The sequence below is a fragment of the Dehalococcoidia bacterium genome (genome assembly GCA_041649635.1).
In the GTDB taxonomy this organism is placed as follows: Bacteria; Chloroflexota; Dehalococcoidia; order E44-bin15; family E44-bin15; genus JAYEHL01.
Map to the genome: position 1 here is coordinate 229,677 of JBAZMV010000002.1, position 57,671 is coordinate 287,347.

General features: G+C 51.6%; 59 protein-coding genes, 2 tRNA genes, 1 pseudogene and 1 riboswitch (2 of these 63 cut by a window edge). Of the genes and pseudogenes, 40 read left to right on the forward strand and 22 right to left on the reverse strand.

Annotated elements, in window-relative coordinates; translation table 11 throughout:
* The 5 genes from WC562_04995 to WC562_05015 all read right to left on the reverse strand — a co-directional run.
* Positions 1-738, reverse strand: the start of a protein-coding gene (locus WC562_04995) for an amidohydrolase (GenBank protein ID MFA5055514.1). 801 nt of this gene lie to the left of the window's left edge; 738 of the gene's 1,539 nt are visible here — the first part of the coding sequence; the start codon lies at positions 736-738; its stop codon lies off the left edge, out of view.
* Positions 731-1,633, reverse strand: coding sequence for an ArsA family ATPase (locus tag WC562_05000; GenBank protein MFA5055515.1), 903 nt, complete (start codon positions 1,631-1,633; stop codon positions 731-733). The genes WC562_04995 and WC562_05000 overlap by 8 nt, the downstream gene beginning before the upstream one ends.
* Complete coding sequence (gene mnmG, locus WC562_05005) at positions 1,630-3,489, reverse strand: tRNA uridine-5-carboxymethylaminomethyl(34) synthesis enzyme MnmG (protein ID MFA5055516.1); 1,860 nt, start codon at positions 3,487-3,489, stop codon at positions 1,630-1,632. The genes WC562_05000 and mnmG overlap by 4 nt, the downstream gene beginning before the upstream one ends.
* A 111-nt stretch (positions 3,490-3,600) precedes the next feature.
* A complete protein-coding gene (locus WC562_05010; protein ID MFA5055517.1) occupies positions 3,601-4,821 on the reverse strand; it encodes an ABC transporter permease in 1,221 nt (406 codons plus the stop codon).
* Positions 4,818-5,945 (reverse strand): ATP-binding cassette domain-containing protein, encoded by a 1,128-nt coding sequence (locus tag WC562_05015; protein MFA5055518.1) that lies wholly within the window; start codon positions 5,943-5,945, stop codon positions 4,818-4,820. Before WC562_05015 ends, WC562_05010 begins: the two co-directional genes overlap by 4 nt.
* A gap of 145 nt (positions 5,946-6,090) precedes the next feature.
* Between WC562_05015 and nadE the strand changes: the two genes are divergently transcribed.
* From nadE to WC562_05070, 11 genes are all read left to right on the forward strand, one after another.
* The gene (gene nadE, locus WC562_05020) at positions 6,091-6,813 is read left to right on the forward strand and encodes an NAD(+) synthase (GenBank protein ID MFA5055519.1); all 723 of its coding nucleotides are present in this window, start codon (positions 6,091-6,093) and stop codon (positions 6,811-6,813) included.
* A gap of 129 nt (positions 6,814-6,942) precedes the next feature.
* A complete protein-coding gene (gene recA / locus WC562_05025) occupies positions 6,943-7,965 on the forward strand; it encodes a recombinase RecA (protein MFA5055520.1) in 1,023 nt (340 codons plus the stop codon).
* A gap of 166 nt (positions 7,966-8,131) precedes the next feature.
* On the forward strand, positions 8,132-8,566 hold the full coding sequence (locus WC562_05030; protein ID MFA5055521.1) for a regulatory protein RecX: 435 nt from the start codon (positions 8,132-8,134) through the stop codon (positions 8,564-8,566).
* 102 nt (positions 8,567-8,668) lie between these two features.
* Positions 8,669-10,189: a ribonuclease Y gene (rny, locus tag WC562_05035; protein ID MFA5055522.1), complete on the forward strand. Its 1,521-nt coding sequence runs from the start codon at positions 8,669-8,671 to the stop codon at positions 10,187-10,189.
* A 9-nt stretch (positions 10,190-10,198) separates the two neighbouring features.
* Positions 10,199-10,978 (forward strand): TIGR00282 family metallophosphoesterase, encoded by a 780-nt coding sequence (locus WC562_05040; GenBank protein ID MFA5055523.1) that lies wholly within the window; start codon positions 10,199-10,201, stop codon positions 10,976-10,978.
* Positions 10,971-11,825, forward strand: a complete 855-nt coding sequence (locus WC562_05045) for a PHP domain-containing protein (GenBank protein MFA5055524.1) — start codon at positions 10,971-10,973, stop codon at positions 11,823-11,825. The genes WC562_05040 and WC562_05045 overlap by 8 nt, the downstream gene beginning before the upstream one ends.
* The gene (locus WC562_05050) at positions 11,822-12,661 is read left to right on the forward strand and encodes an alpha/beta fold hydrolase (GenBank protein ID MFA5055525.1); all 840 of its coding nucleotides are present in this window, start codon (positions 11,822-11,824) and stop codon (positions 12,659-12,661) included. Before WC562_05045 ends, WC562_05050 begins: the two co-directional genes overlap by 4 nt.
* Complete coding sequence (locus WC562_05055) at positions 12,661-13,374, forward strand: glycerol-3-phosphate acyltransferase (protein MFA5055526.1); 714 nt, start codon at positions 12,661-12,663, stop codon at positions 13,372-13,374. The genes WC562_05050 and WC562_05055 overlap by 1 nt, the downstream gene beginning before the upstream one ends.
* Positions 13,375-13,392: 18 nt before the next feature.
* Positions 13,393-14,037 (forward strand): thymidylate synthase, encoded by a 645-nt coding sequence (locus tag WC562_05060; GenBank protein MFA5055527.1) that lies wholly within the window; start codon positions 13,393-13,395, stop codon positions 14,035-14,037.
* Between the two features lie 31 nt (positions 14,038-14,068).
* Positions 14,069-14,545 carry a thioesterase family protein gene (locus tag WC562_05065; protein ID MFA5055528.1) on the forward strand — a complete coding sequence of 159 codons (477 nt, stop codon included), beginning with the start codon at positions 14,069-14,071 and terminating at the stop codon, positions 14,543-14,545.
* A gap of 23 nt (positions 14,546-14,568) precedes the next feature.
* Positions 14,569-15,042, forward strand: coding sequence for a thioesterase family protein (locus tag WC562_05070; GenBank protein MFA5055529.1), 474 nt, complete (start codon positions 14,569-14,571; stop codon positions 15,040-15,042).
* A 31-nt stretch (positions 15,043-15,073) separates the two neighbouring features.
* On the opposite strand, the gene WC562_05075 is transcribed toward WC562_05070, so the two are convergent.
* The 3 genes from WC562_05075 to WC562_05085 form a co-directional block, all read right to left on the reverse strand.
* Positions 15,074-16,192 carry a M20/M25/M40 family metallo-hydrolase gene (locus tag WC562_05075; protein MFA5055530.1) on the reverse strand — a complete coding sequence of 373 codons (1,119 nt, stop codon included), beginning with the start codon at positions 16,190-16,192 and terminating at the stop codon, positions 15,074-15,076.
* A complete protein-coding gene (locus WC562_05080) occupies positions 16,176-16,709 on the reverse strand; it encodes a GNAT family N-acetyltransferase (protein ID MFA5055531.1) in 534 nt (177 codons plus the stop codon). The genes WC562_05075 and WC562_05080 overlap by 17 nt, the downstream gene beginning before the upstream one ends.
* A 153-nt stretch (positions 16,710-16,862) precedes the next feature.
* Positions 16,863-17,600, reverse strand: coding sequence for a hypothetical protein (locus WC562_05085; GenBank protein MFA5055532.1), 738 nt, complete (start codon positions 17,598-17,600; stop codon positions 16,863-16,865).
* 104 nt (positions 17,601-17,704) lie between these two features.
* Between WC562_05085 and WC562_05090 the strand changes: the two genes are divergently transcribed.
* Complete coding sequence (locus WC562_05090; protein MFA5055533.1) at positions 17,705-17,971, forward strand: zinc ribbon domain-containing protein; 267 nt, start codon at positions 17,705-17,707, stop codon at positions 17,969-17,971.
* A 3-nt stretch (positions 17,972-17,974) separates the two neighbouring features.
* Here the strand turns inward: WC562_05090 and WC562_05095 are convergent, their stop codons facing one another.
* The 8 genes and pseudogenes from WC562_05095 to WC562_05130 form a co-directional block, all read right to left on the reverse strand.
* Positions 17,975-18,889 carry a hypothetical protein gene (locus WC562_05095; protein MFA5055534.1) on the reverse strand — a complete coding sequence of 305 codons (915 nt, stop codon included), beginning with the start codon at positions 18,887-18,889 and terminating at the stop codon, positions 17,975-17,977.
* Positions 18,890-20,123: 1,234 nt separating this feature from the next.
* Entirely contained in the window at positions 20,124-20,528 is a 405-nt protein-coding gene (locus WC562_05100; protein MFA5055535.1) for a hypothetical protein, read from the reverse strand.
* Positions 20,529-20,551: 23 nt separating this feature from the next.
* Entirely contained in the window at positions 20,552-21,916 is a 1,365-nt protein-coding gene (locus WC562_05105; GenBank protein ID MFA5055536.1) for a tetratricopeptide repeat protein, read from the reverse strand.
* A 54-nt stretch (positions 21,917-21,970) separates the two neighbouring features.
* Entirely contained in the window at positions 21,971-23,014 is a 1,044-nt protein-coding gene (locus WC562_05110) for a hypothetical protein (protein ID MFA5055537.1), read from the reverse strand.
* 209 nt (positions 23,015-23,223) lie between these two features.
* Positions 23,224-23,730: pseudogene (gene rhuM, locus WC562_05115) on the reverse strand (RhuM family protein).
* A gap of 184 nt (positions 23,731-23,914) precedes the next feature.
* A complete protein-coding gene (locus WC562_05120) occupies positions 23,915-25,063 on the reverse strand; it encodes a Fic family protein (protein ID MFA5055538.1) in 1,149 nt (382 codons plus the stop codon).
* Between the two features lie 292 nt (positions 25,064-25,355).
* Positions 25,356-25,432 (reverse strand) — tRNA-Glu (locus WC562_05125).
* Positions 25,433-25,551: 119 nt separating this feature from the next.
* Positions 25,552-25,950: an MmpS family transport accessory protein gene (locus WC562_05130; protein ID MFA5055539.1), complete on the reverse strand. Its 399-nt coding sequence runs from the start codon at positions 25,948-25,950 to the stop codon at positions 25,552-25,554.
* Between the two features lie 131 nt (positions 25,951-26,081).
* A riboswitch (cobalamin riboswitch) is annotated at positions 26,082-26,222 on the forward strand.
* Positions 26,223-26,322: 100 nt separating this feature from the next.
* Between WC562_05130 and WC562_05135 the strand changes: the two genes are divergently transcribed.
* The 17 genes from WC562_05135 to WC562_05215 all read left to right on the forward strand — a co-directional run bounded on the left by WC562_05135 (position 26,323) and on the right by WC562_05215 (position 42,922).
* Positions 26,323-27,252, forward strand: coding sequence for a cobalamin-binding protein (locus WC562_05135; protein ID MFA5055540.1), 930 nt, complete (start codon positions 26,323-26,325; stop codon positions 27,250-27,252).
* Positions 27,253-27,357: 105 nt separating this feature from the next.
* Positions 27,358-28,350, forward strand: coding sequence for an iron ABC transporter permease (locus tag WC562_05140; GenBank protein MFA5055541.1), 993 nt, complete (start codon positions 27,358-27,360; stop codon positions 28,348-28,350).
* Positions 28,351-28,358: 8 nt separating this feature from the next.
* Complete coding sequence (locus WC562_05145; GenBank protein ID MFA5055542.1) at positions 28,359-29,621, forward strand: ABC transporter ATP-binding protein; 1,263 nt, start codon at positions 28,359-28,361, stop codon at positions 29,619-29,621.
* Entirely contained in the window at positions 29,608-30,141 is a 534-nt protein-coding gene (gene cobO, locus WC562_05150; protein MFA5055543.1) for a cob(I)yrinic acid a,c-diamide adenosyltransferase, read from the forward strand. Before WC562_05145 ends, cobO begins: the two co-directional genes overlap by 14 nt.
* 50 nt (positions 30,142-30,191) lie before the next feature.
* Positions 30,192-31,253, forward strand: a complete 1,062-nt coding sequence (gene cobT, locus WC562_05155; GenBank protein ID MFA5055544.1) for a nicotinate-nucleotide--dimethylbenzimidazole phosphoribosyltransferase — start codon at positions 30,192-30,194, stop codon at positions 31,251-31,253.
* Between the two features lie 11 nt (positions 31,254-31,264).
* Entirely contained in the window at positions 31,265-32,035 is a 771-nt protein-coding gene (gene cobS, locus WC562_05160) for an adenosylcobinamide-GDP ribazoletransferase (protein ID MFA5055545.1), read from the forward strand.
* Positions 32,017-32,988: a cobalamin biosynthesis protein gene (locus WC562_05165; GenBank protein MFA5055546.1), complete on the forward strand. Its 972-nt coding sequence runs from the start codon at positions 32,017-32,019 to the stop codon at positions 32,986-32,988. Before cobS ends, WC562_05165 begins: the two co-directional genes overlap by 19 nt.
* A gap of 83 nt (positions 32,989-33,071) precedes the next feature.
* On the forward strand, positions 33,072-34,178 hold the full coding sequence (locus tag WC562_05170; GenBank protein MFA5055547.1) for a histidinol-phosphate transaminase: 1,107 nt from the start codon (positions 33,072-33,074) through the stop codon (positions 34,176-34,178).
* A gap of 10 nt (positions 34,179-34,188) precedes the next feature.
* Positions 34,189-34,866, forward strand: coding sequence for a diphthine--ammonia ligase (locus WC562_05175; GenBank protein ID MFA5055548.1), 678 nt, complete (start codon positions 34,189-34,191; stop codon positions 34,864-34,866).
* 17 nt (positions 34,867-34,883) lie between these two features.
* Positions 34,884-36,437, forward strand: a complete 1,554-nt coding sequence (locus WC562_05180) for a cobyric acid synthase (protein MFA5055549.1) — start codon at positions 34,884-34,886, stop codon at positions 36,435-36,437.
* A gap of 68 nt (positions 36,438-36,505) precedes the next feature.
* Positions 36,506-37,036, forward strand: a complete 531-nt coding sequence (gene cobU / locus WC562_05185; GenBank protein MFA5055550.1) for a bifunctional adenosylcobinamide kinase/adenosylcobinamide-phosphate guanylyltransferase — start codon at positions 36,506-36,508, stop codon at positions 37,034-37,036.
* 38 nt (positions 37,037-37,074) lie between these two features.
* Complete coding sequence (locus WC562_05190) at positions 37,075-37,824, forward strand: hypothetical protein (GenBank protein MFA5055551.1); 750 nt, start codon at positions 37,075-37,077, stop codon at positions 37,822-37,824.
* 76 nt (positions 37,825-37,900) lie between these two features.
* Complete coding sequence (locus WC562_05195; GenBank protein ID MFA5055552.1) at positions 37,901-38,809, forward strand: nitroreductase family protein; 909 nt, start codon at positions 37,901-37,903, stop codon at positions 38,807-38,809.
* Between the two features lie 209 nt (positions 38,810-39,018).
* A complete protein-coding gene (locus WC562_05200; protein ID MFA5055553.1) occupies positions 39,019-40,083 on the forward strand; it encodes an ATP-binding protein in 1,065 nt (354 codons plus the stop codon).
* Between the two features lie 182 nt (positions 40,084-40,265).
* On the forward strand, positions 40,266-40,904 hold the full coding sequence (locus tag WC562_05205; protein MFA5055554.1) for a VWA domain-containing protein: 639 nt from the start codon (positions 40,266-40,268) through the stop codon (positions 40,902-40,904).
* A 141-nt stretch (positions 40,905-41,045) separates the two neighbouring features.
* The gene (gene fabF, locus WC562_05210) at positions 41,046-42,281 is read left to right on the forward strand and encodes a beta-ketoacyl-ACP synthase II (GenBank protein ID MFA5055555.1); all 1,236 of its coding nucleotides are present in this window, start codon (positions 41,046-41,048) and stop codon (positions 42,279-42,281) included.
* Between the two features lie 86 nt (positions 42,282-42,367).
* Positions 42,368-42,922: a hypothetical protein gene (locus WC562_05215; GenBank protein ID MFA5055556.1), complete on the forward strand. Its 555-nt coding sequence runs from the start codon at positions 42,368-42,370 to the stop codon at positions 42,920-42,922.
* Between the two features lie 9 nt (positions 42,923-42,931).
* Here WC562_05215 and WC562_05220 read toward each other — a convergent pair whose 3' ends face one another.
* Together WC562_05220 and WC562_05225 are read right to left on the reverse strand one after the other, a co-directional pair.
* On the reverse strand, positions 42,932-43,825 hold the full coding sequence (locus WC562_05220) for a TIGR01777 family oxidoreductase (protein MFA5055557.1): 894 nt from the start codon (positions 43,823-43,825) through the stop codon (positions 42,932-42,934).
* A complete protein-coding gene (locus tag WC562_05225) occupies positions 43,822-44,313 on the reverse strand; it encodes an SRPBCC family protein (GenBank protein ID MFA5055558.1) in 492 nt (163 codons plus the stop codon). The genes WC562_05220 and WC562_05225 overlap by 4 nt, the downstream gene beginning before the upstream one ends.
* A gap of 190 nt (positions 44,314-44,503) precedes the next feature.
* On the opposite strand from WC562_05225, the gene WC562_05230 reads away from it, so the two are divergent.
* From WC562_05230 to WC562_05255, 6 genes are all read left to right on the forward strand, one after another.
* The gene (locus WC562_05230) at positions 44,504-45,196 is read left to right on the forward strand and encodes a DUF2071 domain-containing protein (GenBank protein ID MFA5055559.1); all 693 of its coding nucleotides are present in this window, start codon (positions 44,504-44,506) and stop codon (positions 45,194-45,196) included.
* A gap of 17 nt (positions 45,197-45,213) precedes the next feature.
* A complete protein-coding gene (locus tag WC562_05235) occupies positions 45,214-45,651 on the forward strand; it encodes a hypothetical protein (protein MFA5055560.1) in 438 nt (145 codons plus the stop codon).
* A 108-nt stretch (positions 45,652-45,759) separates the two neighbouring features.
* Positions 45,760-46,446 carry a hypothetical protein gene (locus WC562_05240; GenBank protein ID MFA5055561.1) on the forward strand — a complete coding sequence of 229 codons (687 nt, stop codon included), beginning with the start codon at positions 45,760-45,762 and terminating at the stop codon, positions 46,444-46,446.
* Positions 46,447-46,454: 8 nt separating this feature from the next.
* On the forward strand, positions 46,455-47,015 hold the full coding sequence (locus tag WC562_05245; GenBank protein MFA5055562.1) for a LemA family protein: 561 nt from the start codon (positions 46,455-46,457) through the stop codon (positions 47,013-47,015).
* 1 nt (position 47,016) lies between these two features.
* Positions 47,017-47,463, forward strand: a complete 447-nt coding sequence (locus tag WC562_05250; GenBank protein ID MFA5055563.1) for a DUF3795 domain-containing protein — start codon at positions 47,017-47,019, stop codon at positions 47,461-47,463.
* Positions 47,464-47,478: 15 nt separating this feature from the next.
* On the forward strand, positions 47,479-47,988 hold the full coding sequence (locus tag WC562_05255) for a hypothetical protein (protein MFA5055564.1): 510 nt from the start codon (positions 47,479-47,481) through the stop codon (positions 47,986-47,988).
* Between the two features lie 297 nt (positions 47,989-48,285).
* On the opposite strand, the gene WC562_05260 is transcribed toward WC562_05255, so the two are convergent.
* A complete protein-coding gene (locus WC562_05260; protein MFA5055565.1) occupies positions 48,286-48,993 on the reverse strand; it encodes a hypothetical protein in 708 nt (235 codons plus the stop codon).
* Between the two features lie 201 nt (positions 48,994-49,194).
* Between WC562_05260 and WC562_05265 the strand changes: the two genes are divergently transcribed.
* From WC562_05265 to gatB, 5 genes are all read left to right on the forward strand, one after another.
* Positions 49,195-49,620, forward strand: coding sequence for a hypothetical protein (locus tag WC562_05265; GenBank protein MFA5055566.1), 426 nt, complete (start codon positions 49,195-49,197; stop codon positions 49,618-49,620).
* 10 nt (positions 49,621-49,630) lie between these two features.
* Complete coding sequence (gene ald / locus WC562_05270; GenBank protein MFA5055567.1) at positions 49,631-50,737, forward strand: alanine dehydrogenase; 1,107 nt, start codon at positions 49,631-49,633, stop codon at positions 50,735-50,737.
* Between the two features lie 66 nt (positions 50,738-50,803).
* The gene (gene aspS / locus WC562_05275; GenBank protein ID MFA5055568.1) at positions 50,804-52,924 is read left to right on the forward strand and encodes an aspartate--tRNA ligase; all 2,121 of its coding nucleotides are present in this window, start codon (positions 50,804-50,806) and stop codon (positions 52,922-52,924) included.
* Between the two features lie 14 nt (positions 52,925-52,938).
* A complete protein-coding gene (locus tag WC562_05280) occupies positions 52,939-54,138 on the forward strand; it encodes an amidase family protein (protein ID MFA5055569.1) in 1,200 nt (399 codons plus the stop codon).
* Positions 54,139-54,140: 2 nt separating this feature from the next.
* Positions 54,141-55,577 carry an Asp-tRNA(Asn)/Glu-tRNA(Gln) amidotransferase subunit GatB gene (gene gatB, locus WC562_05285; GenBank protein ID MFA5055570.1) on the forward strand — a complete coding sequence of 479 codons (1,437 nt, stop codon included), beginning with the start codon at positions 54,141-54,143 and terminating at the stop codon, positions 55,575-55,577.
* A gap of 137 nt (positions 55,578-55,714) precedes the next feature.
* Here gatB and WC562_05290 read toward each other — a convergent pair whose 3' ends face one another.
* From WC562_05290 to WC562_05300, 3 genes are all read right to left on the reverse strand, one after another.
* The gene (locus tag WC562_05290; protein MFA5055571.1) at positions 55,715-56,428 is read right to left on the reverse strand and encodes a DUF169 domain-containing protein; all 714 of its coding nucleotides are present in this window, start codon (positions 56,426-56,428) and stop codon (positions 55,715-55,717) included.
* Between the two features lie 143 nt (positions 56,429-56,571).
* Positions 56,572-56,648: transfer RNA gene (locus WC562_05295), tRNA-Arg, on the reverse strand.
* A 77-nt stretch (positions 56,649-56,725) separates the two neighbouring features.
* Positions 56,726-57,671 carry the 3' portion of a site-specific integrase gene (locus tag WC562_05300; protein MFA5055572.1) on the reverse strand. Its footprint extends 224 nt past the window's final position, so 946 of the gene's 1,170 nt are visible here — the last part of the coding sequence; its start codon lies beyond the right edge, outside the window; the stop codon is at positions 56,726-56,728.

A 57,671-nucleotide genomic window follows, 5' to 3' on the forward strand; every position in this document is an offset into this window, starting at 1 on the left:
ACCGGAATCCCGCAAACGCTGGAATAATTTCCACGTCTCGATATTGTTGGTAGCCGTAGCATCCTGCAGAGACGTTATCCCCTGTGACAGGTACGCGTCGTTGGCAAGCTTGACCCCGCGCTCCATCTCAGCAGGCGAGATCGGAGGCACTTTATTCTCTATATAATCGTTCATCTCGAACAGCATACCGCTCGGCTCTCCCGACTGCAGGTCCCTGTCTATCACTCCCCCGTCGGGTTCCTGAGTTTCGTTTGTTATCCCGGCTATGGACATGGCGCGGCTGTTGAGCACACAAGCGTGTCTGGAACGATGCATCAGTTTCACGGGGTGGTTCGGCGCTGCTTCATCAAGATCTGACCGGTTGGGATGGCGCCGCTCGGCGAGGTAGAATTCATCGTATCCGAAGGCCCTTATCCACTCTCCATCCGAGGCCGTCTGCACCCGCTTGCGTATGCGGTCCTTGATGTCGGCGATGGAAGATACCGAAGATGGTGTGCAATCGACACTCAGCAGGCTTGAGGCGAAGGCGAGGATGTGGCAGTGGGCGTCATTGAAACCGGGGACGAGGGTCTTGCCGTTGCAATTTATCTTGCGTCCGGTGAAATGTTCATGGGCGCCGTTGCCGGCAACGCGGAGTATCTTTCCGTCCCTGACCGCTACCGAGGTCGCCTTAGGTTTGGCGGGATCGAATGTGATCACGTTCGCGTTGTAAAGAACCAGGTCCGCTTTTTCAGTCATTTTCAAAAAGCACCTTTACAGCCTCTTTAAGCCTATTCAGGCCGGTTATTTCATAAGGAAACATGGAAAGCATCCGCTGCTTTCCCGCGCATATTCTGGATATCTCTGCGATATACTCTTTCTGCATGGCTGCCTTACTTTTCATAAACTCCGAATCGGGTTTGGTAATCACCTGATTAATGATAACCTGATCGATACCGAGATTGTAACTCCTGAACTCTTCAAATATATAATCAAGCTGTGATACGGCGAGCGCCTCGGCTATAGTCACCAGTTTAAATTCTACCATAGTTTGAATAAAATTCATGTCCTTAGCCGAAAGAGCCTCCCATCCCTTTATGACCCCTTGAACCGTATTGCGGTTCTTCCCTGTTGTTTTCAGCGAAGTGTAGATGCGCGCGGCGGGTTTAAGATGCTCACCGATAATCGACGGCATCTTGAGAAGTCCCAGCGTCTGGCCTGCAGGTGCCGTATCCCATATTATTTTACCGTATTTGCCGGACTCGTGAAGCTCCCTTATATAGTCGACCATGAATTCATCTCTGAGCCCCGGCAGTACGCTGGCGACAAAATCGATGAACTCATCATAGTCGATATCGACGAATGAAGAGAACACTTCGTAGGCCTCAGACCCGAACTTATCGTTCCACATGGTCTTCACCTCATGAGCGCCGACCTCATAAAGAAAAAGATTATCGGTTATGGTTACCGGAGTACCTTTACTGCCGGAAGTCGCGGCGACATTGATCTCGAAGATGTGCTGCAGCGAAGGGGTTGGATCGGTGGACAGTATAAGTGTTTTATTGCCTGTCATAGCGTAGTGCAGGGCGGTGGTGGCGGCGCATGTCGTCTTGCCTACACCGCCCTTGCCGCAGAACATGATGACATTTTTCATTTGGAGCCCCTCTCCAGGTGTACCATCAATATCGCCAGGTCCGCCGGAGTCACGCCGTCGATGCGCGACGCCTGTCCGAGCGTAACAGGGCGTATGCGGTTGAGTTTCTGCCGCGCTTCGTAACGCAGCCCTTTAATACTATCATAAGTAAATAAATCCGGTATCGATCTTTTCTCCATCCGCGACATGCGGGCAACGGACGTTGTCTGCTTCTTTAGGTAGCCTTCGTATTTTGCCTCGACCTCGACCTGCTCGGCGACGCTGCAGTCTATACACGGATCGCCGTATGACATTGCAACGAGCGTATCGTAACCAACATTCTGGCGTCTGAGGTATTCAAGCGCCGTGACGCTCTTATCGGAGTTACTGAAATATGTTTTGGACAGGCGTTTTAATTCGTCGGCCACTGCCTGGCGTTTCACTTCAACCTGTTCATACTGTTCGCGCCCCACCAGCCCGAGTTCATACCCGATCGGAGCCAACCTTAGGTCGGCGTTGTCCTGCCGCAATAAAAGTCGATACTCGGCGCGCGATGTGAGCAGGCGATACGGTTCGGTGAGATCCCTCGTCACCAGATCGTCGATCATCACGCCGATATATCCCTGGTTGCGCTTTACTATAACCGGAGGCTTCCCTTTCACCCTAAGCGCCGCGTTGATCCCTGCGATCAATCCCTGGCCCGCCGCCTCCTCGTAACCCGTCGTCCCGTTTATCTGTCCGGCGAAGAACAGCCCCGGCACAGCCTTGCTCTCCAGAGTCGCCGATATCTGGTTCGACGGCACGTAATCGTACTCGATAGCATAGCCGACCCTGATCATCTCCACTTTCTCCAAGGCGGGGATGGTGCGCAGCATGGCTAGCTGAACGTCCTCGGGGAGGCTCGTATTAGCCCCCTGAACATATACTTCGCTTGTTTCCCACCCCTCCGGCTCCAGGAACAGCGGATGCGACGCTTTATGCGCGAACTTGAATATCTTATCCTCTATCGACGGGCAGTAGCGGGGGCCGACACCGTGAATCATGCCGTTAAAAAGCGGGGCGCGGTCGAGGTTATTCCTTATCAGTTCGTGGGTCTTTGCGTTTGTATAAACCAGGTAACACGGCAATTGCGGGCGCCAGTCGGATCGGGACAGCGGATAGACCGGATTGGGCTGCGGGAAGGAAACCGGGTGGTTCCCGTTTCTGTACATACTGAAATATAAAGGGACTTCGCTCCCCGGCTGTATGACGGTCTTGCTGAAATCTATTGTTCTGGCATCGATGCGCGGCGGCGTGCCGGTCTTGAGCCGTCCCAGTGTAAATCCCATATCTCGCAAGCTGTCGGATAGTCTCTCGGCGGCGAACTCTCCGGCGCGACCCGCGGGGTAGCTCTTATCTCCGATGATTACCCTGCCGTTAAGTGAGGTGCCTGTTGTCAGGACGACGTTTCCGCCCCGGTAGATCCATCCCACGTTGGTCTGGATATGGAACGTTCCGTTATCGAACCACAATTTGTCTACGAGCGCCTGCTTTGTGTCGAGGTTCTCCTGACGTTCCAGCGCGTGCTTCATGGAGAGGCCGTACAGCTTCTTATCGGCCTGCGCCCTGAGCGCCTGCACCGCCGGGCCTTTGCCTGTGTTAAGCATTCGCACCTGTATGAACGTCCGGTCGATGTTGCGGGCCATCTCGCCGCCGAGCGCGTCGATCTCGCGCACAAGGTGGCCTTTAGCCGGGCCGCCGATGGAAGGATTGCACGGCATCAGCGCTACATTGTCGAGGTTCAGAGTCAGCAGCAGTGTCCTGGAGCCCATCCGCGCCGCGGCCAGCGCCGCCTCGCACCCGGCATGTCCCGCTCCTATAACAATCACATCATACATATGTTATTACCTGTATCTTTTAATTGTATCACTATATGAATGTCCAGTCGATGCGTTGAACGTAAATATGGCACAGTATCGGATGAGGAATCATGAGCGAATGATTCCTTACTACGGCTGTCGCAGGTATCTCCATATCTCGGACATGCCCGGCCGTTTGCCGTACATGAGGAGGAAGGTGCGGAACACGCGTGAAGCCAGCCATATTGCCGCGACAATAGAAGCTATCATGATGAGCATGCTGACGGCTAGTTCCCACGCCGGAAGCGCGCCGATGCTTAGTTTCATTACGGCGGTTATAGGCGCGGTGATGGGGAAAATGGCCAAGATGGTGAAAATGACATGGTCCGGGTTTGTAAGCAACAATCCGATGAGCATCAGCGGCAGCACGGCCGGCAGCACAACGAACGTAGTCCATTGACTGCTCTCCCTGGCCGTGGAACCGAGCGAGCCTATGGCCGCGAACAATACGCCGAACAATATGTAGCCTAATATAAAATAGACGATACTTATCACTATGAGCTCGGGAGATATCTTTAACCCGGCCAACACGGGGATGTTCGCCGACGCGATGACGACAAATATCACCATGGTCATGAGCCAGACCAATATCTGCAGCAGCCCGGCGGCCCCGAGCCCCAGCACCTTGCCGGTCAGCAGTTGCCTTGCTGAAACGGAAGACAGAAGTATCTCGATAAGCCTGTTCTCCTTCTCTTCGGCAACCCCCTGCAGTAAATAGCCGGATGAAAAGAACAGGGACATGATAAAGAGCATGCCGAACACGTAAGGCATAACAAATGATGAAAGCTCATCCTCGGGCGGAAATATTTCCCCCGTATCCGGATTCAGCCTGAACGATTGCGTATAGAGCGGATCAGTCACCCTTGCAAGGATGGCCTCGCTCACGTTGGTGCCGATGAGGTTCGCTGTCAGGAACTCGTCGATAGACCTTAATGTTGCGTACGGGGGATCGATTTCCCTCTTTGTAGTGTATCTCTGGATGATACCGTTATCCAGGTAATCGGCGGGTATCACGATATATTCGCTGACATTGCCTTCGACTAATCCCCGTCTCGCTTCATCCTCCGTGATATATGACACGAAGTATGTCGTTTCCGTATTAGTATAATCGTCGAACAGGCCCGTATTATCCACGTAACCGATGTTCGGCTTCTCGGCGGGTGGCTTCTCGCCGGCCCACTGCGTGATGCCGTAGTATGCCAGCATGCCCAGCGTCGCCAGCAGAGGCAGGCTCAGTGTCAGAATGATATATGACAGCCTCTTTACGGCTGCGAGAAACTCGTGACTGGCGATTATCCTGATCTTGCTCACTGTCTGGCCACCTGGATAAAGATTTCGTTCAGGGACGGTGTGGAGACCTCAAACCTGTCGACCCTTATCGACTTTGCCATGAGCTGGCTCAATACCTGCTGCGCCGTCGTCTGTCCGTCCAGGAACAGCTCGACATATTTGCCGTGGTCCTTTTTCCCGCTTATGCCATCGATAGTTCCTATATCGCCTTCGCACTGCACGAAGACCGAGTTATTGCGGAAACGCCACTTTATTTCAGACAGGTCGCCGTACAGGACGACCCGGCCGCGGTTTATCATAAGCACCCTGTCGCACATCTCCTCCACTTCGTTCATCATGTGAGTGCTGAATATCACCGTCTTACCCTGCGTTTTAAGCTCCAGGATGATTTCCTTGAGCAGCATGCGGTTAACCGGGTCCAGCCCGGCGAAGGGCTCGTCGAGCACTATCAGGGAAGGGTCATGTGAGAGAGTGACCAGGAACTGGATTATCTGCCCCATGCCTCGGCTTAGCTCGCTGATCTTCTTGCCCTGGTGCATGGACATGTCAACTTCTTTCAAAAGCGCTTCGGCCCGCTCCCTTGCCGTGTTCGATGGAACAGCCTTGAGCCTGGACAGATAGACGAGATTATCGGAGACCTTCATCTTGCGATAGAGGCCGCGTTCTTCCGGCAGGTAGCCGATCCTGTTCTTAGCCTGCTCATCGAGCGGACGGCCGAATACGGATATCTCTCCCGAATCAGGCTTGATGATATCCATGAGCATTCGAATGGTAGTTGTCTTGCCCGCCCCGTTGGGCCCGACGAGGCCCAGCACCTCTCCTTTCGCCAGTGTGAACGAGACGTCCTGCACAACAGGTCTGCCGCCGTACGATTTGTTAACATGCGATATCTCGGCGAGGGTTTCTTCCCGTCTCGGCGCGGTCGCAGACGCGCTCTCGCGGGCTTCCTTGAGACGATGCGCTGTAGATGAGACCCGTTCCGCATCGGCGGCGTCCGGGGTATCGATACGCCCGGCGTCTGTATTAGACATATCGTCTTTGCCGCCGACATCACCCTTGAGCCTACGCCTGCGCAAATAGGTACGCAGAGACATGGCTGTAACGATGATGACAACCAGTAGTATAAATAATAGTGAATCGCTCATGGATCAGTTCTAATCCTTATGCTGCCGAGACCTCTATTATCCTTAGTTCGATTTACTAGACACGCAAAGTTTTGACTTTGGTATTATTAGGAGAGTATACTTCACGAATCAAAGAGGGTCAACTTTTTTTTGGAGTGTGTTTGTTATGCAAAAACTGGCTGCCAATCTGGAAGAATGGATAAAGGAAAAGGTATTAGAGGCAAAAAAGACAGGTGCGGTTGTCGGATTGAGCGGCGGTATCGACTCGGCGGTGGTCGCGGTTTTGTGCAAACGCGCCTTTCCCGATGCAACGCTCGCGGTTATCATGCCCTGTTACAGTAATAAAGCAGATGTAGCGCACGCGTACGCACTTGCGGAGAAGTTCGATATACATGCCGAATTGATCGGGCTTGAGCCGGTATACGAGTCGCTGCTGAAATCGTTTCCAAAAGGCAAAATCTACCATAAGAACGATAAGCTATCCCAATCGAATATTAAACCGCGGCTCAGGATGATAACTTTGTATTATCTTGCCTCGCAGCTCAATTATCTCGTCGTGGGAACAGGGAATCGCAGCGAAATAGCTGTAGGCTATTCTACAAAATACGGCGATGCAGGAGTGGATATCCTTCCCCTGGGCAATCTGGTAAAAAGACAGGTTAGTGAACTCGCCGAGTATCTGGGCATAACGAGGGATATTATAAGCAAGCCTCCTTCGGCGGGGTTGTGGGAGGGGCAGACGGACGAGGGTGAGATGGGGCTGACGTACAATGAGCTGGATCGATATCTGACGACCGGCGAGGCCAGCGTTCAGGTAAAGAAGAAAATCGAGTCTATGATGAGGGCAAGTGCTCATAAGAGAGCCATGCCGCCGATACCTCCGTTTTAGTAAACGTGGTGTATCGATGAGGTAAATATTGAAATCATGGCGCATTTACGTAACAATTTACCCTTGCCTTTAACATAACCGCTATGTTATCATTCCCTTACAGTCAATACGTTGACACCAAGGAGTAAAATGGCCACAGAAAAGCAAAAAGCCCTCGATTTAGCGGTCAGCCAGATTGAGAAGCAGTTTGGCAAAGGCTCTATCATGAAGCTGGGCGAGGACTCGATCAAGGCTTCCATTGAATTCATACCGACAGGAGCCATTTCACTGGATTTAGCCTTGGGAATAGGCGGCATTCCGAGGGGGCGTATTACCGAGATATTCGGCCCGGAGATGAGCGGAAAGTCGACCCTGGCCCTTTATATCATCGCCAACGCTCAGGCTAACGGCGGAACCGCGGCGTATATAGACGCGGAGCATGCTATGGACCCGTCGTACGCTTCCAATTGCGGTGTCAAGGTAAAGGATCTGTTGATCTCCCAGCCGGACACGGGAGAGCAGGCGCTTGAGATAGCGGAAGCGCTGGTCAGGAGCGGGGCGGTCGACGTAGTTGTGATAGACAGCGTTGCCGCGCTTGTCCCGCGCGCCGAGCTTGAGGGAGACATGGGGGACGCCTTCGTCGGGCTGCAGGCCCGATTGATGTCTCAGGCTCTTAGAAAACTTACATCGGCTATTCACAGGTCACATACCTCGGTAATATTTATAAATCAACTGCGGGAAAAGGTGGGAGTGTTCTTCGGAAATCCCGAGGTCACTCCGGGCGGAAGGGCGCTCAAGTTCTACAGCTCGGTACGCATCGATCTCAGACGGGCCGATACCCTGAAAAAAGGAGACGTTATAATAGGAAGCCGTGTCAAGGCCAAAGTAGTGAAAAACAAGGTAGCGCCTCCATTTAAAACCGCCGAGTTCGACATCCTCTTCGACGAGGGTGTCAGCACGGAAGGATGTCTTCTCGATCTCGGCGTCAGCCTTGGAGTGGTAAGCAAGTCAGGTGCTTTCTATACATACAACGACAGCCGTATAGGGCAGGGCAGGGAGAACGCCAGGGATTACTTGAAAGAGCACAATGAAATCGCTAAAGAAATCGAGCAGCAGATCCGGGCGCAGGCTTTTAAGGCTCCTGCCGCTGCCGATAGCGAAGCAGTTGAATAGTCCAACCCGATATTGATAAATCATCATCGGGACAGTGTTTGGTAAGGCTGGGGAATGTGCTGCCAGCCTTTTATTTTTTAAATGGCGGGCGATGAGAAAGAAATATATTTGCTACAAGGATAAAGTTGATTCCTCCAGGGGTAGAAAGGACTCCTGGGAGGAATGCTTGAAATCGGCATATCGCCTGCTGGGATATCGTCAGCGAAGTGAGATCGAGCTGAGAGATAAGCTCAACGGCAAGTTCACAAAAGCTGCTGTTGACACCGTGATCGAGCATTTGCGTGGTAAACATATGATCGATGACGCAGCGTTCGCGCAGTATTGGCGGGAACGGAGACAAACCTTAAGCCCTCGCAGCGGGAGACTGGTTGCCGTCGAACTGCGTAAGAAGGGCGTCGATAAAGAGGTGATTAACAGGGCTCTGGACGGTTATAATGACAAAGAGACCGCTTACCGCGCAGCAAAGAAGAGAGCGAAGCTGTGGTCCGGATATAGCTATGATGAATTCGTACGTAAAATGGGCGCCTTTCTGTTGCGGAGGGGGTTCAATTACGAGGTGGCTAAACAAACCGTCGACCGCTTATGGAAAGAGGGCGTTTGATTCTATTGACTTTCACTAGTGCAGAGTTTAATATGGGGCAATTCATTACAAACTTGAATAATTCAGTAATGTCCCGAAGGAAAGGGGGATAGGAATTCTATCATGTGGTATGTACTAGCCGCAAGTGTCGGATTTATTTTAGGAGGCGTTCTGGTTTTCTTCGTATGGCGTATAATCATCGGCAGACGAACCCGCGCCGCGCAGATTGAAGTCGAGGCTATCCTAAACGACGCGCAGACAAAATCAAAGACAATGATGCTCGAGGCGAAAGAAGAAGCGATAAAAATTAAAGGGCAAGCTGAGAGCGATGCCAGGGAACGCCGGACCGAATTGAACAAGCAGGAAAGAAGGCTGTCGCAAAAAGAAGAAAACATCGATAAGAAGTTGGATTCGATAGAGAAAAGGGAGCGCGGCCTTGTCGACAAGGAAAAGGAAGCAGATAATCTGCGCAACCAGCTCCAGGATTTAAAGGTGAAACAGGTGCAACAGCTGGAATTGATATCGGGCATCTCCAGTTCCGAAGCGAAGAAGCTGTTAATAAAGGCTATTGAAGAAGAAGCCATGGAGGACGTGAACCGTCGCATACGGGAGATCGAGGCGCAGCTCAAGAGGAACGCGGATGAAAAGAGCCGCGAGATACTTTCTCAGTCGATTCAGCGACTGGCCACATCTGTAGTATCGGAGACAACGGTCTCCGTTGTGGCGCTGCCGAGCGATGAGATGAAGGGGCGATTGATAGGGAGAGAGGGCCGCAATATCAGGGCGCTGGAGAATGCCACCGGCGTCGACCTTATCATCGATGACACTCCTGAAGCTGTAACGATCTCCAGTTTTGATCCGGTAAGGCGCGAGATAGCACGCCTTGCTCTGGAAAAGCTGGTGCTGGACGGCAGAATTCACCCGGCAAGGATCGAGGAAATGGTCGCGTCAGCAAAGTCCGAGGTTGAAGCAACCATACTGTCTGAAGGCGAGGCGGCCATACACGAGGTTGGATTGCCCGGTTTACATCCGGAATTAATAAAACTGCTGGGACGCCTTAAGTACCGTTTCAGTTACGGACAAAACGTATTGCAGCACAGCATAGAGACGGCGCATCTTTCACGTATGATCGCCGCGGAATTGGGAATGAGAACGGACGCGGTGAAGAAAGCCGGCCTTCTTCACGATATAGGGAAAGCGGTGGACGCGCAGGTGGAAGGGCCTCACGCCAAGATCGGCGCCGACCTGGTGAGACAGTGGGATAAGTCCATCGAAGTAGTCAATGCTATAGCCGAGCATCACGGCGAGACGGGAACAACAAGCCTTATGGGATTTATCGTATCGGCTGCCGACGCAATCAGCGGGGGCAGGGCTGGTGCGAGGAGAGAGTCCCTCGAACATTATCTCAAGCGTCTCGAAGCTCTGGAGAGTGTCGCCAACAGCTTTGAAGGCGTGGAGAAGTCCTTCGCCATACAGGCCGGTCGCGAGATACGCATCATGGTTAAGCCGACCGAGGTTGATGATATCCAGTCTCTCAGACTTGCACGCGATATAGTGAAGAAAATAGAGGAAACTCTCGAATATCCCGGACAGATTAAGGTTACGGTGATCAGAGAGACGCGTGCCGTTGATTACGCAAAATAGGTTTGTTCGATGCGAATTCTGATGATCGGCGACGTCATAGGCAAGCCCGGGCGCAGCGCTGTTAAGCGACTGGTGCCGGAGTTGCGCTCCGAGTTCGGGCTGGACCTGGTCATAGCCAACGGCGAGAATGCCGCCGGCGGGATAGGGTTGACTCCATCTACCGCGGACGAGCTTATCGCTTCGGAAATCGATATGATAACGTCTGGAAATCATATCTGGGCGCACAAGGAAATGGCGGCATCTATAGACAGCTATCAGCAGGTGCTGCGTCCATTGAACTATCCTAAGGGAGTCGCCGGCAGGGGATATGCAGTCGTCAAGAACGCTCTGGTAGTGAGCCTTATAGGGCGCACGTTTATGAGCAGCCTCGACTGCCCGTTCCGCGCCGTAGATGAGCTTCTTGAAAGCCTTGACGGCGACAGGCCCGCCGTGACCGTCATCGATTTTCACGCCGAGGCGACGTCAGAGAAGATAGCGCTGGGATGGTATCTCAACGGCAGGGTCAGCTCGGTAACGGGAACCCATACCCATGTCGGCACGATCGACGCGAAGATACTGCCTAAAGGCACCGCCTTCGTTACGGACATCGGCATGGTGGGCCCCGTCGAATCCGTAATTGGTGATGATATCGATTCTGTAATAGAAAGATTTCTCTTACAGACGCCGCATAGGATATCCGTAGGTAAAGGGAAAGTGGCTTTCAATTCCGTCATGATTGAAGTAGACGAAAAAACGGGCAAGGCTGCAAGTATAACCCGAATAGATCGGGAGGTCGACCTCAATGTCTAAAAGAGTCGACCTGCACCTGCATACAACCTACTCCGACGGGAGATTAACACCGGGGGAACTGATACAGATTGCCGCCGAGCAGGGTATCGGAGTGATAGCAATAACCGATCACGATACTATTAATGGAATCGAACCCGCCTTGGCGGCAGCGGAGTGCTTTCCGTACGTGACAGTCATTCCCGGCGTTGAGATCAACACCGACGTGGATCAGGGGGAAGTGCATATCCTGGGATATTTCCTGGATTATAAAAACAAACCTTTACTCAAGACCCTGGAGAGCCTGCGCAACTCACGCAAAGTACGGGCGCAGAAGATGCTGGATAAGCTGGATGGGCTGGGGATTCATATCGAGTGGGAGCGCATATTGGAGATGGCGGACGGCGGCTCGGTGGGGCGTCCCCACATAGCACAGGCGCTGTTTGAAGGACAACACGTCGATACGCTTCAGGATGCTTTCGAGCGCTATATCGGCCGTAAAGGACCCGCGTATGCGGAGCGTGACAGGCTGTCTCCCAGAGAGGCTGTAGAGCTTATCGCCAAAGCTAGTGGAATGCCCGTCATCGCGCACCCGGCCAGTATCAAGGACCTGGAAGAGATGATAGTTGACTTGAAACAATCCGGCCTTGTAGGCATTGAAGCATACTATGATAACTACGATAAAAACACAGTCGAACGGCTGAGCGGTCTGGCCGCTAAGTATGATCTGATAGCTACAGGCGGAAGCGATTTTCATGGCTTTGAAGACGATCATGAGACTCCTCTCGGCGAAGCCCGGGTGCCTTATGAGTGCTTCCAGCATCTCATGGAGCTATCGCAGAAACGCCACGAAGAACGTAAAAGTAAATGAAGTGGCATACGGAACATATCTATTTCCCTTCAGGAGACATAAAGCTCCACGGCGTGATATATCTGCCTAAAACCGAAGGCCGTTTCCCCGGCGTAGTCATGTGCCACGGTATGGCTTCGGATTACCGCTCCATGCGTCCAAGCGCGCAGCAGCTTGCCCGCAAGGGCATAGCGGCCTTCGCAATCGATATGCGGGGCCACGGCATGAGCGGGGGGACGCTTGATGGAGGCATCGGACAGGACGTAGTAGCGGCATACAATAACTTCAAGAATCATACGAGTGTGGATGCTGAGCGTATCGGGTTGGCAGGACACAGCCTGGGGGCGCTGGCGTGTCTCTACGCGGCTTCTGTAGTGAACGGGGCTAAAGCCCTGGTGCTAATGTCTATTCCGTCCGACATCGGGAGCATGGCCGAGTTCTGGCAGCCGATGAGAAAAGAAGCGGAGCGTCTCGGCACACCCGTTCTCGAGTTTCCCAAAATCGGCCCGCTTCCATACTACGGCTGGTTGAACCAGCAGGTCTCAAGGGCATGGATGATTTTCCGTAAATACAAAATGCGCATAGACATAGAGCATGATACGGAATCCTGGCTTTCATTGCTCCCTTTGTCGAACATAGATAAGATCGGCGATATTCCAAAGTTGCTTATTCACAGCAAGGGGGACAAATGGCTGCCTTATGAGAAGACCGTTGCTTTGTATGAGAAAGCACAGCAGCCCAAAGATATGGTATTATCCGAAGGCGGATATCACGTCACCCCGCTGCTTCCCGGCTCCCTTAGGAGTAAGTGGATATCTTGGACAGCTTCGACTCTTAAAGGAAAAGGCGACCGATAATGTCATATTATCCGATGATATTGCTGGCAATAGGGGCGTATCTCCTCGGCTCGGTGCCCGCGGCTTACATAGCCGGACGGGCGTTCAGGGGCGTCGATATCAGGGAATACGGCAGCGGCATAGCCAGCGGATCGAATGTGTGGCATTCCGTTGCGAAGTGGGCCATTGTTCCAGTCGGCATTTTCGATCTTTTTAAGGGAATAATACCGGTCCTGGTCGCGATGCATCTGCATCTTACCGTAGGCGGCAGCGAGGTGGCGGCGCAGGGCATCGGCGCGCTTGCCGCTATGGCGGGCCATAGCTGGTCGGTGTTCTTCAAGTTCGGTGGGGGCAGGGGTGTCACCCCCATGCTGGGGGCCTTGGGTTTCTTCGCGCCATGGGAACTTATGATATTCGTCGCGGTCTGGGTGGGAGGATTAGGGTTGTTCAAGAACTCGCCCCTCTTCATGATGGTGGCCACTTTGGCCATGATAATCGCAAGTCCTTTCCTTTCTAATCCATATATGTCGCCGGACGAACAGCTTACCGCCACCTGGTTTCTCATCGGCATGGCTCTGCTGTTAATCATTAAAAGAATCATAGCCGAGCGCCCCATTCCACGCGATAACTGGAAGCAGGTTATGCTTTGCCGACTCCTGTACGACAGGGATACGCGCAAACGTACGGATTGGATATACAGAAAGCCCATCAAATATACGGATACGAAATATTAGTCTTTGACAGAGGGTGATATGGAAATAACCTTTATCAAAGTAAGAGACCTTAATGAAGCCTGGTGGAAATGCATCCGCGAGGTGCTGACGAATGGCTATGAATATACCATCGACAGCGGCAGCTACGCCGGGCAGAAACGCAAGGAGTTCGATTTCGTCGTTGTGCACATCGAGCATCCCGGCACCAGGCCTCTTGTGCCTACAGTGCCGGAAGGTGTTCCGCCGCCGACCGATATCGAATATGTCGAGAGGGATTACCTGCCGTACCTGATGTCCAACTTAAAGCAGGCGAATGAGACCTATACCTACGGCGAGGACATCGAGCAACAATTCCTCGAGATCGTGGAGATGTATAAGAAGGGCTTCAATACTAATCAGGCCACGATGACGGTCGGCAACCGCGACTCAATCTATCTAAGCGACCCGCCCTGCCTGCGCATCATCGACACGAGGGTGAGATACGGCAAGCTGCACTACGTCGTTTATTTCCGGTCGTGGGACCTGTACGCGGGATTCCCTAACAACCTGGCGGGCATCCAGATGATGAAGGAATGCATGGCCGGAGAGATCGGCGTGGAGGACGGCGAGATCATCGCGGTGAGCAAAGGGCTGCATCTTTACGAGCACAACTGGGAAGTTGCCAGGATGGTAGCCGGACTGTAAATTCCCCAAAATTCGTATACAGGAGACGTGAATGGCGGTAAAGGTCAACGTTTTCCATGACGGTTTGCAGAAAACCATAGAATATTTCATTCAGAAGTGCAGCCCTTCGTTCAACGATATCCTCAGCTTCAGCATCGATTCGCAGGACTTCGATATCGGGATAATAAACTTCTCGAACCGCGACGAGCTTATAGGCAACCCGGTACAGCGCATACTGCACGGCGGTGTCATATCGTCGATCCTGGATGTCGCCGGCGGCCATACCGTGTTCATGCAGGTTTACAAGGACATAATGGATGAACCGCTTGAGAAACAGGCGCAGATTCTGGGCAAGCTGGGCACCATCGACTTGCGGATAGACTACCTGCGTCCCGGAAGAGGCAATGCTTTCACAGCGAAAGGCTACATACTCAGAAAAGGGAACAAGGTGGCAGTAACACGCATGGAGCTGCACAACGAGGAAGATTTGCTGATAGCTGTGGGTACCGGGACTTACGCGCTGGGCTAGAGTGACCTGCGAGGAATGCGACGATGGACGACAAAAGCTCTCAGGACGAGGAACTCCGACAGGCAATAGACTTCTTCTTCAAGCACGCCGGTCCTCAGTTCGTTCAATTCCTGGGATTCAGCATCGATTCCACAGATTTCGACAGCGGTGTTATTACCTTCGGCATGGACGATCGCCTCGTCGGCAATCGCTACTATAGGATGCTGCACGGCGGCGTCATCTCATCGATCCTGGATATCGCGGGCGGGGTCACGGTATACCTGCAAGTGATGAAAGAGTTCAGAGGGAAAGACCACGAAAAGCAGGTGGAAAGGCTGAGCAAGATAGGAACCATCGATATCAGGGTGGACTTTCTCAGTCCCGGCAGGGGCGAAAGGTTCACCGCCAGAGGCTATATGCTCCGCAAGGGCGGCAAGGTTGCCGTCACGCGCATGGAGCTGCGCAATGAGAAAGCTGTGCTTATCGCCGTAGCAACGGGAACATACGCGGTGGGGTAGCACGACAAACTGGATGCAGCGGACTCAATCATTAGCTCAATGACCGCGCGATGTTCAGATAGAGATGCGCCGCCTGCAACACCTGGTTGAAGGAAACTGATTCGTCTGGCATATGAGCCGCCGCCAGGCTGCCCGGACCGAGAACGATAGGATTGACGCCGGCGGAAAAAAGCACGCTCGCATCGGAATGACTTCTGAAATCCTGAGGCTCCCATCCCATCGACAAACCTTCGTATGTCTTCATCAGTTTCTTAACCATATTTCCTTCGGGCGAAATCCGGTATCCCGAGTAGGTATCCTCAAACCTGATGTCGGCATCAAGTCCCCGTATGCTCTTGCCCGCCGATTCCACCAGATGTTCCAGCTCGGTTCTTAGTAAATCGATTCTTGAATCGGGCGGCAGGTGAACATCCAGCCAGGACTCGCAATAGTCTGGCACTACAAAACCGGTAGAGGCTCCGGATAACTGTCTGATGTTATATACCAGCCCCTGAGATGAAGAACTGGCATATTCCGTGACCTTGAGCAGAAGCTTCAACATGGACTCGACGGCGTTATGTCCCAGTTCCGGCAGAGAAGAATGCGCCCTTTTACCCTGTGTCCTTAGAACGACCTCAAGATATCCGTAATGTCCGAGACACGGCGACAGTGATGTCGGCTCGCCCACAATAGCCCATGGGAAACCGTATTCCAACACAAGCGACTTCGCGCCGTCGCTGTATTCCTCCTCGCCGACAACCAGAGCCAGTCCAACAGGGGGCATCCTGCCGCCCGCTTCAGCAAGGACAGTGAACGCCTCTATCATGGCGGCGCAGCCCGATTTCATATCGGCGGTGCCCAGTCCTGAAATAACATCACCCTTACGTTCGAACTCGAAATCGGTCAGATCGTAAGCAGTTACCGTATCGAGATGACCCACGAAGCATACATCTATTTCGTCCCTGTCCTCAGGCATCACGATAAGGTTATAACGGTTCTCATCAACCTCCTGCCTCTCAACCGATAATCCGTGCTTTTTCAGATATACCTCGGCATAATCGAGGATATCCTCCTCCTTACCGGAAGGGCTATAGATATCAATAAGGTTCTTGAGGAGTCTTCTAAGCCGGTCGGGCTGTATACCCGCGGATTTGTTAACGTTTTTTACCACTGACTTTCTTATCCTCTGCCTTCTTGCCGGGCCGTCGAAGAGTCTTCGCCAGCCAGATGTGTTCCCGCCTTGGAGTGAAGCCGCTCCTGGCGAAAAACGCTATGGCTTCTTCATTCCCGCCCTCGGTATCTGCGATAACCATCCTTACGCCATCGGTTTGCAGCCTTCTCTCTACCTCTTTGTACAGGCGACGGCCTAGATTCATCCTTTGAAAATCTTCATCGACCCCGATCCATGCGAGATACCCGTATTTCTTCCATGCGGTTCCCTCTTTGGTTATCGAGTTAGCCAGTACAAAACCGACGATCTGCTCATCCACCTCGGCCACCAGACAATATTCGGGATCGGACGAAAAATACTCGGCGACCTCAAACGGATCCCACGTACGATAAAGAATAGGGAGATCCTCACTGGTGAAAAGCTCCTCGCCCAGATGGTACACGGCAGCTATATCATCGATATCCATCTGCCGGATTTCAACCTTCCTATTTTTAGTTCTAGGTTTTTCTCTAACCAATTGGGATACCTCTCTGCGTATCTGATTAGATGGAGTAAAAAGGGTTTTTCTGGATCGAGTATCTTAAAATCATGGGTGCGAATTATGGGGCACATTATATATTTGCTTACGTAATGTGTCAAACTGCCATAAGAAGGGTACTATGCGCGACCACTATCGACGGAACATGCTGAGGAATCTATCCTCGTATTGAGGGAAAACGCCCCACCTGTCCAGTTCTTCTTTCAGCTCGTGAGGCTCTCTGTCGCCGCGGGCCACATCCATAAACATCATCTCGATGCGATATCTGGCTTCCTGCGGAACGCCGGCGGCATCGACGCCGAGCAGGCCCATGCTGTTCATCTCCGCCACATTATTTTTCAGCGATCCCTGGGTCATCTCGCTGATGAACTTCAGAAGCGATACATCCCATAATTCATCGACACCTTTGATTATCGCAGCCAGGTTATCTTTATCCTTATCTATCTTTTCGTTCAAGCGCCCGATCACAACGTCTATGTTGTCGGAGACGATGAGCAGGTCTTTATGTTCATTCTTGTAATTGTAATATAAACCGGGCATGTGCAGGCCGTATTGCTGAATGACCATGTCCAGGTATCTCTTAGCGCTTTCTCCGAATCCCTCAAGTTTCGTCAGATAATACGGGGTGACGACACGCGGCCTCTCGGAACTGACCCTTCCCTCACGGATAACGGTCTCGTCGCCTTTAACCAGATCGGAATATATCGGCTCGGTTAAAAGATAGTAATTAATAACGGTCGTGCCGAACGTAGCCAGAGTCTGCCGCGGCAACCTGAGTATCTGAGTCTGACTGACCGCTTCCCTTATTCTTCCGTCATCCATCTGCATTGTGTCACTCTGATTTAAATTGTAGCCTGTATATACTTTCACTTCAAGGGACGAATCCGGTAACTGTTTTCCAGGATAGGCTATTGAAAAAATCCATAAACTGGAGTAAAACTATAATCACCGTGACTATTGAATGGAGGTAACGTATGCCCATCTACCAGTACTACTGCAACAAATGCGAAAAGGAATTTGAACTTAAACGACTCATGGCGGACATCGATAAGTCGGCGCCGTGTCCCAAGTGCAAGCAGAAGGGCACAAGATTGGTAACCGCTTTTTCATCGATGGTTGGATTGCATCTGAAAACGCCGTCAAAAACGGTATTTAGAGGGACGACAGGTAAAACAACAAAGACCGAAAAGAAGACTCAGGTTAAGAAGAGCGTTAAAAAATCGAAACAGGCCAAGAAGTAGAACCTAGTCGAAACCGGATGACGGCACCGTAGTAGATAGCGTCTGGTCGCACTCCTGAGGCGGCGTGTTGAACGCGCTGCATATGATTTGCTTGAAGTTCTCCGGCGACCTGGGGTTAACGCTTACCTTCACTCCGTTGATTATTATCGTCGGGGAACCTGTTACGCCATATAATTCACATAAGTCATGGTGAATATCAAATACGGGGTCTCCATGCACCCAGGTGCTTTGGTCGTTGAACTGGCCGGTAACGTTGTAAGTCGCGTCCGCGGCTGCGATGCATGAAGTAAGACTATCCGCATCTATACCGGCCGCCGCTATGCAGGCATCGGGATCTCCGCTTTGCACGAAACAACTTAAATAATCAAAATACTGGGACTGGTTTTCGTTCTGTATACAGTACTGCCGCAGATTTTCATCGAGCTCCTGCTTCCCGTGCATGGCGTAATCGACGAAGTATATGCCTATATCGATCTCGTCTTTCAGTAAATCGTATACAGGCAGCATCATCTTTTCCACCTGCGTGCTGTAAGGACAGTAGCTCATTACAAAAATCTTCACATCCGGCCGGTCGCTCTTTGGGATTTCGATAGCAGGGGTTGGAGTGGTATTGCTGCTTCCGTCCATATATATAGCCTGTTGAAACAAGATCCGGCCGTCCTTTGAAACAAAAAGATCGCCTTCACTCTGGCCTATACGAATATGGATTTTATATAGTCCGCTTTCCTCAGCGACGTCGATTAATTCAACCCCCGCTCCTCCATGACTATTGATATAGCTTACGGCTTTGTTCGCGGCGTCCTGAGCGGAAAGCTCCGAAGGATTGCTGAGGGTATATGCAGCCTGGAAAACAGCGTAAGCGGTGAAAGCGAAAACGATAAGCGATAGAAATATAAGGGGCTTTAAATATTTTTCCATATCGGTATCAGTTTTATATTATATATCTTATCGCATATTACAGCCAATCGACTAGTAGAATTTGAACTTCAGTTTAAACATGGGTCTGATACACGCTTCTATCGCCTATCTTTTTCCCGACCATCTATCAATAATCATAAATGGAATCAACCAAAGAAACCTCACGAGATAGCAACCGAATAACGGATAGGCAATAACCGTTCCTGCTAAAAGCGCAACCAGAAGAACCCACGAATAAAGTCCAATTATGACGCCGGATGCGATCATAAGTGGGAATGATAAAACAAAGATAAGGCATCCGAAGGCTTCGCTACGGAACATCGCTGCTCTATTAAGCATGGGAGTCTGACTTTGTGAACCTTGTAGAATGAAGCTGCTAAGTGATATTGGAAAGACTACAATCGATACTATTTCAAGAATTCCCATATAGATTCTTCCTCCAGCTAAAGTGTACTTTTCCACAACACTACTTATCAGGAACCTGTATGAAACCTTATCATCTTGGCCGTGTGCGTATACGCCTTCGGTATGCTGTAATCCTGGTTAACCTTACTGAACATCCTGAACTGCTTGCACTCCTTAGATAGCACACAGCCCTTACAATTCCCGCTCATACAACATTTCAGGATGCGCTCTATATCAAATTGCTTTGGCTGTTTAATAGCATTGCTGATACTCTATATTAGCTACTACACTAGCCATACAATAAGGCCGATAATACCAGCTAGGATACTGAGAGGTAAAGTCACTTGAAAAAACCCATAAGTTTGGCTTGGATTGTATGCATATGAAGGACTTATTAATAACGCGTAGATTGCAATACCAAGACACCCCCACAACGCACCAGAATCAACAGGCCTACTTAATGCTGCTGACCATATAGCACCGTCAGTGGCTCCCAAAGGAGCTACACATAAAGCCGCTGTAAAAGCTACTATCAGGAACTGCCTGAATGTGCGCCTATACTTTGGAATATCAGGTAACGGCTGACCACACTCCGCGCAAAAGAAGACTGAATTTGATTTTTCTATGCCGTCAATCTCCTGACCGCATCTCATACAAATCGGCATACTTTACCCTCCCACTACAAAACTTATATGGGTCAAATATAAATGCATGAGGTAGTAACACTTTAATGACTGAGCAATTGGCTGTCAATCAAGAGATACTGATAGGCTTTGATGTGATTAAGTAGGCATTAAAGCGGCGGGCTGAACCCACCCTACGATTTGCTTCAAGGTATTTTCTCAAGATTCTCTTTGACTTTTCCCATATCCTTGTCTGCCTTCTCGATAGTCTCTATTGTTGCTATTTCTATAAAGTTGGTAGGTCGTTTCCCCCACATAATAAACATCTTGCAAGCTGCACTGTAACCACGGCATGCACTTTGTAAGTCGCGGTTAATTTCTCGCAAATCAGCCCTACTTGACTTAGGCAGCCGTTTCAGCGATTTTTCAATGTCGGCAAAACTATTCTGCAATTCCTTCAACCGTTCACTAGCACCAACGGTCATTTTACTTTCGGAGCTCTTTAGCCTTCCGGGAGAGGTTAATGTAATACCCTTGTCAAGGTTTCCCAACTTCAATACCAATTGGATAGTTGATTCATACAGCCCGCTGTAGTCTTTTAACCAGTCCATATCTCTTTGGCTCTCGGTATCTCTTATTGTTTTACCTCCATTAAGCTCTCTAAACACAACTCTTGACTCTCACGTATTTCTGGATTATCGGGCTCCAGTTCTAATGAACGGTTATAATCACACAAAGCTTCTTCATATCTCTCAAGCTCAAAAAGAGTATCTCCTCGATTAGCAAGTATAAGTGGATCATTGGGAGACAGTTCTAATGAGCGGTTATAATCACGCAAAGCTTCTTCATATCTCTCAAGCTCAAAAAGAGTATCTCCTCGATTAGCAACTTGAGATGCCTTCTCGATAGCTCCCTTAACGAGGATACTGTAAGCACGATTGATTTCACACATCATATCATGAGCACGTTGAGTTTTTGATTTATCGTTAACACGGTCTGGATGATAACGAAGTGCTTGCTGACGATATGCTCGTTTGATTTCATCAAGTGAGGCTTCTTGTTTTATACCGAGAACCTTTGCAGCCTGTTCCTGTTCATTATCTGCATTACTAGAGTCATCCTTTAATGAATCTAAGATTTCATTAATAAAATCGGCTGTGAAACCAAATTGAATCCCAAGTTGCTTCAAGTATTCAAGTTCACGCGGAATTACTTTATTATCAGCACAGATTACAGTAATAGCTGCTCTATAGAGCAGTAATCTTTCATCCCAAGAAAGGGCACGGATTTCAAGAGAACCATATCGCTTGTGCAACCTTTGTCGTATTTCTGACATAGATATATTGTGATTGAGAAGCTCATAAGCAATTTCAGAAGCGGTTCGCAGTTCGCGTTCATCTAAACTACCATCAGCCCAAATGGCGCCTGAAAGTACAGTGAAGATATTGTCTTGATAGGTTTGTTTCCCCAAATAAGAGCCATCACTGTCAATAACCAAATCGTTGAAATTTAAACCAGAGAGTGTAACTACTTTACGAAGGGTGGAATTTCTAGGTGGTGTTAAAATAGTGAAGAGATTTTGAATAAGAGCTAATGGCGTAGTAGCACCCCATGGAATGCACCACCAACCGAATAGGAGATTCTCTGCAAACTCTAATATAGCGGCTTTGAGGGCGCATCTTTTACAACCTAAGATATATTTTTCTCCGTGTTGGAAGACAAGTATATATCCCCGAACTATTGATATCTTGTATGCAGTGCTTACAAGTTTTATTCCACAGGTGGGGCACAAAATTGCGATTTCTGTTAACTCATCGTTTCGTGGCACTAAATTTTTAAGGCGTGATACTAGTTTGCTCATTAACCCATGTGGTAAGGAATCTTCGAAGTCTCGACGTTCTCTTCTGGTAACAGGCTTGTTCGCATTTTTTGTTAGTTGAATCAGAACTATCACAAATACTGTTATTAGTATTGTTCCAACTACTATTGCCGTTATCAATACAGCCCTCCATATAGTAGGTTTATTCCCGCGCCTCTATTCTGATTAAAATTGCTACCAAGTTATAGTGAAATCGTGGATGGTTCCCATAGAATCATATTCATAATTTGTGCGTATGCTTCGTGGTATGTATGCCTGCCATTTAGATACGTTTACAATACAATCGCCGCTACTACCCCACCATGTTCCAGTGTCGTCAATAAAGATAAGCCCTAAGTCGGTTGTCTCAAATGCGTTGCAAGCGTGTCCGTATTGAAAAGCTCCAAAAGAAATACAAACAAACGCTGCTTTAATACCCTCATTTTCTGCATTGTTATGAAGTCTCTCAGCGAAATCGGCACAGTGGTAGGTGCTAACATTGTACGGTCTATCTTCCGTTTGATCTCTGTCAAGAAATGCCTTCAAAGTAGACCATGAAGTATTTACAGCTTGTGGATTATTTATTAACTCAATGTCATGACCAGCGGCACCTGTTACTTTTTCCATACCCCAATATACTTTTTTACCAGTGACCGTGATTTGCTGAGCAGCATCATTCCAACCTTGGCTTGGCGACTCACTGGCAATGATAGTAGGGAGGCCTTTAGCAGTATCCACGTAGTAAAATCTGGCGGAGTTCAAATCTTTCGGTATTGTTACTGAGGTAATAGTCATAGACTCATTTTTAAAACACCCCGTGCTACAACTTGTGAATAGAGTAATGATTGTATCATCTTCTACTTCACATGCTGTGCCGTTGGCATCCTGTGTCTGTAAGATTATGACACTAGATACAATACCAAGCTCTATCTCTTGTGATGATGTTGTAAATACAATCTGAGAAACGGCTGATTCTCCAGTACTTGATTTATCAACAAGATTGATAATGAGTATTAAGGCGGCAACGCTTATCAGTAATATGCAAACCAGATATCTAGCTACTTTGGGCCGTTCTCGAAACCAGTTGAACCTCAGCTTTCCCACCTTTACTCCTATCCTATCAGCTATATCGAAATCTTTGGTGCGTTGGATGAAACCTCTCGTGATCCGGATTAGCGCCACAATAATCACTATTATTACGGTTATGCCAATTATTATTCCTACTATTTCGTCGCGCATATAGTTCGCCTATTAATGGGGCCTATCTGGGTCAAATTGAGATATATGAGGTGGTTATACTCTAATGCTGGGGAGAGGGGATGTCAAGCAGTATAGCAGGAAGATGATTAACCTAAACTAGAACACGAGCTATGTTTCCTGCTGCCCTTCTTCACTTTTTTCTCCGCCTTCTCCAGGGTTTCCAGATAAGACCGTTCCACCGCGCTGATGGTCGCGTAGAGGTCCAGCACTTGGCGGTAGAGCACTTTTTCACTGCTGCGGATATCGCGAATGCGGTCGAGCAGTTCCTTCCAGTAGTTCCCGCCGCCCGCGCCTTTGAGCCGCTCGTCGTCCATGGTGAAACCTTTGACAATATATTCCCGCAGGCGCGCGGTGGCCCACTGCCTGAAACGGGTAGCAATGGATGATTTGATGCGGTATCCCAGTGAAATAATCATGTCAAGATTGTAATGCTCTATGTTGTAGCTCTTGCCGTCCGCGGCAGTTGTTCGGAATTTCCGAACAACTGCATCTTTCTCCAGCTCTCCCTCTTCAAGGATATGTTTGATATGCTCGCTGACATTCGCCTTGCTGGATTGAAATAAATCAACCATTTGCGACTGAGTAAGCCACACTGTTTCACTTTCAAGCCGCACGGAAATGCGCGGCTCCCCATCGCCGCTTTCATAGATGATTATCTCATGACCTGCTTTGTTGTTCGCTTTTTTGTTTTTCATAAAGTTCTGTGAGACTCCAAATCTGCCACGATTTCATCAATCGCCTTTCGCAGTTCGTTCTGTCGGGCAACAATGCCGGAAATCTCTTTATACTCTCCTAATCTCGAATACCCCGACCATCGTGGTCGAGAGATGGAATGTTTCCTGCAAAGCAGGTAACTACTGCTTCGTTAATATAACCAGCTTAATCATTGCTGACAAATATATCCAGATACTCTTTATATACATATGACTGCCCATATTTCTTGTTCTTATCCTTTGGGCTAAGGATTCCTTGCTCAATTAAACGATTAATTACAGTTTGAGCCCCGGCGCGGGTGAAGCCCGTCCACTTTTGAACGGTTGCTACATTTACGATAGGCTGACCGTACAACTTCGGCAACACCGCCGCCGCGCTCTCGGAAGAACGCTTGCCAAGCTTCTGGATTATCAAAATGTCCTTCTCGCGCAAAGCCGTAATTTTGCCTACCGTATCGATAGCTTCATTGGCTATTTCTATAACCCCATCCAGGAAAAAATCGATCCATTCTGAAACCTTCCCGTTATGGTATCCTTCAAGTTTTTGATAATAAAGCTTCTGATACCTTTTGAAATACGAAGATAGAAACAGCACCGGCTTTTCCAGATAACCTTCCTTCCACAGATAAAAAGTAATAAGCATCCTTCCCGTTCGTCCATTCCCGTCTAGAAACGGGTGGATAGTCTCAAATTGAGCATGTATAATCCCGGCTTTGATCACAACAGGTATATCGTCATCCGTATGTATAAACGCTTCAAGTTCTCCAAGGGATTTACGCATGTCGACAACCGGCGGCGGAACAAACCGGGCATTATCAGGACGAGTGCCGTTAATCCAATTCTGACTTTTTCGGAATTCTCCCGGGTCGGAATATTGAGATGATCTTGCCTTATGCATGAGTTCTCTATGAAGCTCACGCACAAGCCTAAGCGCCACGGGAAAATCATCTTTGGTAACTCTTCTCAGTCCATAGTCAACGGCTTTTATATAGTGCAGAATATCATCGACATCGGATGAAGCTCTTTCACCAGGTTTCACTTCCGCTTCGATTGCATCGACCATCGTTGCCTTTGTTCCCTCAATCTGACTGGAAGAAGCCGCGTCTTTTCGTAAATACATAAGCAAGAAGAAATCGGCATCAGGAAGAAGCCTTGTGATACCATCCAGTTTACCTAGAAGCCGGGTTGCTTCAGTATTTTTCTTTAGAATAGCAGGATCGAAATCAAATCCGCCTTCGGGAGGAAAGGTATTCGGGATAAAGGCTTTGAAACCTTCCGGCTGGGTTCTCAATTTGCCTATTTCAACTGTTTTCATGAGTTTGTATACATTTCCTTGTAGATGTAAACAAAGTATAATGGTTTGTAAGCATTTGTCAATAGATGTAAACAAACCAACAAGTTCAATCGGACATATGCTAATCATATGTGTATCGCTATTAGGACTTCAAGGTTTCATCCCCGTCAATAATGTCGGGACATTCCATCGCAAATCCCACTCGTGAAAACAAGCCTGCCGGAAAAATCGGTTAGCTATCCGTTAGCTTTTTTCAAAAAAGAAACCGCCTGATGCACTGAATCGGCTTCAAAACAGGCGGTTTTTTGTTGCTTGGTAGCGCATACGGGATTCGAACCCGTGATCTTCTCCTTGAGAGGGAGATGTCCTAAACCCCTAGACGAATGCGCCGTTCGATTGTCAAAGTGCCCTTTCAGACACACTGTGATAGGATACCGCTTTTGGAGGTTTGAAGTCAAGCTGTTGATGATGCTCTATATCTGTTGAAACACATACATAGATCGTAGCTATTACGGAACCCAAGCATCGACAGTAACAAAAGCGTGCGGGTAATCTAAATATACATCTTCTATCTGTGCTATGTTTCCATCGATAATGATCTTAGCCGTTATCGATACATTGGCGCTGTACGTATGAACGAGAAACTTGAGATATTTCCCGGATGAGGCATTGAAACTGTAATACCAGGGTAATGTAACGTTCCTATCAAATTCATAGTCTGATGAATATTTCTCACCGTAATATTGAATATAAGCAATATCATCTGCTGTACCTGTAACCTCGTACTGTATTAAATGAGTTGTCGGCTGTATACCATCCGAAGGTGAGTTGGAACAGCCCGCAATAACGAGAACGAGCAGCGCGTATATTAGCGACTTCAGGATTGGCCCGTTCATCTTACTTTTCATTCAAGAGCAGCCCTCGTTTTTCTCCAATTCATCAATCCTATCATTTTTATGCCCAAAAGTCAGGTAGTGTATCATTCATCGATTTGACAGATTGCCCCCCACTTGTGTATACTTTCACTTGCTTAACAATTGAATCGATAGGAATCTGAGGCGACCTGGAGCGATCCAGGTATCAAAGGGAATGCAATCCGGTTAAATTCCGGAGCGGCCGCGCCACTGTGAACCCTTAAGCAAGGGAAGCCAGAACGCCCGCCACAGGATAGCCTACATGCCTCCGCAGGGGGGAGTAGGATTTTTTATTGGTAAAAAGACCCCTCGTCGCCCAGGCTTGGGGTCTTTTTGTTTAGAGGGGTAACAAAGATGCGCTCAATATTGAAACTGGTTCTCGTGATGGTAATAACTGTCGGCATAGCTCTATCAGTTTCGGCTTGTTCGGCAGAGGATATCGCTACAAATAATGACAGTATACAGATAACCGATCAAGCGGGACGGACGGTCACGTTAAACGGCACGCCGCAAAGAATTATTTCGATAGCTCCGGCAAATACAGAGATCCTATTCGCATTAGGATTGGATGATAAAATCGTCGGCGTTACCAATTACTGCAACTACCCGGAAGAAGCTTTGAATAAAGAAAAAGTCGGCGGTTTCTCTACCCCCAATATAGAAAAAATCATAGCTCTTGAGCCGGATGTTGTGTTTGCCGCGCCCATACATGAAGCCCAGATTATCCCTCAACTGGAAAATCTGGGGCTCACGGTTATTGCTCTTACTCCAACAACAATAGATGAAACATACGATGCTATCAAGTTAGTAGGTAATATCACCGGCGTTCAGGAAACAGCTGACGCACTGGTCAATGATATGAAAACAAGTATAGATGCCGTAGCAAATCTCGTTGCTAAGCTTTCCGATGAAGAAAAACCCAACGTGTTCTATATTGTATGGCATGATCCGCTTATGACCGCTGGCGGCAATACTTTGCCGGGCCAGCTGATAGATTTGGCCGGAGGGAAGAACATCTTCACCGAATTATCCGATTATCCAACGGTGTCCCTTGAGTCACTGATATACAGAGAGCCGAACATTATCATTGCCGGTACCAGCATGGGTTCAGGGGGAAACGCACCATTGGAGTGGGCACAAAGCGAAACACGTCTCCAGGGAACTGAAGCTCGTGAGGAAGGGAAGGTTTTTAGTATAAATACGGACCTTACCGGCCGTTTCGGTCCAAGGATAGTAGATGCTCTTGAAGAAATGCTTTGGCTAATACATCCCGAACTCGCGGAAGAACTGGAATGAATGAGAGATTGAAGAGAATTGGGAACTGGTCTTGTAGATAGGTTAACCATCGGGCTGGTGGCGTACAGACGCAGGCGATATCTCAGTATCGCAGGACTGCTAGCGTTGTTTGCAGTCATCATTGGTGTCGCTTGTGGCGTTGGTCCTGAGAATATATCCTTCGCCGATGTTTGGAAATTGCTCCTGTCAAAACTACCGTGGGTGAATATAGACGAAGGTGTCACAAGAACTGTATCGACAATTGTTATTGATTATAGACTGCCGCGCATTCTTCTCGCCGGTCTGGTGGGAGCAGCCTTATCGACCGCCGGCGCCACATTTCAGGGAATTTTCCGCAACCCATTAGCTGATCCATATCTTCTAGGTGTTGCACAAGCATCTAGTCTAGGTGCAGTGATTGGATTCATGTTTTTCCCAGCGCAATCCGCCGGTATTGGTTGGATACCTGTAATAGCCTTATGCTGTGGAATCGTATGCATAGTGGTTTTATATCTCCTTGCTCGTGTCGGAAAAACCTTACCTATGACCACGGTTATACTTGCTGGCGTAGTATTGGGAGCCATATTTACAGCCCTCATATCATTCCTTTTATGGAAGTTCGCTAATGAGAATCACGGCATGGGTATAGTGTTCTGGCTGATGGGAACCTGCTCCTCCGCAAAATGGTTGGACGTGTATGTTTTATTCCCTTATCTAATTCTTGGAATTATACCCATCTACTTGTACAGCCGTTCGTTAAACATCATGCAACTGGATGAGGAACAAGCGCAGCAACTTGGTATGAATGTAGAGAAAGTAAAGATCATTCTACTTTTATCGGCTGCTCTGATAACGGCGGCTGCGGTATCCTTCGCGGGATCTATCGGCTTTCTAGGCATTATCATACCTCATGCGGTGCGTCTGATATGGGGCCCGGATTATCGTTTCCTGTTGCCGCTATCTACGATTGTGGGAGCGATATTCCTTATCCTAGCTGATACGCTATGCCGCACTATAGCTGGCGGCGGCGAAGAAATGCCTGTCGGAATCGTAACGGCATTCATAGGAGCGCCATTCTTCCTTTACCTGCTGCGCCAGAAAAAACGGGTGTTCTTTTAGGAGATGTTTTGAGCTATCTTACTCTGGATAAAGTCGACCTCGGATATCACGGGCGCATCGTGGTGAAAGGCGTCAGTCTTGAGGTATGCACAAAAGAGGTGGTGGGACTCATCGGGCCCAACGGCTCGGGGAAGTCGACGCTGCTTAAGGCCATGTGCGGACTGCTGCAGCCGACATCGGGGCGGGTCGCGCTGGACGACACCGAGATAGCGAAGATATCGAGGGAAACGCTGGCCCGCAAGATAGGCGTCGTGCCGCAACTGCCGTCGCTGCCTGAAAGCTTCAGTGTACTCGACACGGTCCTAATGGGGCGTTATCCCCACCTCGGACTGATGCGCTATGAATCGAAGAAAGACATCGAGATTGTCTGCGACGCGATAAGGCGCACCGGCATCGAGCATCTCACCGACAGGCGCGTTGGCGAGATATCCGGCGGCGAGAGGCAAAGGGTGGTAGTCGCCAGGGCGCTGGCGCAGGAGCCGCTGTTCCTGCTGCTGGATGAGCCTACCGCGCACCTGGATATCCAGCACCAGCTCGAGGTGATGGAGCTTGTAAGCTCGTTGGCGGCATCGGGGCTGGGCGTGGCCGTAGCGCTGCACGATTTCTCTCTGGCCAGCCGCTTCTGCCACAGGCTGGTTATGCTCAAGGACGGCAGCGTCTTTAAAGAGGGCATACCTAAGGACGTTATGACCACCGAGAACATCAAACAGGTATTCGGCGTTACCGCCATGATATACAGCGATCTGGCCTCGGGACCGATGGTGGTGAACACAACGATATCCCGTCCCTGCGCGGATAACATGCATCGTCGCATACACGTTATCGGAGGCGGCGGCAGCGCGGCAGGCATCATGCACCATCTGCACAGCGAGGGCTATCGCCTGACGATAGGTGTGCTGAGCCAGGGCGATACCGATCTTAGCGCCGCCCGCGCGCTTGGCATCGAAGCCGTGGTAGTCCCAGCCTTCGCCGGCATAGACGACGCCGCACATCAGCGCAACCTGGAGCTGGCGGCGCAGGCCGACTGCTGTATAGTTGCGAATGTGGCCTTCGGGTGGGGCAACTTGCGCAACCTGGAGTCTGTGTCGGTGGCACAACATCTTGTGCTGATCGACGATGTTCCTATCGCCGAGCGCGACTTCACTGACAATCAGGCCACGGAGATATATAATGCGCTCAGGAAAAATGCACAGTGCACCACATCGATGGGGATATCAGGATGCCTGAAAAATATCCTGCAGCAGAAAGAGGTGAACAATGAGCGACCCTAAAGATAGCAATGGCCTGGTGCTGATATATACCGGCGACGGCAAAGGAAAGACCACTGCGGCCATCGGCCAGCTGGTGCGGGTATACGGGTGGGGCTGGAATGCCGTGATGTTCCAGTTCATAAAAGGTTCCAAGTTGAAGGCCGGGGAGCACCGAGCCGCGGAGAAGCTGGGCCTCGACATGCGGCCCATGGGCACGGGTTTCACATGGAACGAGAAGGACAGGGAAAAATCGATCGCGCTATCGCTGAAGCAGTGGCGCAACTGCCGTGAAGCCATAACGTCCGGCAAATTCGATATGATAATCATGGACGAGATAAGTTATCCGATGACGCTAGGCTGGATACCGCTGGACGAGGTCGTCGACACGATAAAAAACAGGCCGCAGAAGCTGAACCTGGTGCTGACCGGCAGAGACATGCCGCAGGAGATAGTCGACATCGCCGACCTTGTCACCGAGATGAAGGAGATAAAACATCCGTTCGCAAAAGGGGTGAAGGCGCGGAAGGGCATCGAATTCTAATTAAGAGCAATCGCAGGTATTTTACATAACTGGAAGTTCGGGAGTAATTTATGAAGAAGACCTCACTTGAAGCGACGATAGCTAATATAAAGCAGCTCGACGGGGCGGCGATGGCCAAGGCCAGGAAGCGTCAGGATATGCTGACAAAGCCGGCCGGAAGCCTGGGCAGGCTGGAGGATATCTCGGTACATCTTGCGGGCATACTGGGCCAGGCCGTGCCAAAGATTCAGGGTAAGCTCGTCGTCCTTGCCGCGGCAGATCACGGCGTCGCGGCTAACGGCGTAAGCGCCTATCCGCAGGAAGTCACGGCCCAGATGGTTCTGAACTTCCTCGATGGAGGAGCTGCGATTAACGTACTTGCTCGACATGTCGATGCCAGGGTTGTCATCATCGACGCGGGGGTGGCGGCAGATATCCCGTCTCATCCCGATCTAATCTCACTCAAGATAGGGAAAGGCACGGCGAACATGGCCAAAGGCCCGGCTATGTCGATCGAGCAGGCACGGCGCTGTATCGAAGAGGGTATAGCCATCGCAGCGAAAGAGGTCGCAAAAGGCGCCGACATGATCGGCACGGGAGATATGGGCATCGGCAACACGACGGCGGCGAGCGCAATCACCAGCGTGGTATGCGGCAAGACCCCATTGAAAGTGACCGGACTCGGCACCGGGATATCGGAAGAGCAGAGAAAGCACAAGGCCAAGATAATAGAGCAAGCCATCGAAATAAATAAGATCGATCCGGGCGACGGGTTGGACGTGCTGGCCAAGGTCGGCGGGTTTGAGATAGGCGTGCTGGCCGGCGTGATACTGGGCGCGGCCGCCGCGAGGAAAGTCGTCGTGCTCGACGGATTTATCTCAGGTGCGGCAGGTCTCATAGCCTACACACTTTGCCCGAGAGTGAAGGACTACATTATCGCCGCGCATCTATCGATAGAGCAGGGACATATCAGCGCGCTCAAACATATGGGACTCGAACCCATCCTCGATCTTAAGATGCGGCTTGGCGAGGGCACCGGTGCGGCACTGGCTATGACCGTAATCGAGGGAGCGGCGCTCTGCCTGGCGGAAATGGCCACCTTCGGCGAGGCCGGCGTCTCGGAGAAAGGCTGAAACGAATCGCCATGAATTTCCTGTCGGCGTTAGGATTCCTCACCATCATCCCGGTCGGCAAACGATATAAAGAAGGACGTTCGCTTGCCGGCTCTTCCGTATACTTTCCGCTTGTCGGCCTGGTGCTGGGACTTCTGGTAGCCGGAATCGATTTCGGACTAGGTCGTTTTTTGCCGAATCTGCTGATCAGTGCGGTGACCGTCGCCGCGCTTGTACTATTCACAGGCGCGCTGCACTTCGAAGGATTCGTTGATGCCTGCGACGGCCTGTTTGGCGGGCACACGCGGGAGCGGCGCCTGGAGATCATGCGCATGAAGAATGTCGGCTCCTACGCCGTGGCGGGAGGGGCGCTTCTTCTCATAATCAAGTTTTCGGCGATAGCGTCGCTGGCGGTAGGGTGGGATCGCTTCTGGATCATCGTGCTGTTCCCGGCAATGTCGCGCTGGGGCATGGCGCTCGTGCTGAACCTGTTCCCGTACGCACGTGCTGAGGGGCTGGGCTCCGCATTTCGCAGCAATAAATCTTTCATCTATATGGTGGCCGCCGGTCTCATAGCCTTGGCGATAGCTATTGTATTCGGATGGATTGGCGGCATAGTGCTGCTGTTCACAGCCAAGCTGGTTGCGCTGCTAATGGGGTGGGGTATCTCGCGCATGCTCGGCGGCCTCACTGGCGATACCTACGGCGCAATCAATGAGATGACCGAGGTCGCAGTTCTCATTGTGGCCATAGCCATTGTTCCGCATTTGGCGATACAACCGATATGGCAGGCGGTGATGTGATGCTGGAGCATCTGTGGATGGACGCCGCCGCGCTGGCCCTGGCTCTAGCGTGGGACCTGGCTCTGGGCGACCCGCCGAACGCGATACACCCCGTTGCAGGTATCGGCAAAATAATCGGACTTCTGGAGCGCATAGCTCCGAAGGCAAATCGAGTGGCGCAATTCATATATGGCTTATTCGTCGCGCTGATTCTCCCCGCCGTGTTTACCGCCGGAGCGTACTTTCTGGCCCAGTGGCTCAAAGAGGTGTGGGTTCCTTTATATATCGTCGTCGTAGCGATACTCCTGAAGATGTGCTTCTCGATACGCGGCCTGCAAATCAGCGCCAACGACGTGCGTATCAGTCTGGAAAAGAGCGATTCCCCGGAAGCTGCCAAGAACCTGTCCGCAATGGTCAGCCGCGATACAAAACAGTTGACTCCGGAGCAGTCGGCATCGGCGGCTATCGAGTCCGTGGCGGAGAACACAACGGACAGCTTCGTAGCGCCGTGGTTATATTTTGCGATATTCGGGCTGGCGGGAGCGGTTGCATATAGAACAGTGAACACGCTGGATGCGATGATCGGCTATCACGGAAAATACGAATATCTGGGCAAGGCCTCGGCGCGGCTGGACGATCTGCTGAACCTGGTTCCGGCGCGCATCGCTGCGCTCATGATAGCCGCGGTGAGCCTGTTTACAAAAGACAATATAAAACATTCATTGAAGACCCTATTTAAAGAGGGGCATCACACAGAAAGCCCCAACGCGGGGCTGACCATGGCGGCAATGGCCGGGGCGCTGGGCGTTAAGCTGGAGAAGGCGGGGCATTATGTGCTCGGGGCGGGGTTGAGGCCGCCTACGCCCGCCGATATTACGAGGTCGATTCGAATCATGAAATGGGTCGCCGCTTGCGGCGTATTGCTGGCATTCATATTGATATCAATTCATCACACATTCTTCGACTGTGTTTGACATAAGTTGGCGGGCTTGATTAATCAAGCCCCTACACAAATTACTTTAAGGGGTGAGATTGCCTAACCAGCGGGTACAAACCGATGAAAAGATATAAAATGACGAATAAAAAAAATAAATCGATGCCGAGGCCGGTGCACGGCAGCATCACACCGGCGGAACTGCGCGAACTGGGATTAAGCATCGATGACGTCATCGATTTCAGCTCCAATATCAACCCGCTCGGGATGCCTTCGCACATGAAGGAATCTATAGCCGATACCGACATATCGCGCTACCCCGACCCGGATTGTCTGGAACTGCGGGAAGCCATATCTAGTAAAACAGGCATGGACGTGGCGTCGATTCTCGTAGGCAACGGCTCGACAGAGATTATCCATCTTATCGCGCGAACATTTCTGAAGAAGGACGGCGATGCGGTTATTTTGTCGCCAACGTATGGCGAGTACGAGACGGCTTGCCGACTGGCCGGGGTTGAGCCTGTATTTATCAAAGCTGAAGAGAAGAACCAATTTCGCTGGAGCATCCCGAGCGTATGCAAGCGAATAGATTCGATTAAGCCTCGCATCGTCTTTCTGTGCAATCCGAATAATCCCACAGGCGTCCTGCTGAAAAGTGCCGATGTCGTGAAAATCGCCGCGTCAGCAGCTCCCGGCCTGCTTATAATCGACGAGGCGTATATGCCCTTTGCAGACGATTCGTGGGATGCCACTTCACTGCTCGAAAAAGGAAATGTCGTCGTCATGCGCTCAATGACCAAGGACTACGCGGTGGCGGGTATACGTCTCGGCTACATTATTGCGTCATCGGATGTGATCGAGAGATTGAAATGCTATCAGCCGTTCTGGAGTGTCAACGCCATCGCGCAGGCTCTGGGCCTCGAAGCAGTCAACGACGACAAGCATATCGTGAAGGCAAAGAAGGTTGTCGTAAAGGCTAGATCATACCTTTTAAAGTCGATCGAAGATACAGGTTTAGATGTAATTCCAACCAGCACCAACTTCATTCTGATACAAGTCGGCGATGCGAAAGCCGTGCGGCGTGAACTGCTGAAATACGGGATCTGCGTGCGTGACTGCACCTCATTCGGATTGCCGCAATACATTCGCATAGTAGCACAGCCGCTGCCCGCATGCCGTAAGTTCGTCGAGGCATTGCGTTTGGTAATAAATGAAAGAATCGGGAAATAGGAGTCGATTTATGGAACAGGCATTCGTATCATGGAGCGGGGGCAAGGACGGGTGTATGGCGCTCCATCTGGCATCCAGCAAAGGCCTTAAGATTCGCTACCTGCTGAACATGGTGACCGAGGACGGCAAGTCTTCGTGGAGCCACGGCATGGCGGCAAAATGGCTCGATATGCAGTCCAAAGCTATCGGCATACCGCTGGTGCAAAAAAGGACGAAGCATGCCGACTACGAGGCCGCGTTCAAACAAACTATGGTCAAGTTCAAGAGCGAGGGCATAACAGCCGGAGTTTTCGGCGACATAGATTTTAACGCGCATAAAGAATGGATCGACAGGGTCTGCGCCGCGGGCGGCATCACGCCTCATCTGCCGCTGTGGCTGATGGACCAGGATAAGATAATGAAGGACTTCGTCGATCTCGGGTTCAAAACGGTGGTGGTGTCGGCCGACGCCGAGCTCCTGGGCGAAAGCTGGGCCGGGCGCGTCATCGACCGCGAATTCATATCCGATCTCAAAAAGCTCAAGAACATCACTCCGTGCGGCGAATCCGGCGAGTACCACACGCTGGTCATCGACGGTCCCATTTTTAAGAAGCGGTTGGAAATAGTCGAGGCCAACAAGGTTCTAAAGGATAAGCGCTGGTTCTACGAGATAACAAAGTGCGAGTTAAGGCCTAAGAGGAAAGAGTAGTGACAGCTAAAGTTCTCATGATACAGGGCACGGGCTCTTCGGTAGGTAAGAGCATACTCGTAGCCGCGTTGTGCCGCATATTCCGGCAGGACGGCTTCAGTGTCGCTCCATATAAATCGCAGAACATGTCGCTGAACTCGTACGTGACGCGCGACGGCGGCGAGATGGGCCGGGCGCAAGTGGTACAAGCGGAGGCGGCGGGCATCGAGCCGTCGGTTGATATGAACCCGATTCTATTGAAGCCCGAGGCTGATGCCAGAAGCCAGGTGGTGCTGATGGGCAAGCCGTGGAAGACCGTTCCCGCCGGCGAATACTACCTCCAGACGACAGAATTGCTCAAAGCCGCCGAGGAATCGTTGAACCGGTTGCGCTCGCAATACGACATCGTAGTCATCGAGGGTGCGGGAAGCCCGGCGGAGATCAACCTCAAGCGGCGCGAGATCGTGAATATGCGCATCGCGAAGATGGCCGACGCGCCGGTGCTGCTGGTAGGAGATATCGACAAGGGAGGCGTATTCGCGCAGCTGGTGGGGACGCTGGCACTGCTAGACGAGGACGAGAAGCGATACGTCAAAGGCTTCATCATCAACAAATTCCGCGGCGACGTATCCTTGCTCAAACCCGGCCTCGATGAGCTTGAGGGCATCACGTCTCTGCCTGTCGTCGGCGTCGTTCCATACTACCACGACATCTTCATCGACGAGGAGGACTCGGTGCGCCGCGACACGCCGGAAAATACATCGACCGATATAGATATCACCGTCGTCCATTTTCCGCATATATCGAACTCGACCGACTTCGAGCCGCTGCAGTGTGAGCAGGGCGTTACCGTGCGCTACATAAGACATGTAAAAGACATCGGTCATCCCGATTTAATTATCCTGCCCGGCAGCAAGAGCACCATTTCTGACCTTGAACGTATCAAGAATACCGGTATCGCCGACGACATCGTGCGCAGCGCAAATTCAGGTGTTCCGATAATCGGCATTTGCGGCGGTTTCCAGATGCTGGGCAGAAGGATCAAGGACCCCTATCACACCGAGTCAGAACATAATTCAATTGAAGGGCTGGGATTGCTCGATGTTGTAACGACGTTCGCTAAACGCAAGACCACGTGGCAGGTGCGTGCCGTCTGCAACAGCAAGCGCGGTATCCTCGGCGATATCAGGGGCGAGATAATAAGCGGATACGAGATACATATGGGACGGACGCTCGCCGATAACGTTTCGCCTGCTTTCAGAATTACACAGCGCGGTGAACGAAGGTCGAACCATCTGGATGGCGCGACGAACGGCGACGGCAGCATCGTCGGCACATACATACACGGCCTTTTCGAGAACGAATCTATAAGGCGATGCCTGTTATCGAACCTGCGCAGAGCAAAAGGAGTCGACGGCGATACACGGACATTCACACTTTCCAAAGGTTCGGAATACGACAAGTTAGCGGACCACGTTCGGAACAGCCTGGATATGGATATGGTCTACAAGATCGCAGGTATAAATAGACCATCGAAACAGAGGTGCAGGAAACTTCCTGCCAGGGGAACTGGGGGTGTCCCCCAGATTTAGGTTTCCCCCAAGATTGGGGGATATAGGGGGTTGAGAGTCTTAACCCTCTAAAAGAAGGAAATAGGAAAATGAATAAGCATTTAGTTCTCATCCTCGGCGGCGTGCGCAGCGGCAAGAGTAGCTACGCCCAGAAGCTTGCTAGCGAATTCGGAGATCGCATCCTGTTTCTGGCTACAGCCGAGGCCGGGGATGAAGAGATGAAGAGCCGTATCGCCAGACATAAGTCGTCGCGCCCTGAGTCCTGGCACACCATAGAGGAGCCTCTCGACATATCCTCGGCGCTGCTCAGTGAAACTGGAAATACCGACGTTGTTATCGTCGACTGCATAACGGTCTGGCTCAGCAACTTGCTGATGCGCGATGAGAAGCTGAGCGAGCAAGAAATGACAGATGCGGTAGATGGGCTGATTTACTCATACGCGCAAGGGGAGGCGACCTATATCATCGTCAGCGGCGAGGTGGGGATGGGCATAGTGCCAGAGCATCCGCTGGGGCGTGTCTTCCGCGACTATCTGGGACTGGCCAACCAGCGCCTGGCGGGGAAGGCCGACCGGGTGGTACTGATGGTGGCGGGGATACCCGTGGACGTGAAGAAATAGCGCCATTTTCTTGATTTGTCTAGTATAATATAGCAATCATGAAATCCAACCCGCAGAAAAAAGTTGCTATCGGTGCTCTGGTTGCGGCGTTCATCGGGCTGTTCCTCATGTTCGGCCCGATAGGCTTCGGGTGGCTGGACGGCTTCGGCGGAGGCTTTGCGCTGGCGGCGTTCGGGCTCCTCATCATGATAACCGGTATCGTCACCGCAGTATTATTCTTCAGGCTGGCAAAACGCTACGACCGCATACTCTCCGATAAAAATCCCCTGGCGCGCTGGACATACTCCGACGAAGAATGGCGCGCGTATACCAAGGCCGACTACAAGATAGACAGGAAAAACAGGTGGACTCTGGTGGGTATCATATCGGCATTCGCCATATTCTTCGGCATACTATTCGCCGTCGTTGATCCCGAGGCCGGGATATATGTGCTGTATACCATGCTCGGACTCATCGCGCTCGTATCGCTGACAGCCTTCCTCACCTCGCGGCAGAACTATAGACGCAATGTTAAGCACAAAGGCGAAGCGCTGATCGCAGGGGACGGCATCATATTGAACGGACAGCTTCACGCATGGAACGTCATCGGCAGCAGACTCGATCGAGTAGATTATTTAGAAGAAACGCCGCCGATGGTCGAGTTCGAGTATTCGGCGCCCTCGCGCAACGGGCGCGACAGCTATACGGTGCGCGTCCCGATACCGTCAGGGCAGGAAAAGAGCGCTCAAGATATAGTTCAATTCTTTAAGGATGCGTTGGGACAGTCCGGCCTTGATAGAACCAATTAGACAATCGATTATTCGTCGTATATTGCGCTTGTCGCGCCTACATGTTGTATAATCTATTCCATCATCGGAGGTAAACATGGCGGTTGATATCGGGCGGGGCAAGGGAACAGCGGAAGTCACTATCGATTACGAGCACTGCAACTCGTGCGGACTGTGCGTCAAGGTATGCAAGGGCGCGCCGCTGTATATGGAAGACAGGAATGTCTGTATCGATCAGTCGCGGGTATTCGGCTGCATAGCCTGCGGCCAGTGCGTCTGCGTCTGCCCGCTGGACTGCATCACAGTAAAAGGCCGCGACTTTTCCTTGGACGATTTAATTGCCGTGCCGGCCAAGGAGAGCAAAGCGACCTACACCCAGCTTCTGGCCCTCATGTCGGCCCGCCGCAGCGTGCGCAACTTCAAGGAGCGCGAAGTGGAGCGCCACGTTGTCGAGAACATAGTCGCGGCCGCGTCCACAGCTCCCATGGGCATCCCTCCGTCTGATGTCGGTATCCTAGTGTTCCAGGGACGCGATAAGGTCAAGGACTTCCGCAAAGACCTGCTGAATGCGCTCAAATCCTGGAAACGCATGATGTCCCCGGCGATGATGGCAGGGATGCGACCCTTCGTCGGCAAAGAGAATTACAGTTCATTTAAGGACTTCGTTGTGCCGGCCATCGACGCCTATATAGAGATGGATAAGAAGGGCGAGGACTGGTTCTTCTACGATGCTCCATTGGCACTTTATTTCTACGGCGGGGCCAACGCCGATCCGGCGGACCCGTACATAGCCGCCACGTACGCCATGCTGGCGGCGGAATCGCTGGGGCTGGGGAGTTGCATGCTGGGATTCACCGGATACGCGATGAAGTACAGCAAGAAGCTCAAGAGTAAATACAAGCTATCGAACAGGATTCAGCCGGGCATCTGCGTGATATTCGGCTATCCCGCTTTCAATTATCAGAAGGCTTTGCGCCGGCGCTTCGCCGAAGTACGGGTTATGTAATAATAACTATCCCCAATCGATCAACGGCCCACGAGTAACACCTATATTATTTTATTTAAAATTATGCTACAATTCTTTTATAAGAGGTATGTGTTTTGCCTAATCGAATCAAGAGAGTAGTACTTCCCTTTGCGGCATTAGTCGGACAGCAGGATCTACAGCTAGCACTTCTACTTAATGCTATAAACCCCGCTCTGATGGGAGTCCTTGTGACGGGAGAAAAGGGCACAGGGAAATCGACCGCGGTAAGGGCGCTAGCCGACCTTCTGCCGGATATAGAAGTTGTAAGATGCCGGTTCAACTGCAGCCCCAATAACCCGTCCCTGCAATGCAATATCTGCCACGATAAGTTTCTCAAGGGCGAGAAGCTCGACACGGTTACTCGAAAGACGAAGGTGGTTGAGCTTCCGCTGGGCGCCACGGAAGACAGAGTCGTAGGCACAATCGATATCGAGAAAGCTTTGGGTGAAGGGATAAAAGCCCTGCAGCCCGGCATACTGGCCGAGGTCAACCAGGGCATCCTTTATATCGATGAAGTTAACCTCCTCGACGATCACCTTGTGGACGTCCTCCTCGATTCAGCCGCGATGGGCGTGAACACCGTAGAGAGGGAAGGCATTTCCATATCGCACCCGTCAAGGTTCATCCTGGTGGGGACCATGAATCCGGAGGAGGGGGAGATACGCCCGCAGCTGCTGGATAGATTCGGCCTTTCGGTAAACGTCAAAGGACTCAAAAACCCGAAGGAAAGAATGAAAATCATAAAGCTTGTGGAGGATTTCGAACAGCATCCCGAATCGGTTGCGAGAAACTATGATAACGAGCAAGCGGAATTAAGACAAAGGATACTGAACGCGAGAGATCTCCTGAGCCAGGTCGAGATTCCGGCGGATATTTTCACAACGATAATCAACATCTGCATAGAATTTGAGGTGCACGGCCACAGGGCGGATTTCCTCATCGCCAGGACCGCCAAGACAATAGCAGCGTATAATCAACGCACGACGGTGAATGAAGAAGACGTGGTGAAAGCCTCCGAGCTAGTGCTTCCGCATAGGATGAGGCGCCTGCCGTTTGAGGAACCGCAGCCGGTGACGGATAAGGTCAAAAGGATCGTAAGCCAGCGAAAGACTGTCACGCCTGTAGTCTCCGGGGAAAGCCGCGGAGTGGGAAGGGGCGAGGTCGCGGAGGTGCGCCTCGTTTCCCCGGTGGACTCGCAGCCCAGAATCGTTAATGAAGACCTGGACATTGCCAAAAAAAAAAGCTCACCTTAAGACCGACGAAAGATAATAAGCCGAGATCCGGTTCAGGCCGGAGAACGCGCACGCTGAGCACCAGCAGTGGCAAATACATAAGAGCCAGGACGCCTCAAGGAAAAGCCGCCGATATCGCCATCGATGCCACCATAAGAGCGGCGGCGGCCAGAACAGGCACACTGAACATCGGCGAGGACGACTTGCGGGAAAAGATAAGGGCCAAGAAGGTCTCCTCCGTTATCATGTTCGTAGTTGACGCATCGGGCTCGATGGCTGCTATAAAGGGCATGACCCTGACCAAGTCTACAGTCTTGTCGCTTCTTGAGGAATCCTATCAGAAAAGGGACAGGGTAGGGATGATCGCGGTCTCAGGAAACAAGTCTAGGGTTATTTTGTCCCCGACCTCCAGCGTTCAGCTTGCCGTCAGGCATCTTAAAGAGATACCGACCGAGGGATTGACGCCTCTATCCGACGGCCTTTACAAAGGGTTCCGCATCTTAAAAACGGAGATATCCAAGAGGAAAAATATCATACCGATATTAATAGTGGTATCCGACGGCCGGGCCAATGTGCCGATGGAGATCAATATACGCAAGGAAATAACAGCGACCTCCCGGGAGATAAAAAAACACAACATCCATGTCGTCGTCATCGATACCACGGATAACAGTTTTCCACAGGAAGGGGTCAGCTACAATAAGGACATCGCCGAGAAAAGCGGCGGCTCATACTTCACACTGGATGAACTGGACTCGGATAAGATTATTAACCTTATAAGGACTGCAACTGTATCGCGTGAGAGCATCGACATTAATCTGAAGGCCGTCCAGCATAACTGAGTTTTTATAATCGTAATACACCGCCTTCCGGAATACCTCTCAGCATTAATATCGCTAAGCATTCAAACTACGAATATAGCTTGACACACGGCAGACCGCGCAAGTATCATTCATATGTTTGACAACTAATAGAAGAGTCGTATGCCGGATAGAAAAGAAATAGTAGTCAGCGGAATCGGGATATTCACCTCGATAGGCTGCAATAAGGAGGACTTCTGGAAAGCCCTGATAGCGGGCAGGTCCGGCGTACGCCGCATCCAATCATTCAACCCGACGGGGCACATAAGCCAGATAGCCTCCGAGGTTACCTCGTTCAAGCCGGAGGATTACATAGACCGCAAGCAGGCCCGCAGGATGGCCAGGTCGTCGCAGTTCGCATCGGCGGCAGCTATACAGGCGGTGAAAGACGCGGGACTCGACATCGCCGGCGAAAACCCGGCGAGGATCGGATGCGTTATCGGTTCGGCCGCCTGGGACTACGCCAGCGTAGAGGAACAGCACCTAAGGTTCCTGGAGAAAGGGCCGGGCTTCGTTAATCCCCTGTCCGTGCCCAAATCCATCGCCAATATGCCTACATGCAATGCGTCCATAGTGCTGGGCATCCACGGTCCGAATATCGGGATATCAGCCGCCTGCGCCACCGGAGCCCTGGCTATCGGCACGGCGATGAGCGTCCTGCGCGAGGGCCGGGCTGACGTGATGCTTGCCGGCGGGGCTGAATCCACCCTTACGCCTCTCGTCGTGGACAGCTACGCCTGCATGAGCGTCCTCTCCCAGCGCAACGATGAGCCGGAGCGCGCCAGCCGCCCCTTCGATGCCGACCGCGACGGATTCGTAATCGCAGAGGGAGCCGGCATACTCGTTCTTGAAACGATGGAGCACGCCAAGAACCGCGGCGCCGAGCCTTTAGCCGTGCTCAAGGGATTCGGCATGACCGCCGACGCCTATAACATCGCGCTACCGGAGCCGGAGGGCAAATGGGCCGCTGCCGCGATAGAGGAAGCCCTTAAAGATGCAAGCCTTAACAAGGAAGACATCGGATATGTCAACGCGCACGGCACGTCGACCAAGGCCAACGATAAGATCGAAACTCTAGCGATACACCGCGTCTTCGGCGACAGGCGGGTGCCCGTCAGCTCGAACAAGTCGATGATAGGCCACGCGCTGAGCGCCGCCGGCGGCATAGAGGCCGCCGCCACTGTCCTCACTGTGAAGCACGGCATTCTCCCCCCGACGATCAACTACGAGACCAAAGACCCGGAATGCGACCTCGATGTCATTCCCAACGTCGCCCGCGAAGATAGCATCAAAGCCGCCATATCCAACTCATTCGGCTTCGGCGGGCAGAACGGTGTGCTGGTCTTTACGAAGATTTAGTCGATCGAGACCTGTAAATCCCTGACAAAAAGCGCAATCGCGCGTCTTTCCGTAATGAGGCACCATCCGCTAAAAGGAGGAATGACATGAACTCATTCCGTAGTATTTCGGTTACCTTACTAATCATATCCTTGATTACTTTCGGCTGCGTATCAACTGCGTGTGGTAATAACGTGCCGTCTATTACAATCGAGCAGGGCGATGAAGTTGACATATACTCCGCGGTTATACGCCAGATTCATACAAATACTACATTCAATGGAACATATCAACCTCCCACGCTGTACATAATCAGATATAAAGATGATAGAGCTGGCGATCCGACAATAAAGTCCTCGGAACCGATTCTCATTTCAGAAAACGTGCAATCAGAAATCATAATAGCGCTTCAAGATTTACCGACCGACATAATATGGGTAAATAACTTTAGTGAGGTAGAAAAGGACTCATACGGCACAGTCTTAGACGGCGGGGCTATAGTCACACTTGGAAACATACATCCGCAAACAGATGATTCAGTACAAGTGCCCGGAAGCCATTATATGGCTGGTGATGGTGGTCGCTGGGAAACCTACGTCTTAGAATTAATAGAAGGCGAATGGGAGCTAACTGGAACTACTGGAAAGATTTCCATAAGCTAGTCTCTGCGCTCATTTCCGCTGTAATACATGACGCAGCGCCTCTTCAATCATCGGATACTTGAACTCGAATCCTGAATCCGTCAGCTTCTGCGGAACCGCGCGCGTGCTGTAGAGCAACTCTTCATCGGCCATCTCGCCGAATACGGCTTTCAGCACGAAGGCCGGAATGCGGAACAGCATCGGCCGTTTCAGCACTCTGTTCAGCGCCTTCGTGAACTCGCGGTTGGTGACGGGATTGGGAGAGCACATGTTAACCGGCCCGGACAACGATTCTTCGCGCAGTATATGATCGATGGCGGTAATGAGATCGCTGATGGCTATCCAGCTCATGTACTGCCGCCCCGACCCCAGCGCCGCGCCCAGCCCGAACCTGAACAGCGGCAGCAGGCGGCGCAGCATGCCCCCCTCGGAGCTGAGCACGGGGCTGATGCGCAGATATACCACGCGTATCCCCGCCTCATGCGCGGGCAGGGCGGAGACCTCCCAGTCCCATGAAACATCCGCCAGGAAGCCCGTGCCTTCCGGGCTATCCTCGTTAACAATCACATCCCTGGAATTGCCGTAGTATCCGGTGCCGGACGCTGAAAGGAAAGCCTTCGGACGCGGGTTCATCGCGGCGGCTGTTCTGGCCAACAGCAAAGTGCTGTCGATGCGGCTGGAGAGTATCTTATCCTTCTTCTGCTTCGTCCATCTGCCATCGGCTATGTTCTCGCCGGCCAGATTTATCACAGCGTCGATGCCGGCATCGACAGATAGTTCTATGATGCCGTTAGGCGGGTCCCAGAATATGCCCTGTTTTGACCTGTCGCGTACGAGCCTGACGATTGTATGCCCCTGTAACTCAAGATGAGGCACCAGCGCCGAGCCTATGAGTCCCGAAGCTCCGGAGATAAGAATCTTCATATCGACCCTCCCTGCCCGGAAGATTTGTCGGCATGAGCAACTGTCAGCAGTTCGATAATCCTGCGCTGGCGGTAGCTGAAGATGCGCCTGAGCTGAGCCTTCACTAAGGGATAGGCTATCTCTCCCAGCGGCCACAGCGGCAGGCGATACGATACGTCATCCTCGACGATGGTGCCGTCGCCATCGGGATAGAAGTTATGTATGTGCTTCCAGACGCGGTAAGGCCCGGAGACCTGCTCATCAACGAACCTGCGCGGCGGCTCCCATGTCGATATCACCGAGCGCCATTTGAACGGTATGCCGAACAGCTTCATGCGGTAGTCGACTATAGTACCCAGCTCTATCTTTATGGGCAGGGGCGTCAGTATGCCGAAATCGAGCTCGGGAGGGGTTATCCTCTGCAGGTTCAGCACGTCGTAGAAAAAGGGAAACACCTCTTCGATACTGAGAGGAACACGCACGCTGGTATTTATTTTATGTACTCTCATGCCTTTTGTGCTTCAATCGCTATTTTCATCAAGCTGTCGATAGTATGAACGCCCCGACTATGACAGTATGTAACATTTATCACACGGTTGACAGCGACCGATTGATACCATACACTAATGCCCATTCAAGGACTTGTCAAGCGGATTTTCGACAAGCGGTCTAAGCGATACGTATTCATAGAGATACGATATGTCCAGGCTAGCTAAGCTGATATCGGTAAAGATGGATTTGCGCGACGTGCTGTACGTTTCTTACCTTGTGCCGTCAACGCGTATACGTCCGCTGGTGCCGTCGGCGCTCCCGCTGGCATCGATCGATGACAGGGTCTTCGTATCGCTGGTGGCGATGCAGTGCAGACGCGTACATCTATCGGCATTGAGATGGCCCGGCTTCAACTACGACCAGCTCAACCTGCGCACCTATGTTATCGACCCTCAGACGGGCAAACCGGCGGTGTACTTCTTTAAAAGCGGCGTTTCCTCGATATTTATCCCGATGGCGACACGCATCCTCGGCATCCCGTGGCAGCGCATCTCTTTCGCACTGCGCATAGAGAGTTCCGGTATCAACGATATAGATAAATACCGTGCATCCGGGTATTGGTCCGGTGACATCGATATCGAGATGCAAACGTCGCCTGATATCAACCGGGATGCGGCGACCGTGGAACATATAACCGGGCCTATGGCGGGTTTCATAGGTAAGGGGAACAGGTTAAAGAGGATAGATATCGAGCATAAGGCGCTGGAAATACGCGCGTTATCACTCTCGCGAATCAAATTCCGGCTGCCGGTGGAAGCCGGCCTCCTTTTGGAATCCGAACTTGGATCGCCGGACAGCGTATTGATGGTCCCTGTATCTAAATTCACCATTCATATTTAGTCTGGGGAGGTATTGATATGACGGCAATAGAGGTAATCGCGGCGGCCGTAATCGCAGGAATCGCTATGGCCGCCTTAACCGAGATCGGATACCGACTGCGTCTGGTCAAAGCCAACCTTCTTCTGATCGACGGCGAGTTCGCTCTGACAAGATTGCGATTGAGGACGGGCAAAGCGATGGTCTATGCGGCCGGTATAGCCGTTCACCTCGTCACCAGCGCCGTATTCGGGGCGGTTTATTACGGCATCACGCTATTGTTTGATACTGATCCGGCCAACGTAGTCGCGCTGGCTCCGTACGTGTTCCTGCTATGGCTGGCCATGCTCTTTTTCGCGCTGCCGGCGGCGGGGCAGGGGATTCTGGGCAGGCGGGCGGCGGCTTCAGCCTGGTACGAACAGCTCGCTCTGCACGCCGTCTTCGGGGTGGTGCTATGGGCGGCGCTGGGGTTATTCTAATATAGGATTGAGAACCGCAGCTTTAACAAACTTATCTGTGCTATACTGTTGCAAATAAATCGTACCCGGTGATGTCGATTTTGAAGTCGCGATGCAGGAGAATTAAATATGGACCTCACAGTTGTTATCATCATAATCGTTGCAATCATAGCTATCATCATCGTCGGTGTAATAGTAAAGCACAAGAAAGCGGAGAGCCGCAAACAAGAACTTGCGGGGTGGGCTTTCTCCAAAGGGCTGAACTTCAATGCCGGTCGCGACGGAAGTATAGCCAGCTATTCCTTTAAGTGCCTTCAGCGCGGCGATAACCGCTATGGATATAACATCGTCGAGGGGAATTTAGGCGGCCGTCCCGTTCGCGCCTTCGACTATCACTACGAGACGCATCACACCGATTCAAAAGGCAACCGCCGCACCACCCACCACTACTTCTCCGCCGTCATTGTGGATGCAAACCTTTGGCTGAAACCGCTGTTCATCCGCAGCGAGCGCCTGTTCGATAAATTAACCGAGTTCATCGGCTTTGACGACATCGATTTCGAGTCCGCCGAGTTCAGCAAGAAGTTCTACGTCAAATCCCCGGACAAGAAATGGGCCTACGATGTGCTTAACCAGGCGACGATGGAGTTCATGCTGCAATCGCTGCAGTATGATATCGAATTCTTTGGCAGGCACGTTATCGCTTACCGCAACAAGACATTTACTGTAGGTTATTTCGAGGAAGCGATCAATCTGGTGAACGGTATACTGGACCGCTTGCCGGAGTCGTTGATACAGGAATTGAAGGGTAAATAGGAGAAACTATGGGCGTAACTATCGGTATTATCGTCGGCGTAATCGTACTGTTTATACTCTGGATAGCTTTCATGTATAACAGCCTCGTGCGCGGCCGCAACCACTGCACGGAGTCGTGGTCGAATGTCGATACTGAGTTAAAGCGGCGCTATGACCTGATACCGAACCTGGTGGAAACGGTTAAGGGCTATGCCAAGCATGAAAGGGAAGTGCTGGAGAGGGTAACGCAGGCGCGCGCCGCCGCTGCCGCCAGCCACGGATCACCGCAGTCGCAGGCCAGGGACGAAAACGCGCTGGTAAGCGGTTTGCGCCAACTGCTGGCCGTAGCCGAGAACTATCCCGACCTGAAAGCCAGCAAGAACTTCCTTGAACTGCAGCATGAGCTGACGAATACGGAAGACCGCATCCAGCGGGCGCGCCGCTTCTACAACGGCAACGTGCGCGATTATAACAACCGCGTCGAGCAGGTTCCATCCAATATCATTGCCAATATGTTCCACTTCAAGAAAGAAGAGTTCTTCGAGATCGATAACGCGGTGGAACGCATCGCGCCGGAAGTGAAGATATAACATGGCTAAAGCGGGTAAAGAGTTGGTATCGTATTGCGGGCTGTACTGCGGAGACTGCCACGGCTACAAGCAAAAGGTAGCTGACATGTCCCGCGATTTGAGGAAGGAACTGCGCGATTCGAAATATAAAAAGTTCGCCGATTCAATGGCTGAAAACAACTTCGGTAAGGCATTCAAAGGCTACGACACGTGCTACGAAGTCCTCGGCGCTATGGTCAAGTTCAGGTGCCACAAGGTGTGCAGGAACGGCGGGGGGCCGCCTTTCTGCAAGATAAGGAAATGCAACGAGAAGAAGGGCACACAGGGATGCTGGGAGTGCGGCGACTTCGAGACATGCGACAAGCTCGATTTTCTGAAAGCCGTGCATGACGACGGGCATATCAAGAATCTGAGGGTACTCAAGAACAAAGGTGTTGATGCATTCATCGCAGGGAAAAGGAACTGGTAAACACTTCCGACTGATATGATCGGCTATGTACTTATATCGACGCTGACCTTCCCCGGCGTCATCCTGCATGAACTGGGACACAAGATATTCTGCCACCTGACCGGCGTTCACGTTATCAAGACTTGCCTGTTCAGATTCGGCAATCCCTGCGGATACGTCAAGTACTCCGCGCCAGATAGATATATCCAGTCCTTCTTCGTCGCCGTCGGGCCGCTTATAACCAATACGGCCTTCGCCCTGCTCTGCTACTGGGTATCGCACATGGTCGAGTTCAAGATAGAGGTCGTCATGATATGGCTCGGCGCCTCGATAGCCATGCACGCGTTCCCCAGTTCCGTCGACGGAAAAACGTTGTGGCAGGATACCAAGAGGCATTTCAGACATAATTTCTTCGTAATATTCGCCTTCCCGTTCTCGCTGATAATCCTCATAGCCAGCGTATTGCGCAGGCTCCTCTTCGATGTCATCTACGCTATCGCTTTGTATCTAGTAGTCAGCCCGTGGTTCTGGGAGCAGGTCTCCTGACGAAGTCCTCGCCCTTATCCTCTCTCGCTGTTGAAGGTGTTCTTCACCTTCAACTTTCAAATTTCAGCGTGGTGAATCCTTCCATATAACCTTGATCATGGAAGGACTCGCAATGACAGACTTAAACAGAGGTTCAGGAGACAGCGTCTCCTGACGGGGTTATAGGGGTGTCCCCTATATTAATAAAAATGTCCCCCAACGTATGGGGGACTAACAGGGGGTTCGGACATCCATCGGCCAGCGACAATAAAAAAAGCCCGCAGCGATTCTGCCGCGGGCTTCATAGTTATACCCGATTCATTGCTCACATTCGAAACCGATAGCGAACGTCCAGTCCAGGAGACCGGATGAATACGACATCAAACACGGCAAATCATCGATCTCGGAAGCGTCCTGCATAATCATTTCAGCATCGCTGTGCAGTGCAATCACGTCATCCTCGTTGACAGCGTAGAACACCATCTCGCTCGATAGATCCAGGTCATCAACGATCAACTGGCTCAGCTCATCGAGATAAATCGATGCCCCCAGCGCACCTACAATCTCACCACCATCACTAACCGGCACGGTCACAACCGTCGATTCCTTGCCCGTCGACTTGCTTACAATCAAGTCTCCGATGACGACTTCGCCGCCCATAACCACAGGGAAGTAATCGCGATCGTTTAAATTGCCGGCGGCCAGCCCGGCATCGACCGTGTAATACGAACCATCAGGCAGTGCAAACCAGGCGACCAGAGAGATGCTGCCGTCTTCAAATTCGGCCAGAAGCGTCTCCATCGTATCCCAATCCGCCGACTTCACCTCGTCGGTCAGCGCCATGACCTGCATGGACGTGACGATACCTTCGATATGCGCTTCCGTCAACGCACGGGCCGCGGGCACGCTCATAGTAGGATCGATAACTATTTCTTGTTTGGAATCGGAGCCGAAGCCTCCAACAATTGCAATAATAACGACGACTATGAGCAGAACAATCCCTGCATAAAGCGCTCCCAGTCTCATGGCATCCTCCTTATCCTCGATTAATAATCGAACGTTAAGCGTGTTATTGATAGTAATACTCTGTTTATCTTCTGTCAACGCCGATAGCGTCGATGGGGTAATATTTGTATTAATGGTTTTCCATGCTATACTATTTTCCGAACCACCCCGGCATCAGCCGGGCTCCTGTAAGTCGAACCCGTCTCGATTAAGGAGGGAACTATGCAGTTACTTCGCAGGTATATTCTTTATCTTATCCGCTGGCAGTGTTCCACACCGATACTGGCGCCGATAATCGCCGTTTTTAAACATTCGCCGATATGGGGCACGAAAGAAGACTGGATCGGCGCTATAGTAGCCAACCTCGTCGGAGGGCTCATCTTCTTCTGGGTGGATCGATGGATATTCAAGAAGACCGATATACTGCGCGGCGAGGTCTGGGAGATACAGCAGGACATAGTCTGCGCCGACTGCGGGACCATAGTCGACCGCGGCTACCGTCTGGCCAAGGCATCGAACTACGACCATACGAATGACAAGAGGCCCGAGTTCAGGTGCAAGAAATGCTCTCTAAGTAAGTACGAGCGCGATTGGGGCAAACCCGCCGACAGCGCTAATCTGCCGATAGACGATACCACAACAAAGTAAAGGGAGAAACATGATCATTGGTGTTCCATGTGAGATAAAGCCTGACGAGTACAGGGTGGCAATGCTGCCCGCAGGAGTCCAACTACTCACCGGAGACGGACATACGGTGCTTGTCGAAACAGGCGCGGGGCTGGGCAGCGGCTTCGATGACAAAGAGTACGCGCATGCCGGAGCGAAACTGGTAAAATCGTCCGCCGAGGTATTTTCGCGCTCCGATATGATAGTTAAGGTCAAGGAGCCGCAGCCCGGCGAGATAAAGAAGCTGCGCCGGGGACAAATCGTCTTCTGTTATTTCCACTTCGCCGCCTCGCGCGAGCTCACCGAGGCGTGTCTCAAATCGAAAATCATCGCGGTCGCCTACGAGACCCTGCGCGACGATAAAGGACGTTTGCCGTTGCTTACGCCGATGAGCGAGGTGGCCGGCAAGATGGCGGTTCAAGAAGGCGCCAAGTATCTGGAGAAGTCAATGAACGGGCGCGGCATACTGCTCGGCGGCGTTTGCGGTGTGGAGCCGGCCAATGTTCTCATCCTGGGGGGAGGGATGGTCGGCACGGCCGCAGCGCGCACCGCCGCGGGGCTGGGGGCCAACGTTATCATCATGGATACGGATATCGACCGTCTCAGGTACCTGGATGAGACCATGCCGCATAACGTCACTACCATCTGCTTCGACCCCCAAGCTGTAGAGCGCTATGCCGTCTGGGCCGATCTGGTAATCGGAGCGATTCTGATCCCCGGCGCGAAAGCGCCCAGGCTCATCAAGCGGCAGCTGTTGAAGAAGATGAAGAATGGAACCGTTATAGTGGATGTGAGCATAGACCAGGGAGGCTGCTTTGAAACGAGCCGCGCTACGACGCACCACGATCCGACCTACATCATAGACGGCGTGGTACACTACTGCGTAGGCAATATGCCCGGAGCTGTGAGCAGGACCAGCAGCCACGCGCTGTGCAATTCCACGCTGCCGTATTGCCGCGAGATCGCCGGTTTGGGCATTGTTCGATTCGCCCACCTGAGTCCGGGACGCGCCGCCGCGATAAATATGCGGAACGGTAAAATCGTAAATGCTGCTGTGGCCGCGGTTTTCCCCGACCTGCCTCATCTGAAAATATTATAATGAATTAGAGACTTCTTAACGGTGAAGCGCAATTCTTTAATAGCTTGAACAGAAAGGGAGATTCTCATGCTTTTTTCCGAACGCATCTTTTGCGGGCAGTTGACCGGGAACGATATCGGACGCAAGGTTCTTCTTGCCGGCTGGGTGGATGCATATAGGGATCACGGCGGATTACTGTTCATACACCTGCGCGACCGCAGCGGGATTATGCAGATTGTTTTCAGCCCGGAAGTCGCGCCGGCCGATGTGTGCCGGGAGGCGGCCTTACTGCGTTCCGAATACTGCATCGCGATCAGGGGCGAGGTAAAAAGGCGGCTTTCTGGTACAGAAAACACAAACATCGAAACGGGAAATATCGAAGTCATGGTCGATGAGCTGACCGTGCTTTCCGAATCGGACTCGCTGCCTTTCGCCATCTCCGACAAAGCTATGGTTGCCGGCTCGACATCCGCAGGCGCAGACAACGTGGCTGAAGACCTGCGGCTTCAGTATCGATATTTGGACATCCGCCGTCCTTCGATGCGGAACAATCTGATCGCGCGGCATCGCATCTTTCAATGCGTACGGGAATTTCTGGATTCGCGGGGATTCGTGGAGATCGAAACGCCCGTATTGACGGCCAGCACACCCGAGGGCGCGCGCGATTACCTGGTGCCCAGCCGCGTCCATCAGCAGAGCTTTTACGCCCTGCCCCAGTCGCCGCAGCTCTTCAAACAGCTGCTCATGATCGGCGGCATGGAACGCTACTTTCAACTGGCGCGCTGCTTCCGCGACGAAGACCTGCGCCCCAACCGTCAGCCGGAATTCACCCAGCTCGATATCGAAGCGTCTTTCATCGACGAGGAGTTTCTCTACGAACTGGTTGAGGAACTCACGGTTAAGATGTTTGACGTTGGCGGAATCGCGCTCCCCCGGCCTTTCCCCCGCATAACTTATAAAGAAGCGATGGACACCACAGGTTCCGATAAGCCGGATCTGCGTTTCGGCCTGCGCTTTGTAGATGTGACCGATGTATTTTCTCAAACCAATTACGCGATATTCCGACAGGTTCTGCAGCGCGGCGGCTGCATCAAGGGCATAAATATCAAAGGACAGTCGGACAAGCTCAGCAAGAATGTGCTGCAGAATGAATACGCCAAAGAGATCGTGCCGTCGTTGGGCGCCAAGGGCATGACCTGGATGCGCGCCGCAGGCGGGAAACTGGAATCCAATATCGTCCAGTATTTCAGCGGCGAAGAGATGGAAGAACTGCGCGGAAGATTCGATGTAGTCGACGGGGATGTACTTATAATGATCGCCGATCCATCGTATGCCGTTGTAACGTCGGCGCTGGGCCAGCTGCGCCTGCACCTGGCGAATCGACTCGGCCTGATCCCGGCCGATAGCTTTTCTCCGGTCTGGGTCACCGAGTTTCCTCTGTTCGAGCCTACCGACGAGGGAGGCGTAACCTCGATCCATCATCCGTTCACCGCGCCGGACCGCGTCGATTTCGATCCGAAGAATGTTGAGGAACTGCTGACGCTGCATTCACGGGCATACGATCTGGTGATGAACGGGGAGGAACTGGGCGGCGGAAGCATCCGCATCAACAACCGCAACGTGCAGCGAAAGATATTTGACGCGCTGGGGCTGACCGAGGAAGAAACAAAGGAGAGGTTCGGCTTTTTCCTGCGGGCTTTCGATTTCGGCGCACCGCCGCACGGCGGCCTGGCGCTGGGCATGGACCGGACGGTGTCGATGATTCTGCAAACGCCGTCTATCCGCGAGGTTATCGCCTTCCCGAAAAACCGCAGCGCCGCCTGCCCCTTGACCGGGGCGCCCTCCGTTGTGAAGCGCGAGCAACTGGCCGAACTGGGTCTGTTGAATCTGGGCGGACAGGATGTCCTGCCCGGGACAGCCGAAAAAGAAAACTTGATCGACCGTATTTCCTGGGTATCGCGCATCGGCATTGCATCCGGGGAGCGCGCCTTGATGGAGGAGACCCTGGCGCAGGCTGAAGAGCTGGCCTTGCTCGCCGCTCAAAACGCGGGTAAAGAAGAGCCGGCCTATAACGTTGTGCCCATCGCCAACCGCACGCGTCCGGGGACTGAAGCAAAACGCTCGGAGCTATCCCAAACAGGACAATTATTCAAGAACGCGCCGTCGGTTAAGGGCAGCTATTTTAAAGTCGCCAGCATCCTGGAATAAGGGGAGACATCTTCATGGATTCAGTTTTTTTCTATCGCAATCCGGAAGCCGCCGACACAAAGGGCGGATGTTTGCAGGGATTGAAGATTGCGATCCAACCTAATATCTCAGCGGCGGGCTGGCCCGCGGATGCCGGTTCAAAAGCGCTGTCCGATTTCACGGCATTGGAAGACGCGACAATCGTGCGGCGGCTGCGTCAAGCCGGAGCCGCTGTTTGCGGCTCAACGCGCATGAGTGAATTCGGCTTCGGCATGCAGGGCAGCAAAGCAGGCGCAGCACTTCAAGGTCAGGCGGCCGATGCCGAACTGGTTCTGGACCTGATGGGAGAGAGCCGTCTGGCTGCATCGCGTGCCGCCGTCTGCGGTTTCAAACCCAGCTACGGATTGGTATCGCGCTTCGGCCTTATCGGTCTGATTCCGTCGATGGAATGCTGCGGGCTGCTTTCAGGAAGCCTGGAAAACATTCGAGAGATACTGAAGACCATCGCCGGCCGGGACGAATTCGATTATTCACTACCCGATGAACAGGCTCCGGATTTTTCCCCGCAGAGTATCGATCCGCGGAAGACGACCATCGGTTTCATTGTGGAGGCGCAAAGCGCCTTACCTGCCGGGCAGCAAGAGCTGTTTCGCGCATCGATCGGTGAATTAGAAAAAGCGGGCTTTCCTCTGCGAGAGTTGTCCATGCCGGACTTCCCTCTATTTTCTCTCGTCCATAAGATCGTAGGCTCCGTGGAGGCTTCATCCTGCGCCGGACGTTATGATTCGGTGCGTTACGGCCAACGCGCGCCGGGGGCCAGGAACTGGAACGACATGTACCTGCTCTCGCGCGGCGCTGCATTCGGCCCGCTATTAAAAAGCTATCTGTTTCAGGGCGCTTTTTTCCAGTTCGAGCGCTATAGCGCGTATGAAGATGCCTGCCGCATCCGGGCGCGTCTGCTTGCGGACATGCAGCGACTGACTTCGGAATCGGACTTTCTGGTTCTCCCGATGGTCGACATCGCCGGATCCGGCGATAGCGCTTTGCTGGCCGATACGTATGCTCAGTTCGCCACAACGGCTTTTGCCAATGTGACCGGCCAGCCCGCACTGTATCTGCCGACGCCGGAAGGGGCTGCACACTCGGGATTTCAACTGGCGGGGCCCAGGCTCAGCGACGCGCATCTGCTCGCGCTGGGCGAACATCTCATGAACATACGCCGGGGAGGCAATTAGTTATGGAATTCGAAGCGGTAATCGGATTGGAAATACACGTTGAACTCAATTGCGCGACCAAGATGTTTTGCGATTGTCCCAACCGTCCCGGCGACGAACCCAACGTCAATACCTGCCCGACATGCCTGTGGTTTCCGAGCGCCATGCCCCGGTTCAGCCGGGAGGCTCTGGAAAAAGCATCACTTTTATGTCTGGGACTGGGCGCCGAACTTCAGCCCAGGAGCGCATTTGACCAGAAGGTTTACTATTACCCGGATTTGCCCAAAGGCTTCCAATTATCTCAGGCTCATCTGCCTCTTTCTCGCGGCGGCGGAATCGACATCACGGATGAAAGCGGCAAGCCCAAAAGATTACGTATTCATCATATCCACATGGAGGAAGACGTCGCCAAATTGATGCATGAAATGGAAGGACGACTGCCGATAAGTCTGGTTGATTTCAACCGGGCCGGCGCGCCGCTTGTAGAGATCGTCACGGAGCCGGATTTCCGCACGCCCTATGAGGCGATGGAGTTCCTCAAGGCACTGCGCACACAGGTGCGTTACGTTGGATCCTCCGAGTGCAGCATGGAGAACGGCACGATGCGCGTCGATGCCAATATCTCCATACGTCCGCGGGGAAGCACGGAGATGAACACCAAGGTGGAAGTTAAAAACATGAATTCCGTCCGCCACGTAGGCGACGCCATAGCGTACGAGATAGGCCGCCAAACAGCGGACGTACAGGCGGGCGAAGACGTGATTCTGCATACCCGTCTCTGGGACCCGGACAAAAAAGTCACTCTCCCGATGCGCGCCAAGTTTGAAGGCCCGTGTGTTCCCGACCCCTCGGTTCCGGTCATCGAGCTGTCGCCAGACTGGATCGAGAAGATGCGTTTACGCCTTCCTGAAATGCCCGCAGCAAGGACCGAGCGTTTCATAAAACAGCACGGACTTACCGGTGAAGAGGCAAGATTCCTAAGTTCCGATCCGGAGGTCGCGGTTTATTTTGAGGCCGTGATCGGGCAGGGGATTGCGCCGCGCACGGCCATGCACTGGCTCACCACGCAACTGCTGCCGGCCGTGAAGGAACGTCAGCAGGAACTCAGCAGTTCAACTGTGACCCCAAGCCGATTTGCCGCGCTGCTCAATATGCTTGCGAAGGACGAGATCAACGCCAACGCGGCGCGTGAGGTGCTTGCCCTTTTGTTTGATACTGATGAAGCACCGGAATCCATCGTGAGCGCTCGTGGATTCAAGCAGGTTTCTGATACGTCAGCCCTCGATTCGCTGATCGATAAGGTGCTGGGAGAACAGGCGGCGGCCGTAAACGATGTCAGGAACGGCCAGGGTAAAGCCATGGGTTTTCTGGTCGGACAGGTTATGCAAGCTTCTGGCGGCAAAGCCAATCCAAAGATAATACGCGAGTTGCTCGCAAAAAAACTTGGGGCCACCTCATAGACAGGGAACGCTTCGCTGGCGGCACTTATACGGTCCGACGGAGATTCTTATATAAATCTCAGGTACAAGTTCGTCGATATGATTCTGCACAGAAAATACGCCAATAAATCTGCTTTCCAGCAACCCCCATAACAAAGCTATTTTTTCATGGACTTTATCTTCTTAGTGATCTCCTCGAACTGTGGAGAGGGCTTAGCTGTTCCAGCCGTGCTCTTATCTATGGCATCAGCGATACCCTGTATTCTTTCCGCCGGGACTGAAGCGACTATTATGTTTTCATCCCATTCCGCCATCCTTCTTGCGCTTATGTCCCCGGCAGTAATATTGAAATTGCCTGATACAAGCGGATAGGTTATAGAGCCCCAGCAAAGCGACCCCCTCATTTCAAAAGAGGGTGTCTTGCCATCCCAGAATTGATACAGCGTAACAAGTCTTGACACCTGCTCCGCATTCACGAGAAAAATGATTAAATCAGGCGCGAATATATCCTTAGCAATAGGATATAGATATACCTTGCCGCCAATTCCTGAAGGCGGCTTAGCCAATTTTTCGGATTCAAACATCGATCTCATCGCCGTCTTAACATCACACCACAGCTTTTCACCTTCAACGAGCATCTTAAGCGGTATCTTTCCTGTTTCATTGAGTCCAAGATAACGCTTTCCCCCGGGACAAACGCAGGTCTCATTGGAGAGCATTACCACTTCGCCGCCGGCCGCTTCCAATATACCATTACATACCGTATGAGGCCCCTCGGCCAATTTAACTTCAGGTGATTCGTCTGTGTATTTCACTCCGACAGCTTCTCTTTCTATACCCAATGCCATCCTGATTTTCTTGACAGCCTCCACTTTTCACCCCTTTCAGAGACGAAGAAATCTCAATATTTTGTCTCGCTACCCGTAGTATCATAGGATTGCCTCAATATAACATACATCTCAGATAGCATAAAGACAACACCGATTAGCGGTCTTTCTGCACTATGCATTTACGATGGTACGCCCGGTGGGATTCGAACCCACGACCCTCGGTTCCGAAGACCGATGCTCTAATCCGCTGAGCTACGGGCGCAAGTGCTAAATTAAAGCTAAAATAAGTTGATAGACACCTATTTGTAATTAGACATAACTATTTTTGCTAATAATTTGCTAATGAACATTCTCAACACTCTTATCTTTAGCGTCGTTATTATACTTGGTGATAAATGCTTCGTCAAAACGCACAGCAGCGGCCTCTTGAAGTCCAGGAGTAACATGACTATAAATGTCAAAAGTAACGGCTATATTAGCATGCCCGAGCCGCTCCTGAACTATCTTGGGATGTACGCCTTGCTTCAACATCATTGAAGCGTGAGTATGCCTTGCATCGTGAAACCTTATAGGTTTCAAACCGGAATGACGAACCAGCCTGATCCAGGAATGTGTTACTGTATTTGGGAGGAAGGGCTTCCCATCTGGATGGCTGAAGACTAAATCATCATCTTCTAATCGTATCCCCATCATAAACCGTTCCAGCTTTTGTTTCTCATAGTGCTCTCTGAGGACTAACGTAGCCGATGGCGGCAAAGATATCGTGCGTCTTGACTTAGCTGTCTTCGTAGGTCTAAAGATAACAGTCCCGTCCCTTAAACAATGCAAACTTCGACTCACATAGATTTGACTAAGAATCAAGTCTACATCTCTCCAGCGCAGGGCAAGCAACTCAGAACGTCTCATACCGGTGAAAAGGGCTGTATAGAACAGCGCATGATATGGAGTGTTCTTAACGACATCAAGAAACCGAATAATATCATCTTCCTTCCAAGTCTGCATATCAGTTTTTTCAATCCTGGGAGATTTAACAGCATCGGCAACATTCCTTGATAATACCCCCCACTCTACAGCTGTCTGTAAGGCTTTGTGTAAAGCTGTGTGATGATGCCTAACTGTTTGGCCGCTAAGTCCTCCAGACAGTTTTTGGGAGTAATACTTCTGGATATGTTCAGGTTTCAACTGAGATAGAGCCATATTGCCAATTGAAGGAATAATATGATGGTTCATTATATGCTCATATCCTTCAGCTGTTCGCGGAGCAACATTGGTCCATGCGTAGTCT

Coding starts and splice junctions, on each gene's coding strand:
- WC562_05000 (MFA5055515.1), bottom strand. CDS start 1,633: ATGAAAAATGTCATCATGTTCTGCGGCAAGGGCGGTGTAGGCAAGACG.
- mnmG (MFA5055516.1), bottom strand. CDS start 3,489: ATGTATGATGTGATTGTTATAGGAGCGGGACATGCCGGGTGCGAGGCG.
- WC562_05015 (MFA5055518.1), bottom strand. CDS start 5,945: ATGAGCGATTCACTATTATTTATACTACTGGTTGTCATCATCGTTACA.
- nadE (MFA5055519.1), top strand. CDS start 6,091: ATGCAAAAACTGGCTGCCAATCTGGAAGAATGGATAAAGGAAAAGGTA.
- recA (MFA5055520.1), top strand. CDS start 6,943: ATGGCCACAGAAAAGCAAAAAGCCCTCGATTTAGCGGTCAGCCAGATT.
- rny (MFA5055522.1), top strand. CDS start 8,669: ATGTGGTATGTACTAGCCGCAAGTGTCGGATTTATTTTAGGAGGCGTT.
- WC562_05040 (MFA5055523.1), top strand. CDS start 10,199: ATGCGAATTCTGATGATCGGCGACGTCATAGGCAAGCCCGGGCGCAGC.
- WC562_05045 (MFA5055524.1), top strand. CDS start 10,971: ATGTCTAAAAGAGTCGACCTGCACCTGCATACAACCTACTCCGACGGG.
- WC562_05050 (MFA5055525.1), top strand. CDS start 11,822: ATGAAGTGGCATACGGAACATATCTATTTCCCTTCAGGAGACATAAAG.
- WC562_05055 (MFA5055526.1), top strand. CDS start 12,661: ATGTCATATTATCCGATGATATTGCTGGCAATAGGGGCGTATCTCCTC.
- WC562_05060 (MFA5055527.1), top strand. CDS start 13,393: ATGGAAATAACCTTTATCAAAGTAAGAGACCTTAATGAAGCCTGGTGG.
- WC562_05065 (MFA5055528.1), top strand. CDS start 14,069: ATGGCGGTAAAGGTCAACGTTTTCCATGACGGTTTGCAGAAAACCATA.
- WC562_05070 (MFA5055529.1), top strand. CDS start 14,569: ATGGACGACAAAAGCTCTCAGGACGAGGAACTCCGACAGGCAATAGAC.
- WC562_05090 (MFA5055533.1), top strand. CDS start 17,705: ATGCCCATCTACCAGTACTACTGCAACAAATGCGAAAAGGAATTTGAA.
- WC562_05095 (MFA5055534.1), bottom strand. CDS start 18,889: ATGGAAAAATATTTAAAGCCCCTTATATTTCTATCGCTTATCGTTTTC.
- WC562_05100 (MFA5055535.1), bottom strand. CDS start 20,528: ATGGACTGGTTAAAAGACTACAGCGGGCTGTATGAATCAACTATCCAA.
- WC562_05110 (MFA5055537.1), bottom strand. CDS start 23,014: ATGCGCGACGAAATAGTAGGAATAATAATTGGCATAACCGTAATAATA.
- WC562_05120 (MFA5055538.1), bottom strand. CDS start 25,063: ATGAAAACAGTTGAAATAGGCAAATTGAGAACCCAGCCGGAAGGTTTC.
- WC562_05130 (MFA5055539.1), bottom strand. CDS start 25,950: ATGAAAAGTAAGATGAACGGGCCAATCCTGAAGTCGCTAATATACGCG.
- cobO (MFA5055543.1), top strand. CDS start 29,608: ATGAGCGACCCTAAAGATAGCAATGGCCTGGTGCTGATATATACCGGC.
- cobT (MFA5055544.1), top strand. CDS start 30,192: ATGAAGAAGACCTCACTTGAAGCGACGATAGCTAATATAAAGCAGCTC.
- cobS (MFA5055545.1), top strand. CDS start 31,265: ATGAATTTCCTGTCGGCGTTAGGATTCCTCACCATCATCCCGGTCGGC.
- WC562_05165 (MFA5055546.1), top strand. CDS start 32,017: ATGGCAGGCGGTGATGTGATGCTGGAGCATCTGTGGATGGACGCCGCC.
- WC562_05170 (MFA5055547.1), top strand. CDS start 33,072: ATGAAAAGATATAAAATGACGAATAAAAAAAATAAATCGATGCCGAGG.
- WC562_05175 (MFA5055548.1), top strand. CDS start 34,189: ATGGAACAGGCATTCGTATCATGGAGCGGGGGCAAGGACGGGTGTATG.
- WC562_05180 (MFA5055549.1), top strand. CDS start 34,884: ATGATACAGGGCACGGGCTCTTCGGTAGGTAAGAGCATACTCGTAGCC.
- cobU (MFA5055550.1), top strand. CDS start 36,506: ATGAATAAGCATTTAGTTCTCATCCTCGGCGGCGTGCGCAGCGGCAAG.
- WC562_05190 (MFA5055551.1), top strand. CDS start 37,075: ATGAAATCCAACCCGCAGAAAAAAGTTGCTATCGGTGCTCTGGTTGCG.
- WC562_05195 (MFA5055552.1), top strand. CDS start 37,901: ATGGCGGTTGATATCGGGCGGGGCAAGGGAACAGCGGAAGTCACTATC.
- fabF (MFA5055555.1), top strand. CDS start 41,046: ATGCCGGATAGAAAAGAAATAGTAGTCAGCGGAATCGGGATATTCACC.
- WC562_05215 (MFA5055556.1), top strand. CDS start 42,368: ATGAACTCATTCCGTAGTATTTCGGTTACCTTACTAATCATATCCTTG.
- WC562_05220 (MFA5055557.1), bottom strand. CDS start 43,825: ATGAAGATTCTTATCTCCGGAGCTTCGGGACTCATAGGCTCGGCGCTG.
- WC562_05225 (MFA5055558.1), bottom strand. CDS start 44,313: ATGAGAGTACATAAAATAAATACCAGCGTGCGTGTTCCTCTCAGTATC.
- WC562_05230 (MFA5055559.1), top strand. CDS start 44,504: ATGTCCAGGCTAGCTAAGCTGATATCGGTAAAGATGGATTTGCGCGAC.
- WC562_05235 (MFA5055560.1), top strand. CDS start 45,214: ATGACGGCAATAGAGGTAATCGCGGCGGCCGTAATCGCAGGAATCGCT.
- WC562_05240 (MFA5055561.1), top strand. CDS start 45,760: ATGGACCTCACAGTTGTTATCATCATAATCGTTGCAATCATAGCTATC.
- WC562_05245 (MFA5055562.1), top strand. CDS start 46,455: ATGGGCGTAACTATCGGTATTATCGTCGGCGTAATCGTACTGTTTATA.
- WC562_05250 (MFA5055563.1), top strand. CDS start 47,017: ATGGCTAAAGCGGGTAAAGAGTTGGTATCGTATTGCGGGCTGTACTGC.
- WC562_05255 (MFA5055564.1), top strand. CDS start 47,479: ATGATCGGCTATGTACTTATATCGACGCTGACCTTCCCCGGCGTCATC.
- WC562_05260 (MFA5055565.1), bottom strand. CDS start 48,993: ATGAGACTGGGAGCGCTTTATGCAGGGATTGTTCTGCTCATAGTCGTC.
- WC562_05265 (MFA5055566.1), top strand. CDS start 49,195: ATGCAGTTACTTCGCAGGTATATTCTTTATCTTATCCGCTGGCAGTGT.
- ald (MFA5055567.1), top strand. CDS start 49,631: ATGATCATTGGTGTTCCATGTGAGATAAAGCCTGACGAGTACAGGGTG.
- aspS (MFA5055568.1), top strand. CDS start 50,804: ATGCTTTTTTCCGAACGCATCTTTTGCGGGCAGTTGACCGGGAACGAT.
- WC562_05280 (MFA5055569.1), top strand. CDS start 52,939: ATGGATTCAGTTTTTTTCTATCGCAATCCGGAAGCCGCCGACACAAAG.
- gatB (MFA5055570.1), top strand. CDS start 54,141: ATGGAATTCGAAGCGGTAATCGGATTGGAAATACACGTTGAACTCAAT.